Annotated in this window: 49 protein-coding genes and 1 pseudogene (1 of these 50 only partly in view); 12 read left to right on the top strand and 38 right to left on the bottom strand. The window is 51.8% G+C overall.

Features of this window, described 5'->3' with window-relative positions; translation table 11 throughout:
- Positions 1–407: 407 nt before the first annotated feature.
- Together PSAB_RS11880 and PSAB_RS11875 are read left to right on the top strand one after the other, a co-directional pair.
- A complete protein-coding gene (locus PSAB_RS11880; protein WP_025334803.1) occupies positions 408–1082 on the top strand; it encodes an HAD family hydrolase in 675 nt (224 codons plus the stop codon).
- Positions 1083–1224: 142 nt separating this feature from the next.
- Complete coding sequence (locus tag PSAB_RS11875) at positions 1225–2418, top strand: mannitol-1-phosphate 5-dehydrogenase (RefSeq protein WP_025334802.1); 1194 nt, start codon at positions 1225–1227, stop codon at positions 2416–2418.
- Between the two features lie 170 nt (positions 2419–2588).
- Here the strand turns inward: PSAB_RS11875 and PSAB_RS11870 are convergent, their stop codons facing one another.
- From PSAB_RS11870 to PSAB_RS11860, 3 genes are all read right to left on the bottom strand, one after another.
- Positions 2589–3347 (bottom strand): class I SAM-dependent methyltransferase, encoded by a 759-nt coding sequence (locus tag PSAB_RS11870; RefSeq protein ID WP_025334801.1) that lies wholly within the window; start codon positions 3345–3347, stop codon positions 2589–2591.
- Between the two features lie 228 nt (positions 3348–3575).
- Positions 3576–4586: a phosphotransferase enzyme family protein gene (locus tag PSAB_RS11865; RefSeq protein WP_025334800.1), complete on the bottom strand. Its 1011-nt coding sequence runs from the start codon at positions 4584–4586 to the stop codon at positions 3576–3578.
- Between the two features lie 409 nt (positions 4587–4995).
- Complete coding sequence (locus PSAB_RS11860; RefSeq protein ID WP_025334799.1) at positions 4996–5877, bottom strand: LysR family transcriptional regulator; 882 nt, start codon at positions 5875–5877, stop codon at positions 4996–4998.
- Positions 5878–6028: 151 nt separating this feature from the next.
- On the opposite strand from PSAB_RS11860, the gene PSAB_RS11855 reads away from it, so the two are divergent.
- Positions 6029–7234, top strand: a complete 1206-nt coding sequence (locus PSAB_RS11855; RefSeq protein ID WP_025334798.1) for an MFS transporter — start codon at positions 6029–6031, stop codon at positions 7232–7234.
- Positions 7235–7378: 144 nt separating this feature from the next.
- On the opposite strand, the gene PSAB_RS11850 is transcribed toward PSAB_RS11855, so the two are convergent.
- The 10 genes from PSAB_RS11850 to PSAB_RS11800 all read right to left on the bottom strand — a co-directional run bounded on the left by PSAB_RS11850 (position 7379) and on the right by PSAB_RS11800 (position 19957).
- On the bottom strand, positions 7379–8599 hold the full coding sequence (locus tag PSAB_RS11850) for a 2-hydroxyacyl-CoA dehydratase family protein (RefSeq protein ID WP_025334797.1): 1221 nt from the start codon (positions 8597–8599) through the stop codon (positions 7379–7381).
- A gap of 51 nt (positions 8600–8650) precedes the next feature.
- Positions 8651–9535: an acyl-CoA dehydratase activase gene (locus PSAB_RS11845; protein ID WP_025334796.1), complete on the bottom strand. Its 885-nt coding sequence runs from the start codon at positions 9533–9535 to the stop codon at positions 8651–8653.
- A gap of 87 nt (positions 9536–9622) precedes the next feature.
- The gene (locus PSAB_RS11840; RefSeq protein WP_025334795.1) at positions 9623–11653 is read right to left on the bottom strand and encodes a 2-hydroxyacyl-CoA dehydratase; all 2031 of its coding nucleotides are present in this window, start codon (positions 11651–11653) and stop codon (positions 9623–9625) included.
- 403 nt (positions 11654–12056) lie between these two features.
- Positions 12057–12983: a cysteine synthase A gene (gene cysK, locus PSAB_RS11830; RefSeq protein ID WP_025334793.1), complete on the bottom strand. Its 927-nt coding sequence runs from the start codon at positions 12981–12983 to the stop codon at positions 12057–12059.
- Positions 12984–13064: 81 nt separating this feature from the next.
- Positions 13065–13943: a nitrogenase iron protein gene (gene nifH / locus PSAB_RS11825; RefSeq protein WP_025334792.1), complete on the bottom strand. Its 879-nt coding sequence runs from the start codon at positions 13941–13943 to the stop codon at positions 13065–13067.
- A gap of 31 nt (positions 13944–13974) precedes the next feature.
- The gene (locus PSAB_RS11820) at positions 13975–14856 is read right to left on the bottom strand and encodes an ABC transporter ATP-binding protein (RefSeq protein ID WP_025334791.1); all 882 of its coding nucleotides are present in this window, start codon (positions 14854–14856) and stop codon (positions 13975–13977) included.
- A 45-nt stretch (positions 14857–14901) separates the two neighbouring features.
- A complete protein-coding gene (locus PSAB_RS11815) occupies positions 14902–16440 on the bottom strand; it encodes a nitrogenase component 1 (protein ID WP_025334790.1) in 1539 nt (512 codons plus the stop codon).
- Between the two features lie 42 nt (positions 16441–16482).
- The gene (locus tag PSAB_RS11810; protein ID WP_025334789.1) at positions 16483–17823 is read right to left on the bottom strand and encodes a nitrogenase component 1; all 1341 of its coding nucleotides are present in this window, start codon (positions 17821–17823) and stop codon (positions 16483–16485) included.
- Complete coding sequence (cysK, locus tag PSAB_RS11805) at positions 17820–18776, bottom strand: cysteine synthase A (protein WP_025334788.1); 957 nt, start codon at positions 18774–18776, stop codon at positions 17820–17822. The genes PSAB_RS11810 and cysK (PSAB_RS11805) overlap by 4 nt, the downstream gene beginning before the upstream one ends.
- Before the next feature lie 308 nt (positions 18777–19084).
- Positions 19085–19957 (bottom strand): helix-turn-helix domain-containing protein, encoded by an 873-nt coding sequence (locus PSAB_RS11800; protein WP_025334787.1) that lies wholly within the window; start codon positions 19955–19957, stop codon positions 19085–19087.
- A gap of 128 nt (positions 19958–20085) precedes the next feature.
- Between PSAB_RS11800 and yiaY the strand changes: the two genes are divergently transcribed.
- Positions 20086–21240: an L-threonine dehydrogenase gene (yiaY, locus tag PSAB_RS11795; protein ID WP_025334786.1), complete on the top strand. Its 1155-nt coding sequence runs from the start codon at positions 20086–20088 to the stop codon at positions 21238–21240.
- An 82-nt stretch (positions 21241–21322) separates the two neighbouring features.
- Here the strand turns inward: yiaY and PSAB_RS11790 are convergent, their stop codons facing one another.
- From PSAB_RS11790 to PSAB_RS11775, 4 genes are all read right to left on the bottom strand, one after another.
- The gene (locus PSAB_RS11790) at positions 21323–21664 is read right to left on the bottom strand and encodes a YrdB family protein (RefSeq protein ID WP_025334785.1); all 342 of its coding nucleotides are present in this window, start codon (positions 21662–21664) and stop codon (positions 21323–21325) included.
- 138 nt (positions 21665–21802) lie between these two features.
- The gene (locus PSAB_RS11785; RefSeq protein WP_025334784.1) at positions 21803–22582 is read right to left on the bottom strand and encodes a DODA-type extradiol aromatic ring-opening family dioxygenase; all 780 of its coding nucleotides are present in this window, start codon (positions 22580–22582) and stop codon (positions 21803–21805) included.
- Between the two features lie 27 nt (positions 22583–22609).
- The gene (locus tag PSAB_RS11780) at positions 22610–23257 is read right to left on the bottom strand and encodes an alpha/beta hydrolase (RefSeq protein WP_025334783.1); all 648 of its coding nucleotides are present in this window, start codon (positions 23255–23257) and stop codon (positions 22610–22612) included.
- A gap of 6 nt (positions 23258–23263) precedes the next feature.
- On the bottom strand, positions 23264–23656 hold the full coding sequence (locus PSAB_RS11775) for a DoxX family protein (protein WP_025334782.1): 393 nt from the start codon (positions 23654–23656) through the stop codon (positions 23264–23266).
- Positions 23657–23876: 220 nt separating this feature from the next.
- Between PSAB_RS11775 and PSAB_RS11770 the strand changes: the two genes are divergently transcribed.
- Together PSAB_RS11770 and PSAB_RS11765 are read left to right on the top strand one after the other, a co-directional pair.
- The gene (locus tag PSAB_RS11770) at positions 23877–24428 is read left to right on the top strand and encodes a helix-turn-helix domain-containing protein (protein ID WP_025334781.1); all 552 of its coding nucleotides are present in this window, start codon (positions 23877–23879) and stop codon (positions 24426–24428) included.
- Positions 24429–24566: 138 nt separating this feature from the next.
- The gene (locus PSAB_RS11765; protein WP_025334780.1) at positions 24567–26252 is read left to right on the top strand and encodes a methyl-accepting chemotaxis protein; all 1686 of its coding nucleotides are present in this window, start codon (positions 24567–24569) and stop codon (positions 26250–26252) included.
- Here PSAB_RS11765 and PSAB_RS11760 read toward each other — a convergent pair.
- A pseudogene (locus PSAB_RS11760) lies at positions 26242–27212 on the bottom strand (FecCD family ABC transporter permease). The gene PSAB_RS11765 and the pseudogene PSAB_RS11760 overlap by 11 nt on opposite strands.
- Positions 27213–27240: 28 nt before the next feature.
- Between PSAB_RS11760 and PSAB_RS11755 the strand changes: the two are divergent.
- Positions 27241–27660 (top strand): GNAT family N-acetyltransferase, encoded by a 420-nt coding sequence (locus tag PSAB_RS11755; protein ID WP_025334779.1) that lies wholly within the window; start codon positions 27241–27243, stop codon positions 27658–27660.
- A gap of 13 nt (positions 27661–27673) precedes the next feature.
- Here PSAB_RS11755 and PSAB_RS11750 read toward each other — a convergent pair whose 3' ends face one another.
- From PSAB_RS11750 to PSAB_RS11710, 9 genes are all read right to left on the bottom strand, one after another.
- On the bottom strand, positions 27674–28237 hold the full coding sequence (locus PSAB_RS11750; protein ID WP_025334778.1) for a GNAT family N-acetyltransferase: 564 nt from the start codon (positions 28235–28237) through the stop codon (positions 27674–27676).
- Positions 28238–28329: 92 nt separating this feature from the next.
- Positions 28330–29532, bottom strand: a complete 1203-nt coding sequence (locus PSAB_RS11745; RefSeq protein WP_025334777.1) for an ABC transporter substrate-binding protein — start codon at positions 29530–29532, stop codon at positions 28330–28332.
- Between the two features lie 199 nt (positions 29533–29731).
- Positions 29732–30319, bottom strand: a complete 588-nt coding sequence (locus PSAB_RS11740; RefSeq protein WP_025334776.1) for a TetR/AcrR family transcriptional regulator — start codon at positions 30317–30319, stop codon at positions 29732–29734.
- Positions 30320–30534: 215 nt separating this feature from the next.
- The gene (locus PSAB_RS11735) at positions 30535–32256 is read right to left on the bottom strand and encodes a methyl-accepting chemotaxis protein (RefSeq protein ID WP_025334775.1); all 1722 of its coding nucleotides are present in this window, start codon (positions 32254–32256) and stop codon (positions 30535–30537) included.
- Between the two features lie 165 nt (positions 32257–32421).
- Complete coding sequence (locus PSAB_RS11730) at positions 32422–32970, bottom strand: HXXEE domain-containing protein (RefSeq protein WP_025334774.1); 549 nt, start codon at positions 32968–32970, stop codon at positions 32422–32424.
- 12 nt (positions 32971–32982) lie between these two features.
- Positions 32983–33552, bottom strand: a complete 570-nt coding sequence (locus tag PSAB_RS11725) for a TetR/AcrR family transcriptional regulator (RefSeq protein ID WP_025334773.1) — start codon at positions 33550–33552, stop codon at positions 32983–32985.
- Between the two features lie 933 nt (positions 33553–34485).
- A complete protein-coding gene (locus tag PSAB_RS11720) occupies positions 34486–35718 on the bottom strand; it encodes an aminopeptidase (protein ID WP_025334772.1) in 1233 nt (410 codons plus the stop codon).
- A gap of 49 nt (positions 35719–35767) precedes the next feature.
- Complete coding sequence (locus PSAB_RS11715) at positions 35768–36538, bottom strand: exodeoxyribonuclease III (protein WP_025334771.1); 771 nt, start codon at positions 36536–36538, stop codon at positions 35768–35770.
- A 45-nt stretch (positions 36539–36583) separates the two neighbouring features.
- Positions 36584–37192 carry a DUF1349 domain-containing protein gene (locus PSAB_RS11710; RefSeq protein ID WP_025334770.1) on the bottom strand — a complete coding sequence of 203 codons (609 nt, stop codon included), beginning with the start codon at positions 37190–37192 and terminating at the stop codon, positions 36584–36586.
- Positions 37193–37389: 197 nt separating this feature from the next.
- Here PSAB_RS11710 and PSAB_RS11705 point away from each other — a divergent pair, with 197 nt between their 5' ends.
- Together PSAB_RS11705 and PSAB_RS11700 are read left to right on the top strand one after the other, a co-directional pair.
- Positions 37390–38538, top strand: a complete 1149-nt coding sequence (locus tag PSAB_RS11705; RefSeq protein ID WP_025334769.1) for an MFS transporter — start codon at positions 37390–37392, stop codon at positions 38536–38538.
- Positions 38535–39206 carry a DNA alkylation repair protein gene (locus tag PSAB_RS11700; protein WP_025334768.1) on the top strand — a complete coding sequence of 224 codons (672 nt, stop codon included), beginning with the start codon at positions 38535–38537 and terminating at the stop codon, positions 39204–39206. The genes PSAB_RS11705 and PSAB_RS11700 overlap by 4 nt, the downstream gene beginning before the upstream one ends.
- 70 nt (positions 39207–39276) lie before the next feature.
- Here PSAB_RS11700 and mtnN read toward each other — a convergent pair whose 3' ends face one another.
- The 9 genes from mtnN to PSAB_RS11655 form a co-directional block, all read right to left on the bottom strand.
- Positions 39277–40362: a 5'-methylthioadenosine/S-adenosylhomocysteine nucleosidase gene (mtnN, locus tag PSAB_RS11695; protein ID WP_025334767.1), complete on the bottom strand. Its 1086-nt coding sequence runs from the start codon at positions 40360–40362 to the stop codon at positions 39277–39279.
- 245 nt (positions 40363–40607) lie between these two features.
- The gene (locus PSAB_RS11690) at positions 40608–43073 is read right to left on the bottom strand and encodes a glycoside hydrolase family 31 protein (protein WP_025334766.1); all 2466 of its coding nucleotides are present in this window, start codon (positions 43071–43073) and stop codon (positions 40608–40610) included.
- 49 nt (positions 43074–43122) lie between these two features.
- Positions 43123–43962, bottom strand: coding sequence for a sugar ABC transporter permease (locus PSAB_RS11685; RefSeq protein ID WP_025334765.1), 840 nt, complete (start codon positions 43960–43962; stop codon positions 43123–43125).
- Positions 43959–45305: a sugar ABC transporter permease gene (locus tag PSAB_RS11680; protein ID WP_025334764.1), complete on the bottom strand. Its 1347-nt coding sequence runs from the start codon at positions 45303–45305 to the stop codon at positions 43959–43961. Before PSAB_RS11680 ends, PSAB_RS11685 begins: the two co-directional genes overlap by 4 nt.
- Positions 45306–45384: 79 nt before the next feature.
- Positions 45385–46674, bottom strand: a complete 1290-nt coding sequence (locus tag PSAB_RS11675; RefSeq protein ID WP_051529759.1) for a sugar ABC transporter substrate-binding protein — start codon at positions 46672–46674, stop codon at positions 45385–45387.
- Between the two features lie 54 nt (positions 46675–46728).
- A complete protein-coding gene (locus tag PSAB_RS11670) occupies positions 46729–47736 on the bottom strand; it encodes a LacI family DNA-binding transcriptional regulator (protein WP_025334762.1) in 1008 nt (335 codons plus the stop codon).
- 375 nt (positions 47737–48111) lie between these two features.
- A complete protein-coding gene (locus PSAB_RS11665) occupies positions 48112–49722 on the bottom strand; it encodes an extracellular solute-binding protein (protein ID WP_025334761.1) in 1611 nt (536 codons plus the stop codon).
- Between the two features lie 37 nt (positions 49723–49759).
- Positions 49760–50683: a carbohydrate ABC transporter permease gene (locus PSAB_RS11660; protein WP_025334760.1), complete on the bottom strand. Its 924-nt coding sequence runs from the start codon at positions 50681–50683 to the stop codon at positions 49760–49762.
- A 16-nt stretch (positions 50684–50699) separates the two neighbouring features.
- Positions 50700–51623, bottom strand: a complete 924-nt coding sequence (locus PSAB_RS11655; protein WP_025334759.1) for an ABC transporter permease — start codon at positions 51621–51623, stop codon at positions 50700–50702.
- A gap of 327 nt (positions 51624–51950) precedes the next feature.
- On the opposite strand from PSAB_RS11655, the gene PSAB_RS11650 reads away from it, so the two are divergent.
- Genes PSAB_RS11650 through PSAB_RS11640 form a run of 3 tightly spaced genes read left to right on the top strand, consistent with a single transcriptional unit; the run spans position 51951 to position 56212 of the window.
- Entirely contained in the window at positions 51951–53675 is a 1725-nt protein-coding gene (locus tag PSAB_RS11650; protein WP_025334758.1) for a sensor histidine kinase, read from the top strand.
- Between the two features lie 22 nt (positions 53676–53697).
- Positions 53698–55311: a helix-turn-helix domain-containing protein gene (locus tag PSAB_RS11645; RefSeq protein WP_025334757.1), complete on the top strand. Its 1614-nt coding sequence runs from the start codon at positions 53698–53700 to the stop codon at positions 55309–55311.
- 28 nt (positions 55312–55339) lie between these two features.
- On the top strand, positions 55340–56212 hold the full coding sequence (locus tag PSAB_RS11640; protein ID WP_025334756.1) for an ornithine carbamoyltransferase: 873 nt from the start codon (positions 55340–55342) through the stop codon (positions 56210–56212).
- A 344-nt stretch (positions 56213–56556) separates the two neighbouring features.
- Here PSAB_RS11640 and PSAB_RS25780 read toward each other — a convergent pair whose 3' ends face one another.
- Both PSAB_RS25780 and PSAB_RS11630 read right to left on the bottom strand, forming a co-directional pair.
- Complete coding sequence (locus PSAB_RS25780) at positions 56557–56709, bottom strand: hypothetical protein (RefSeq protein WP_158442587.1); 153 nt, start codon at positions 56707–56709, stop codon at positions 56557–56559.
- Positions 56710–57074: 365 nt separating this feature from the next.
- On the bottom strand, positions 57075–57671 hold the 3' portion of the coding sequence (locus PSAB_RS11630; protein ID WP_025334755.1) for a phosphotransferase family protein. Its footprint extends 372 nt past the window's final position; the window shows 597 of its 969 coding nt (coding positions 373–969); its start codon lies beyond the right edge, outside the window — the gene reads right to left on this strand; its stop codon occupies positions 57075–57077.

The following is a 57671-nucleotide window of genomic DNA, read 5'->3' as shown; positions in this document are numbered from 1 at the left end:
ATTTATTAAAAATGGGCGAAATCCAGACATTACCGGAAGTTTGAGCTTCAATATTCGGCTCCATGCTCTTCTGCCGCCGATTCCCTTGCCGCGAAGGCACCATCGGCCTGAACTCCGCTTCCCTCAACGCTTTCAGCCGCCTCTGTCAGTTTTGTATGCGGAGAATGATAGCGCTATCTTCTTAGAAAAATCATTACCCGGACAGCAACTTATTTATTTTATTTTAACACTAAATGAAATCGCTATCATACAGCGTTTTTTGAAGTTTTCCGGCCTTCCCGGTTTGACCCTGGGTTTTGAGATGTGTTACGCTTTTTTCAGAGAAAAGCGCTAAGCTTTCAATCTTTTTCATGAATATTTCAGACTCAAGCATGAAAATTATCTAACTGAAGGGAGAGCAAACATTCATGATTAAAGCATTGGTATTTGACTTCGACGGTACGATTATCGACACAGAATCCGCATGGTATGCCGCTTTTCGGGAAGCATACGAGCAGCACGGCGTAGAGCTTTCTGTGAAGCAGTACTCCCAATGTATTGGAACGAGCTTATGTAATTTTAACCCGTATGAGTATCTGATGACCGATTTGAGCCTTCCTATTGACCGGGAGGAATTCCGGAAGGCCGTTCAGCAGCGCCATTCCGAGCTCATGGAAGCCGAAGAAATGCGGCTGGGCATCAAGCATTATCTGGATTCCGCCAAAGCCGCGGGACTTAAGATCGGACTTGCGACAAGTTCTTCAACCGCATGGGTTGAAAAATACTTGAAGCAGCTCGGGCTTCGTGAATATTTCGATTGTATTCGTACAGCCGATCATGTAAAGAACGTCAAGCCCGACCCTGAATTGTATCTACAGGCGTTGGATTGTCTGGGTGTCAAACCGGATGAAGCTATCGCAATCGAGGACTCGCCGAACGGTTCCAAGGCCGCATTGGCCGCAGGCATGCACTGCATTATAAGTCCGAATAAAATCACAAGCCTGCTGGACTTCGACCCTTCGCTTTATAGAGTTGCGTGCTTTACCGACCTCGACTTCGATCATCTGACCACCCGTCTTTTCGAAACTACTCAAATGAGCTAAACCAAACAGGCTGACTAATTGCCTCAGTCCGTCCCCAAATACCTAGCTGGCAGAGACTTACTTCAAATGGATCGATATTGATGAACCTTATCATCATGTTGTATCTCATCTGCCGACAGATAAATTAAGGAGGAATGCACTTTTGAAAGCCGTACACTTCGGAGCTGGTAATATCGGCCGGGGCTTTATTGGACCGATCTTAGCTGAATCCGACTATGAGATTGTTTTTGTCGCCCGTAATGAGAAGAAGATTTCCCTGCTTCAGGAGCGCGGACAGTACCCTGTCACGCTCGCCAATGAATCCCGCGATACCGAGCTTGTTAAAAATGTTACAGCCGTAAGCATCAAAGATGTTGATGAAGTCGCGGAATCCATCGCTGAAGCGGATCTTGTCACCACCGCCATCGGGATGTCGGCGCTTAAGGATATTGCCGAATCCGTTGCCAGAGGTATTAAGCTGAGGTTCAAGAAGAAAAAGCGTCCGGAGCCGCTCCATATCATCGCCTGTGAGAACGGCATTGGAGGCAGCCAGCGCTTGAAAAAGCTGGTCTACCCTCTTCTTAAGCCGTCGGAACGCAAGCAGGCCGATGAGCTTGTTGCCTTTCCGAATACGATGGTTGACCGGATCGTGCCGATCCAGCAGCATAAAGACCCGCTGAAGGTGATGGTTGAGCCTTTCTGCGAATGGGTCATCCACAAGGCCGGCATGCTGGATGGGTTCACCAAAATCAAAGGCGTCCGTTATGTCGATTCCCTTGACCCATATATTGAACGCAAGTTGTTCACCGTGAATACCGGCCACTGCGCTGCAGCTTATTTTGGATACTTGGAAGGGTACTCTACGATCCAAGAGGCCATTGCCAATCCGAAAGTGCTGAAGCAGGTCCGTGGGGTCCTGCATGAAACCGGCGCTATGCTGACGCAAAAATACAATCTGGATAGTAAGAAGCATGAACTTTATATTGAAAAAATGATTAAACGTTTTACAAATCCCCATTTTACTGACAAAATCACCCGTGTGGGCAGATCTCCGCTTCGCAAACTGTCTCCGAACGATCGACTCGTTCGTCCCGCTATCCAGGCACACAAGATGGGACTCAAAACCGACCATCTAGTCGCGGCGATTGCCGCAGCTCTGGTATTCGATTTCGTAAAGGATCCGGAAGCCGTCAAACTCCAAAACTCCATACGCGAGCATGGAATCGGCAATGTAATCGAACATCACTTGGGAATTCCGGACTCCCATCCACTGCACAGCCGTATTGCTGACAAATATAACGAATGTTTCTCTTCACACCGTTCCGAGGATCAGCCCGACGTTTTAAGTCAACTGTAGGACGGACCACCAGGAGGAGGACCTTGGATCACAAGGAGGCTGCATATGGCAGCCTCTTTGCTTTTCCAGAAGAACTATTGTACACGTTAGAGCTTCACTGTCCGCTTGTCGTGCCGGAATTACGTTAAGCCGGATTTGAAACGGGAGCGGCGGTATGCCGGAACACCAAATTACAGCTTGCGCGCTACCACCCGAATACGGCGGTAATCCATCTCCCAACTTCCGCTGCGATAAAGCGACGGTTTCAGTTCGTGCTCCAAGTGTTTCAGGACCGCCTCCCTTTCCGAAGGAGAAAGTACACTTAAGACTCCATTGGCAAAAGTGTTAACCCACTGGCGGAAGCCCTGCTCCCCACCCTCAAGTGGTGTCGGACGGCCAAAACAGTGGGCGAAGTCTACCGTAAGTCCATGCCGCTCCAGCAGCGTTGTGTACTGCCCGATACTTGGGAAATACCAAGGAAGCTGAAGCCTGTCACTTGCGCCTATAGCTTCAAAAGCGCGCGGCAGCCCGGCAACGACCGAAGCGATATTTCCAAGCGTGCCGAATTCGGCGACAAAACGACCGCCCGTCCGCAGACTGCCCGCGATGGAGGCGGCAGCCCCTTCCGCATTCTTCAGCCAGTGCAGCGCGGCGTTGCTGAATACAGCATCTGCTGGCTGCTCCGCTACATACGTTTGTCCATCCGCGAGGATGAAGTTAAGCTCCGGATATTTGCCCCGGGCGGCCTGAATCATCTCGGTGGAGGCGTCAATCCCGCTAACCTCGGCGCCGTATCCGGCAATGGCCGCGGCCAAATCTCCTGTCCCGCAGCCCCAATCGATAATCCGCTCTCCCGGCTTCGGCTGTAACAACCCGATTAACGACTCCCCAAAGCGGGAGACAAACGACATATCCGCATCATAAGTTCCGGTATTCCACTGCTGTTTCATCTCGGCACTCCCTTCTTGTTTCAGAAACATCCCGTCATGATACAGAAGATCTGTTTTTCATGTATATATTACAACGCTGCCTTTTTATAAGTGAAATATATAAATCGTATAAATGTGATTGGTTATTCCTATGATTTAGAACCCGGCCGCTTATGAGCGGCATCGGAGAATCAAAAAAAGCCGCCAAAACTCTGGCGGCAAGGATCGGCAAAGCCGATTTGGGGCGAATCATTTTTTTGAATCAACCAGCACGGGTTCCGAAGCAGTCCGGTAACGCTCGCGTATCCGGTCGCAGAAACCGATCAGCTTGTCTTTCAGCCTAAGGGCCCATTTTGGCGTGCTTGAATCATCCATCCCCTCGGTACTGCGAAGCAGCCGCGCGAACGTATAAAGATCGGCAAATTTCTGAAAAATGAACGGATCGCTGGTGTATTTTTCATCCAGGGGCTTCACTGACCGGTATCCGGCGAGGAACTGCCCGATCCTCCCTCTGGCCTCTTCGCCCTCCTGTTCATACAGATCGGAAATGGCGGCGGCAACATCCATCATGAACCAATGATGCATGGAATCGTCGAAATCAATAGCGCAATACCGCGCAAGTTCATCGTCATAGAAAATATTATCCGTCTCGAAATCATAATGGATGAGTCCGGTATGCCCTTTGCCGGTTGGAAGTTCAGAAAGCTCGCGCCGCAATCGTTCCAGCTCTTGCCGGAGTCCGGCTTCACCGGGATACCGCTCCAATACCGATGAGACAAAATTCAGCGCATCCCACCAGCTTCTGTATTCCACCGTTTGAGGCCGGTATCGTTCGGAAATCAGATGAAGAGCGGCAAGCGATTGTCCCCATTGTTCAAAATGAATGTCCGACATCTCCTCAAGCGGAATCTGCCTTCCCTTCGCCTGGTTAAATACCACCCCGTAATAAAGCCCGTTTTCTGTTGAAATGGTTTCAATCAAGCCCCCGTTTGTTGAACGTACAGGAGCAACCGCCGGATAACCTTGACTGAGCAAAAATAGCATGAAATCAAGCTCAGCCCGGATATTGTTGATCGTGTTGTCCTCTTCATGAATAAACCGGAGATAGTGCCGCTCCCCGTTTCTTTCGAACATGTACACAAAATTGCTGCTGGCTCTCCAGAACTTCAGCGTGTCGGCATCATGCTCCCATAACGCAATTAATTGATTGGCCGGAGAATCATTTTCCAAGCCCCGAACCATGTGTCTTAATGACATCATAACTTAACTGCCTCCCGTTCCCGGTGAGAGGCGCGATGATTTCAAAGATTCTTATAAATCATGACCTCTCTCGGATTCATTTGAAATGGAAAACGTCTTCAAACATCATCACTCCTTTAGGTCGATAGTAGGGATTTCCGATCAGTAGGCACATGGGTAGCTTCCCCCAACCATTATTGTCGTAGATATTTCCAGATTTATCAAGTGAAATTAGCTCAATATCGTACTTTTCTACAGCCATAGCAATTCTTCAGCACGCTCGCCCGTGAGGGGGCGGATATCTTTTTTACCCATTGGAGTATGTATGACGGTCAGCAAACTTACGGGGCTGAGTATCAGTAAGTGAATGCAGTGGATCACCGGGCAAATTATCCATTCCGACGGCGGCTTTAGAGGCTAAAACTAAGTTTTACCCCTTCAAATAATAATCCAGCACAAACTGCCTGAACCGTTCTGCCGCAGGGGACAAAAAACGGTCTTCCATCCATGCGATTCCGATTTCTCTGCGGCAGGACCGGTTTGCGATGGACACCCAGCTTACCTCTTCATGGTCCAATTCGCTGTATTTGGGCAGGATGGCAACACCGAGTCCAGCGGCGACCAGCCCGGCGACAGTATCGACATCTTCCCCCTCGAAAACAATGCCTGGAGATATCCCCGACTCATGCAGCAGTTTATCGGTAATAATGCGGAGCCCGTAGCCTTCTTTAAACGAGATCAAAGGTTCCTGGCCAATCTCGTACAATTCTGCCAGTGACGAACCGGCAAGCCGATGTCCGGCAGGCACCGCTATGAACAGCTCCTCTGACCACAATCGGGCCCAGCGAATGCGCATGTCGGCATCCTGGGGTGAGGCCATGCACAGATCAATTTCACCTGAAGCCAGCTGTTCAAGCAAGCGCTGGGTGCTGCTCTGATTAAGCTGAAACCGGGTGTGGGGATGCGCTCTGCGGAACCTGCCGATCAGATCGGGGATATGGTGAATGCCGAGCGTATGCAGAAACCCCAGAGAGACCTCGCCTTGTGACGGGTTCAGCAGATCGTCAATTTCGCGCTTGGCCATCCGGAATTCTTCAAGAATATGTTCAACATGGCTGAGAAAAAGCTGGCCGTAGCGGTTAAGACGGATCGACCGTCCCTCCCGCTCAAACAGCGGAATACCCAGCTCCGTCTCCAGTCTGGCGATGGACCGGCTTAGAGCCGGCTGTGTTATGTTAAGTGTCTGTGCCGCCAGCGTCATATGCTGCAAACGCGCGGTTGCTTCAAAATATTCAAGCTGCTGCCATTCCAAGGCCTGTTTCCCTCACTTCGATTACACAGAATATATGAAAACAATGAAAATAATGCATTATACTTTCAGGTCCTCTTCATTTTATACTTGCTTTGGCTAAGAAGAAAGACACAAATCACCAAGCAAGTTGATGAATGGGAGAGAATTAGGCATGAATGTAATCGAAATCGGAAGCTCAGACCATCGGAGGGCTTCGGCAGGCATGTTGATGGGAAGCATAGTTGTATTCGCTGTTTTGTACAGCCCGCAGCCTTTGATCAGCCTTTTTTCCAAGGAATATCATATTTCACCAGCAACGGCGGGAGCCTCCATTTCCCTGGCCACGATCGGTCTGGGTATCGGCCTGATCTTGATTTCGGCGTTATCCAGCACTCTGGAAAGAAAAAAATTAATGAGTCTATCCCTGCTGCTAACCTCGATCCTAGCAGTGGCATCCGCTTTCTGCCATCAATTTTCCTTATTTCTGGTTATCAGATTCCTTGAAGGCATCTCTATCTCAGGATTTCCTTCGATTGCGATGGCCTATATCAACGAAGAGTTTCATCGCAAAGACATCGGAAGGGTTATGGGAAGCTATATCGGAGGAACGGCCATCGGCGGATTTACCGGGCGGATCGTCATTGGAGCCTTGACCGACATCCTGAATTGGCATACCGCACTGCTGATTCTGGGAATTATCAATCTTGGGCTTAGCCTTTATTTCTGGAAATCCCTACCTCCGGCGCGCAATTTCCAGCCTCAACGCCGGTCATTCAGAGAATGGCAGGCGGGAATAACCGGCAATCTGCTAAACAAGCGGCTGCTCTTGCTGTTCATCACCGGATTTTTGCTGATGGGCGTCTATATCATGATTTTGGATTATATCGGCTATCCGCTGACAGCCAAGCCTTACGAATTAAGCCAGACCGTCTTCGGCTTTCTGTTTGTCGTCAATTTGGTCGGTACATTTAGCTCCATTTGGTTTGGCAAGCTGGCCGATCGTCATCCGCGCCCGCAAGTTATTGCGATAGCGATCTCCATTTTTGCGTTGGGGGCGTTCTTGACCCTGATTCCTGTTTTGGCCCTTAAAATTGTAGGAGTCGCTCTGGTGGCCTTCGGCTTTTTTGGCGGACATTCGGTTGCAAGCGGCTGGGTAGGGTTGGTGGCAGATTCCAAACACAAAGCGCAGGCCGCCTCTCTTTACTTGCTCTTCTATTACGGAGGCTCGAGCCTTGTTGGATGGTCAGGTGGCCTGTTTCTCCGCCATTTGGGCTGGAGCGGCCTGATTTATTATGCGTTTGCACTGCTGGCGGCTGCCGTACTTATTACCTCAATTGCGGGAGAAGCCATCCACCTGCGGCGGTTGCAGCTTAAGTAGACGGATGGGACAATCCTCCTCGCCATAAAATCAGAAACGCAAAAGGACGTTCCCGAACAATTCCGGGACGCCCTTTTTTACGATCATAACAATATACACCGGAATAATATACGCTCCAATCAGCGATCAATTCCTCGTATCTGATCAGGACAGCATTTCGATAAAAGCTTTAATCCGCGTCAGCAGTTGTCCGCTGGGGGCTCCGACCTGGAAGGTTCCTTCCAGATTAATGCTCGGAATCCCTTTATTATGGAAATAATCCCTGTAAATCTCGCGGGTGACGCTTCCGAACGAGCAGCCCAGATATCCGTATAAAATAAGTCCTCGCGCCTGAATCCGGTCTACCTGCTGCTCGATAACGTGGCGCCGGTATATTGAGGCTCCGGCCATCTGACTCTGTAGCTGAAAGCGGGCAACCGATTCAACCGGATCGATATCTTCCGGAAAATCCCTTGTATAAGGAGAGCTAACAAATCCGAGCAGCGACCCTCCTGCATCGTCGATTGTTTCGTAAATTCCGAATTCCTGGCCGCTGCCGCCTGTCCAGATTAAGGGAATCGCCCGTTGGCGTTCGGCTTCATCGGTTTCAAGACCGGACAATTCCTCAACCAGCGCATCCAATACTTCGGTGTATTCCTCCGGTTTGCCGAAATAATGGGTAAGCCCGTTCATCAGGTACATAATGCCCAGACTTTTGACATGGAACGGGTGCTGCAATCGCAAATCCATAATTTCCCGCATTCTGCGCATGAGATAGTTCTTGCGGACGATTTCACGATGCAGGCTCTCCTTGTCAATTTCCCGGCTTCCAGTCAGCCATTCATTGAAGTCATGGATTTCATCCACAAAATATCGGACCAGTTCCTCATAACGTTCGCCTTCAACGCCGGGAGCGCGATAGACAACGTCGCTCGTATATACGTCGAAGCCTTCCTTCTTCATCACTTCCCACGCCAGGTTATACGGTTCACAGCCGGAGGATGAACCGAAGATGCGCGTGATCGAGGTCCCGGCCTGTTTTCGTAAATGCCATTCCCCCGCGGTTGCTTTCACCATGGAACAGGTTTCTGCGGGCATCTGATAATAATCCTCCGAGACCGTAATAGCCTCTTGTCCGCTGATGCGTCCCACCTCCGAAAAGGCGACCGGTATGGCTCCGGCGGAATAGATCAAGGGCATCGCCCAGGGTACGCCGGCCCAGATGACCTTCGTGCCGTTCTTTCCGGCTTTCTCCGCATCGTCCACATAATCAATAACAAGATTGAACAGCTTTTGGATCGCGGGCGAGTGGGCATGAACCGTATCCCGGCTGTATCGGATATGATTGAGCTGCTCCTGCGCTTCGCTTGTCAGCACCGTCGACATAATCATCTTCCTCCCACTAAATTGATTCATTTTTTCGCTTTTAGCTACTCATTATTTCGTTTTTAGCAGTGCATAATCGCCCAATTCCTCATCGGTGCTGGAAGCCGCCTTCTGGGCAAATATGGCTGCCCCCAGCGCTCCCGCAAAGATCGTATCAAGCTTGACCTTGCTTATTGGATGTCCGAGCAGTTCTTCAAGCGCATGGGTCATGCCCGGATTATTCGATACGCCGCCCGAAAAGACAAGGTCCGGTTCAAGGCCAATCCGGTTGACGAGATTGCGGACCCGACGCGCGGTAGCCAAATGGATACCAGCGGCAATGTTCGCTGCGGATACACCTTTCGCTTTCAGGGAGATCACCTCGGATTCGGCGAAAACGACGCATTGGCTGCTGACATCGGCGGGAGCATCGGCTTTCAGCGCTTCGGCGCCCAGCTGCTCCAGCGTCAGATCGAGCAAATGGGCAACTTTCTCCAGAAATCGACCGGTACCGGCGGCGCACTTGTCATTCATGATAAATTCAATTACCTTGCCCGTCGCCGGGTTCACGCGGATCGCTTTGGAATCCTGGCCGCCGATATCCACGATGGACCGGACCTTGGCGTTCAGATAATGCGAGCCCATGGCGTGGCATGATATTTCAGTCACAATCTTGTGCCCGGTCACACCGAAGTTCAGCGCTATTCGGCCATACCCGGTGCCGACAATATATGCGATATTCTCCCGCGCCACCCTCGACTGCTTCAGCAGCTTGTCCAATAGCTTGTCGGCCGTCTCCTGCATGAACACGCCCGTTGGCGTAATCGCCGTGTAGAGCTTGCCGCCGGCCAGAAGCACTCCTTTTCCTGTTCTGGAGCCCAAATCAAGCCCAACCGCAATATCGCCGGTTACTGTGGACAACAGACCAGGGTCGATGATTTCTTTCAAATCGCTCATGCACGTTCATCTCCCTTAAGAAATGTAATTGAAGGATTTTCGATTAAACCGGCATTGTATCGAGGTTCCTTTCGAACGGTCTGCTTATCAAGCCGTGCCGACGGCGGCCAGCCCTTTGCGTTCCCTAAGCACTTCAATAAAAGCTTCAAGTCGTGTTTTGAGCTGACCCTGATCGCTCTTGGAATAGTCGATCGGCAGCTCAAGAACCGGAATGCCCAGCTGTTGATAGTGACGGAAAAATTCGTTCTTGATTTGTCCGTAGCACGGGCAGAATTTAAGATAAGCGTACAGAACGCCGTCCGCCTGATATTCGGTTGCAAGCGCGCCGGAAATTTCCACGCGCTCCTGGAGCGGCTTCATCCGTGCGCAAGGGGTCTGATCAATATAGCCCTCGGCCAGAGCCCGATACGGATCGCCTTCCTCATCAATATGTCCGGAGGCTATTTTCAGCCCGGTGCAGTGATCCTCGGCGACGATTCTGGCGCCAAGCTCATCCTCGATAAGCTCCAGCAGCTTACGGTCGCCATCTGCGATAATGCCCCCAGCCATGAACAGCCGGATCGTCCGGTCTTCGCGGACGGGAACCGCGGCTAGCTTATCATAAATGCCCTGGTACAGAGGAAGCAGCTCTTCGGCGGGCAAGTAATAAAAGGCTTTGACCAGATCCAGATAATCTTTGCCCGTAAGCGGCGGATTCGGACGCTTGCGCAGCTCGGAAATTTGGGTCAGCAGCTTGCGCACCTCATTGTACTGCCGAATCTGCAAACGCAGCTCACCTTCGGTGATGATATTGCCGGACAGCTGTTCCAGATCGGCCTTGAAGCTCAGGATTTGGGAACTGTAGAAGTCTCGCGAAGACGGCTTGTCCTTAATCCGGGGAAGCGTATAAATGTCAGCAGGCGCAAAGAACTCCCCGATAGCTTCTCCAACGGTCTTGATGCAGTCGCAGGTATAGAAGGTGTAGACCTTATCCAGAGAAGTATACAGTGGATCTTCTTCTTTGAAGGCGCCGAGAATGCTCTTGGTAAAATCGCAGAATACGCTCTGTGTAATCTGCTCGCCACTGGCTACCGTATGAGTATCTCCAGCCTTGAACAGCCGGATATGGGAAACGCCGGCGGCGCTGATCAGTTCGAGCGGCGTATAGGAGCATAGGTAGCCGACTTTTTTGTGCTCGTCCGCTCCAAGGATAAGCTGTTCCTGACGCTCGGCGATCCGGTTCTCCAGACCGGTAAGGTCCAATCGGAACACGTTCTCCGTTTCCTGGGCTGAAGTGACTGCTGCCCTTGAATAATTCAGGGCATGAATGGCAGCGCCCAGAGCGCCGGCGAAGATCGTGTCGATCTTGGACTCGATCAGCGGATGCCCGGACAGCTCCTCGAGTGCCTTTCTCATCCCGACGTTGTTCGAAACGCCGCCGGAGAAAATCAGCCCCGGCTCGATGCCGACCCGCTTCAGCAGATTGCGGACCCGCTTGGCTGAAGCGAAATGGATACCGGCTGCGATATCCCGACGTGTCTCGCCTTTCGCCCGGAGCGAAATGACCTCAGACTCGGCAAAGACGACGCATTGGCTGCTGATTTCCGAAGGCGAATCGGACGTCACGGCTTCTTGTCCAAGCTCGGTAATGGACAGCTCCAGGATTTCGGCGACCTTCTCCAGAAAGCGGCCGGTGCCTGCGGCACATTTGTCGTTCATGACGAACTCCACAACACCGCCGGTCAACGGGTCAACCCTAATCGCCTTGGAGTCCTGGCCCCCGATGTCCACGATGGTCCGAACGTCAGCGTTTAGATAATGCGCGCCCATGGCATGGCAGGATATTTCCGTGACAATCTGGGATGAAATATCGCTATACTTAAGGGCAATTCGGCCGTAACCGGTGCCGACGATATAATCGATATCCGAACGTTTCAGACCCGATTGTTCCAGCAAATCCTCGAGCAGCTCATCGGCCGTTTCCTGCATGTTGATGCCCGTATAGACCTTGCTGGTATATAACTCTCCCCCGGACAGCAGCACCGCTTTGCCGGTTCTCGAGCCGATGTCGATGCCAATCACACTGCCGCCCGATATTTGATCAAGCAGTCTTTCATCTACCACATCTTGAATCCGCATTTGTGTCACCTCGTATTTTGAAATTGAAAACCCTTCTACCGCGAACTATCTGCCTTCTGAAGATCGGCACCATCAATGTGAATGTCTTTCCCTGCCGGAGGAATCGCCCGCACCATGACCATTGAGACGCAGCAGCGCTTTCCAAGCTGGGAGAATCAGCAGCCTAATGACGGATTTTCCGGCCGCGGTCTTAAATATGGGGAGGAATGGAGTCTTATGGCCTTCGGCTTTTGAATGAATCCGGTTCATCGGGTAAGTCCGGAGCAGAATTTCACTGTCGATCTCGAGCATTTACCATTCACTTCCTTACATTCTAATTTAGTAAAAAAGGTCAAGCTCGCCGGATGGAAATCGGCTGCTTGACCTCTTTTGGAAAAGTGGGCTGCAAAGAATCACTGCACTTTCAAAATACATCCATGCTCAAATACCGCTCGCCCGTATCCGGTGCCATGCACAACACCCTCTTGCCGGGGCCGAGTCTGTCCGCAACCTTCAATCCAGCCCACACCGCCGCACCGGAGGAGGGTCCTACAAGCAGTCCTTCCCTGCGGGCAAGCTCCCTCATGACGCCGAGCGCATCATCGTCGGATACCTGAACAATTTCATCGTATACCTTTGTATTTAGCACTTTTGGAATAAAGCCCGGACCGGTTCCAACAAGCTTGTTCGGCCCAGCCTTTCCGCCGGAGAGTACAGGAGAGCCTTTGGGCTCGACTACATAAATGGAAATCCCCGGAATCAATTTTCTCAGCGTTTCTCCGGTTCCCGTAATCGTTCCTCCAGTACCGGAGCAAGCAACGAAGGCGTCCAGCCTGCCTTCCGTCTGCTCCACGATCTCCAGTGCCGTTGTCGTCCGGTGACAGTCCGGATTGGCGCTGTTCTCGAATTGCTGGAGCATGAGGCTTCCGGGAATTTCCTCGCGCAGCTTGACCGCCCGGGCTATGGCGCCCTTCATGCCTTCGGCCACCGGCGTTAGCACCACCTGAGCGCCGTAGGCTTTCAATATACTAATCCGTTCAGGCGTCATGTTATCCGTCATGACAATAATCGCCGAGTATCCCCTGGCGGCTGCGTTCATGGCGATTCCAATTCCCGTATTTCCGCTGGTCGGTTCGATAATCGTACTGCCCGGCCGCAGCAATCCCTTCTGCTCCGCTCTCCGAATCATGTTATATGCGGCCCGGTCCTTGACACTTCCGGAAGGATTGAAAGATTCCAGTTTAACGAGAACCTCCGCAGCATTTGTTCTGGCCAATCGCTGCAGTTTCACCACCGGAGTATTTCCAATCAGTTCTGTAATACTGTTCACAACATGCGTTCTTGCTTTCAAAGCTTCCTTCTTCTCAAAGACCGCTCCGGATACCGGCAAATGAAAGTTCTCACGAGATGGAGTTCTGGTCTTCATACCAAATTACAGATTGCCGGCTGCGGCGGGAGCGATCAGGCCGGATTCCAGGGCCACAAGCTGTTTGCCCCATTCGGCGGCCCACTGCCTTAGCTCGCCGGTTTCCATTGGGGCTGGCACTTTGGACTCGGTATGATTAATAATTTTTTGGGCCAGAGATTTATATACCTTCGCTTGATTGGAATCAGGGTCCGCTTCGATCGTTGTCTTGCCCTGAAGCTCCGCCTGCGTCACCGAAACCGAGCGCGGAACATATTCCATCACCTGGGTATGGGTGCGGGCTACGAAGTCATCCACGATTTCCTTGGCATAAGGGGCGTTGATGGAATTGGCGATAACACCGCCCAGCAGGGCTCCGCCTTCGGTAGAATATTTATGAATGCCCTTAAACAGGTTGTTGGCCGCGTAAATCGCCATGAAATCAGCTGAGGTTACGGTAAATACATGCTCAGCGATGCCTTCACGTACTGGTACGGCGAAGCCTCCGCAGACGACATCCCCCAGAACGTCGTAAATTACATAATCGAGATCCAGTTCTTCAAATACCTTTTGCTGCTTCAGCAAAGATACCGAGGTGATAATCCCCCGACCAGCGCAGCCGACTCCGGGAGCCGGGCCGCCTGCTTCAACGCAATAAATGCCATTAAAGCCTTCAAATATAACATCATGCGCTCTAACGATTTGTTTGTCCCGCAGCGTGTCGAGCACAGTGGGAATATATTCTCCGCCGCGCAGCGTGTTTGTCGAATCGCTCTTTGGGTCGCAGCCGAACTGCATGACCTTGTAACCAGCCACCGACAGAGCCGCACTTATGTTGGAAGTTGTGGTGGACTTGCCTATCCCCCCTTTGCCGTAGATTGCAATTTGTTTTATCTTTTTAGCCATTAAACTGCACTCCTTATCCTTAATGAAAATTTTATAACGCAGCCGATGAGGATAGCTGTTCGGCAAGCTCAAGCTGCGCTTGTGCCGGAGCCTTCTGGGCAACCGGTTTGACTTCGGCTGTTTCTCCCTGCAGAAGCTCCCACACTCTGTGGCGAATCCAGCTGAAGTCGGCCGTGGATTGGACATCCCCTACTCGTCTTGGACGAGGTAGGGTAACATTAACAATTTCGCGCACTCTGCCCGGATTAGGCGACATGACAACGACACGGTCGGCGAGAGCGACGGCTTCGTCAATACTGTGGGTAACAAAAATAATCGTCTTCCCGGTCCGCTCCCAGATTTGCAGCAGTTCATCCTGAAGCGTCTCTCTTGTCTGGGCATCCACCGCGGCGAACGGCTCGTCCATAAGCAGCACTTCAGGATCGTACGCCAGAGCCCGGGCAATAGCGACCCGCTGTTTCATCCCGCCTGACAGCTCATAAGGATAACGGTCGGCGTACCCGCTTAATCCGACAAGCTCCAGAAACCGGTCGCTGATGGCTTGGCGGTCTTTTTTGGGAACCTTCTTGATTTCCAGACCAAATTCCACATTGCGGCGAACCGTCCGCCAAGGGAATAAAGCATATCCCTGCATAACGATCCCTCTATCCAGCGCAGGACCGGTAATTTTCTTGCCGTCGATGAACAATTCGCCCTCAGTCGGCAAGGCAAGCCCGGCAATCAGATCAAGCAGCGTCGATTTTCCGCAGCCGCTTGGTCCAACAATGGTCAGGAACTCGCCGGGTCTCACAATCAGGTCGACATCCTTCAGAGCGGTAAACTCCTTCTTCTCATCCTCCGTATTCCGCCGGATCATATACTGGCGGGTTACCCCGGTCACCTTGATTTTCGCTTCATATTTGGACATTTTCATTCACCCTTCCTTTTACTTATTCCTTCCATCCAAAGCTATCTCAAGCTATCCAATGCGGGCAGCGATACTCGCCGAATCATCAATGTACGTGAACGGGTCCTGCTCATACCAGCTATCCCGGTAAGGCAGTCTCGTGTTCTTGCCCAGGTTTTTGTTAAAGGAAGCATTTCTCAAAATACGGCTGACCCGCGTTGCCACCTCGTACACGCCTTTGTAGCCCAAATAGTCGTCGCTTTGCCCGAAGAGCGGGAAGATCGGATATCCTTGCTTGGCTGCCGAGCCGTTAACGCCGATATGTCCGACGAACAAGTCAGGAGTAATTTTACTGAGCAGATTAGCCTGCTCGAACACCTGGCCCGAACCGATATTGAAGATCGCTTTTTCCGAATTCGGTACATCCTCCATATATTCTTCCAGGAGAATCTCGCCGTATTTGTCAAAGTGATAGCCCCGGAGGCCCAGGATTTCGAAGCCGAGATTATGCAGCAGCTCCGCCGTAGTCAATATCCGAACCTCGCCGCCAGTGAGAAATGCTGTCTTTCCTTTGAACTCTGCTTTGAACGGTTCGATCGCCTTGTTCAGCTCCGCCGTTTCTGCCGCAATCAGCTTCTCGGCCTGCTCCTCGATTCCGAAGTGAGCAGCGATGTCGCGCAGCCATTTGTTCGTATTGGCAATGCCGATTGGAATAGTCCGCAGCACGTAAGGAATGCCATACAGTTTTTGGAAATGCTCAACGAAATAATCATCATGCGTTGCGCAGATGCTCACATTGAGCGCCGCTTCATGGGCATAGGTGAAATCTTCGGGGTGCGAATATGAGGGCAAAATCCGTACATTAAGATCCAGCGCCTTGAGCAAACGAACCAGCTCTTCCTCATCGATGCGGCTCATCGAGCCGACATTGAGCAGATTGACCGTTTTGCTGATTTTCTCCTGATGCTCGAGCTCTTCCTCCGGAGTACGAATGATCGCCGGTTTCGTGCTTTTGTCTTCGCCCACAAGATTGCGGATCAAGCCGTGGTACACAGAGTCATAGGCGGTTGCCTGAATTTTCGTTTTGAAGCCTTCGCAGTGGATCGGCACGATCCGGGCCGACACCTGCTTTTGCAAATCGTCCAGAATGCCGTCAATATCGTCGCCGATCAAAGCCGGGACACAGCTGTTAAAAACAAGGATGGCGCTAGGCCGGAATTCACGCTCGGCTTTGAGTACGGCCTGTCTCAGCTTGGCTTCGCCGCCGCTGATTACATCCACTTCGCTCAGGTTGGTGTTAATCCAGCGCAGGCCAACGGCTGATTGCTGGCGCAGCTTTTGGAATACCTTGTTAATCCCGGCGTTCTGAATCAGGTTGCCGCCGCAGCCGATCGGACTGTGAATGACCATGACCGCGTCGCGCATAGAGCTGATCATGCCCAGACTGAGGTTAAGCTGGCAGCCCTGGGTTTGGGAGAAGGTGCGTTTGCTGGCGTAGAGACATCCTTTCTTCGAATCATTGGATAAATCTCCGCACGTTCCGCCGTAAGCCTGGCAAGCCATCAGGCGGTCCTCACGCACCGGCGGCACTTTATGTTTAATGTAATCCATGAAACAAGCCTCCTTTTTTCATTAAAAAAACGATGGGGTTCATTACCGGTGAGCAACAACCAGACTGAGCACGTCCTCGGCAAGAGTAAGCCCGCCGGAATATCCGGCATAAGCCCGGTTCAGCACCACCCGGTTGGAGATAGGATAAGTGACCGGAAGCAGCGGCACCTTGAACTGTTCCGCCGTATCGCGTTCCATGACGCTTCCGATAATAACTCCAGGGGCGAAGCCTTTATAATATTTTTGCCCTTGATTCTGCGGCCAGTGACGATTGATATAGCCTACGACGCTTGAGGCATCCTCATCGAACACAATTTCCGGACGAAGCCCGGATTCATATTCGCCGAATGATGCCAGAACCCGTTCCTTCTGCTCTTCCCCCAAAATATCGGTGATCACAATCAGTTCAGGCAGCCAGCCCAGATCGTCGGAAAGAAAACGGGTAATGGCTTGCGTATAATTGGGATCGCCGACCACGGTGGCGTAGCGCTGGAAATCGAGATCGTTGTAGACATCCGCCAGTCGCTCCAGATAAGGGTAGTAGGCTTTTCTTTCTTCCTGAATTAATTTCTCGATCTTAATTTCATCCACACCGAGAGCCTTGCCCACTGTGCGAAGGAAGCGCGAAGTTCCGTGATCCCCGACCGGTAAAGGAAGCGTGATATAGGGAACATCGTGCACTTCTTCAAATACTTTCGCCGCTTCAATCCCGTAAGCTTCCGACACGACGATATTCAAGCTGGCTTTTCCGGAATTTTTCAGGTTCTCCAGCGTCTCGCCCTGGCCGAAGAAGGTATTCGTTTCAAAGCCCAGTTTCTTCAGCAAGCCTTTCAGTACGCCGAGATTTCCTTTCCAGAACACGTCCTGCATGGGAACGACTCCCCACAAATTCACAGTCCCGGGATCTTTCACCGGAGCCGGTTCTACAAATTCACGGAACAAGGTTTCCAATACCAGCTCGTAGCCGTAATAGGAGTTGCCTTTGAAGCTGACTGTTTCCGCGGCCAGTACCGGCAATTTACCGTCCTTGAACCGTTTGGTCACGGCATGAACGTTGTCGCCAATCATCTCGACCATGCAGCCCGTGACGACAAAATACAAATCCCCGTCCATAACCTTCAGCGTATTCTCGATCTGTTCGTGCAGCCGGCCTTCGCCGCCGAACACGATGTCTCTTTCGGATACGTTCGAGCTTGGGAGCGCCTGACCGCCGCAATAATTGCCGCCGTTATAGCCCGAAGCTCCGCTCAAAGCCCCCGCCAGGTTGCCGCCGCAGCCGGAAGAGGAATGAAGAATCGGGATCGCCCGGGGCAGGGACTGGATAGTGCCGATCGCGCCGCCGAGGGCGCATACATAGCGCGGTCTCTCGATGACTTTGCTCATGACAATCCTCCTGTCTGCGCCGGTTCCTGAAACAATACGGTAGATAAATAGCGTTCACCGGTATCAGGCAGCAGAACGACGATATTCTTGCCTCTGTTCTCTTTCCGCTTGGCAAGCTGGGAGGCTGCAAAGACGGCAGCGCCCGAGGAGATACCGACCAGCAATCCTTCCGTGGCTGCCAATTCTCTCGCCGTTTCCAGCGCTTCCTCATTTCGAACTTTGAATACCTCATCAATGATTTCCCGGTTCAGGATGAGCGGTACAAACCCGGCCCCAAGGCCCTGAATTTTGTGCGGACCCGGATTTCCTCCCGAGAGAACCGGTGAATCGAACGGCTCTACGGCCACAATCTTCACATCCGGATTCCGTTCTTTCAGAACTTCCCCGACGCCGGTTATCGTACCTCCGGTTCCGACTCCGCTAACGAAAATGTCCACTTTACCGCCCGTATCCCGCCAGATTTCCTCTGCAGTTGTCTGGCGGTGAATTTTGGGATTGGCCGAATTGTTGAACTGCTGCAGAATGAACGAGTTCGGCGTAACCGCCGCCAGCGCTTCCGCCTTGCGGACAGAGCCCTTGATACCCTCGGCTCCGGGTGTCAGCACCAGCTCGGCGCCCAGCGCCTTCAGCAGATTGCGGCGTTCCACGCTCATCGTATCCGGCATGGTTAGAATCAGACGGTATCCGCGGGCCGCGGCCACAAAGGCGAGCGCGATCCCGGTATTGCCGCTGGTCGGCTCGATCAGCACGGTTCCCGGTCCGATCAGGCCCTGCTCTTCGGCGTCCTTGATCATGGCATAGCCGATCCGGTCTTTTACACTTCCCGCCGGATTGAAATATTCCAGCTTCGCGATTACCGAAGCGCCAAGCTCCTTTTTCCCGCTAAAGCTCCTGAGTTCCAGAAGCGGCGTGTTTCCAATAAGATCTGTCAGTTTGCTTGCAATTTTCGACATGATACGTTCCTCCATCTTCAATTTGCTTGGCTTCCTTGTATTAAAAAAGAGACTTGACCTGTCCTGTAAAGGTAAAGTCAAGCCTCCAGTGAACTGGTTAGCTTAAGTGGTGCATATCAGCCGGTATTTGTGATAAAAATCACAATAATATCATAAAAAAAGGAAGCCAAGCGCTCCAAATCCGTTGGAGGCCCAGCTTCCGGGTAACCGGTCAGCTACATTTTTTAATTCATATTATTTCAATGTGAATTAATGGTTAATATGGATTATAGTGAAGAATGTCTGTTCTGTCAATAAACTTTTTACCTTTATTGCACATTTTCAGGCTGTCGGCTGAGTTGGTACTGCTTTGGCGTCATGCCAAACTGCTTTTTGAACAAGGCGATGAAATGGGAGATGTTGTCGTAATTCAGGTGCATTGCCGTCTCTGTAACCGTTAGCTCCTGGAGCAGCTTACTAGCGAGCTTCATTTTTTCGCGGGTGATGTATTCAAGCGGGGCCAGACCCGTCATCCTTTTGAACAGATGGGTAAAATGAGTGTGCGACATGTTATAGCTGCCTGCCAGCTCTTTTACGGATGCAAGCGTTAACAATTCCGAGTGAATATCACGGATGGCGCGGAACACGGGATGTTTGTTTTCATTATGCAGACTCAGCCGGAAGGCCCGGATGCGCAGCAGATGATAAGCCAGTTCCTGCGCCGCAAGGTCGACCAGAAAGATTTTGCTGTCTCCCGGGTATGACATGTAGGTCTTCATCCGGCCGATTGCTTGTACCACAGGGTCCATCTCGTCGCTCTTCAGTCCGCACCGCACGACATCTCCGACCGTCGCTTTCTCCGCAAGCCCGAATTCTTCGCTCACCACCGGCTCCAGACGCTCGATCAACTGATCGCCCAGCTCGAACACAAGCGCTTTCGTCTGGCGCTCTATCGACATCTCGACCGAGGAGTGCGGCGGCAGAAGAATCATTTCATCCGATCCATACTGAAAGCTCTCCGTTTTATTGATCCGTACTTCCTTCTCCCCGTCCAAAATCGTGCACAGCTTGGAGCATTCATATGAAGAATACTGCTCGTAGTAATGCTCCGGCAGATCATAATATAAAATCCGGATCAAATCCGTTTGGAACCCGTAGTGCAGTTCATCGAACCGGCTAAAATTCTTCAGAAGCTTTTCCATGCGATCCTCCAGAAATTTCGTGTATTTTACCGCAGTTTCGATTAGTTTTTTGGTGTTTGAAGCCTTATTTTAATAATAGAGCAAGGTTAGCACAATATTTTCCAATTAACAAATAGCGAGGTGTCGAAATGTCAGGTAATGCGAAATTTATGATGCCGGGAATGAGTCTGCTGGGATCAGGAGCGCTTTTGGACGCAGGTGAAGAAATACGAAAGCTCGGTTATAAAAAAGCACTTGTCGTCACCGACAAGCCGCTCGTGGACATCGGACTTGCCGCCAAAGTCACGGATATGCTGAATCAAAATGGAATCAATTCTGCCATTTACAGCGGAACGCAGCCGAATCCCACAGTAACAAATGTACGTGAGGGCCTTAAGCTCTATACCGATTCAGAGTGTGACTGCGTCGTCTCGCTTGGAGGCGGTTCGCCGCATGACTGTGCCAAGGGAATTGCCCTGCTGGCCGGGAATGGAGGAGAAATCGGAGATTACGAGGGCGTGGACAAGTCCGCACAGCCTGCCGCTCCGCTTATTGCCATTAATACGACGGCTGGAACGGCAAGCGAGATGACGATGTTCTGTATCATCACCGACGAGGAGCGCCATATCAAGATGGCGATTGTTGACAAGCATACAACGCCGCTGATTGCGGTCAATGATCCCGACCTGATGATGGCGATGCCGAAATCCCTGACCGCCGCCACCGGCATGGACGCGCTGACGCACGCTATCGAAGCGTACGTCTCCATCAACGCGACGCCGATTACGGATGCTTGCGCAATTAAGGCGATTAACCTTATCCGGGATTATCTCATCCGGGCGGTTGACGACGGATTGGATAAGGAAGCTCGCGAGCAGATGGCATATGCCGAATTCCTTGCCGGCATGGCGTTCAACAACGCGGGTCTTGGGCTTGTCCACGCGATGGCGCATCAGCTCGGAGGCTTCTACAATTTGCCGCACGGAGTCTGTAACGCCATTCTCCTGCCGCATGTGGAGCGGTATAATTCGGCCAAAGCCGCGCCACGGCTGAAAGATGTGGCAGAGGCGCTCGGCCGGAATGTAGCCGGCGTCACTGCGGAAGAAGGCGCTTCGCTTGCGCTTGAGTCTATTGAGGTAATGGCGAAACGGGTCGGCATCCCTTCCGGACTGTCAGCGCTGGGCGTGAAACGGGAAGATTTCCCCGTGCTGGCGTCGAATGCGCTGAAAGATGCTTGCGGCGTCACCAATCCGGTCCAGGGCTCGCATGACGAGATCATGGAAATTTTCGAGCAAGCCATGTAATGAGGAAAGCAGGTATATTTGAACGAACCCATCCTCCGCAATTAGGGGGATGGGTTTTTTCCTGCCCGGTTTCGGTTATGAATTACTGGTTCCAGACCATCATGAGCAGCTTGTTAGCAAGTACCACAATTCCATATACCGCTGCCTGCCCGGGCCGGTTCATCAGATACAGCAGCAAGACCGGCGTTCCGAACATCAGAATTTCCAGCAGCAGATGAAGCGGGGCGGGCAGAGTATAAGCGGCTTTCGGTGCGCCCAGCATCCCCCAAGCGGCGGCCGCAATCAACGGCAGACCGAGACTGAACAGCGTTCGGCTCCAGCCGCTGCCTCCCATCCGGTAGCCCCATAACCCATAAACAATAAGGGCAACGATCTCCAGCAAAAAACGCAGCGTAAGGTTAAGCATTTGCATTACTCCGATCATGTTTCATCCCTCTGCTTCCCTGTTATTCAATATGATTTACCGATAAAAAAACAAAAAACTAACGGTCTTAGTTTTATAATAAACTAATACCATTAGTTTTACAATAGTGTTTTTTATAACCTCATGATCGAATTGCGCTTAATTGAACCGCCAGGCTGTGAGGCTCAGGCTGCCCCATTGGTAGCTGCGGTGCAGAAGCTCCGCTTGTCGTACCCCATCACCGCTCCCCATCGCCAGCAGCAGTGGAATGAAATGCTCGCTCGTCGGAACGGCTCGATCCGCGTAAGGCGCGAGCTCGCTATAGCGGAACAGCTCCTGCAAATCCCAGTCCTTAAGTCGCTTCTCGATCCAGGTATCGAATTCAAACGCCCATGGATCGATTGTCCCGGCTCCGGCGCCCCACTTGATCTGCCGCAGGTTGTGGACGATTCCGCCGCTGCCGATGATGAGTACGTCCTGCTCCCGCAGCTTCGCCAGCGCTTTTCCAATCTCGTACTGCTTCGCATTGTCCAGATACCGGTTCACCGACAGCGCCACCACGGGAATGTCCGCATCCGGGAAGATGAGCTTCAGCACTGCCCAGGCGCCATGGTCAAGCCCGCGGCTTGTGTCGGATACAGCTGGGATGCCTGCGTCATTCAGCAGTGACAACACCTGTTCAGTAACCGAGGCGTCTCCTGACGCTGGATAGGTCATCCGGTACATTTCCTCCGGAAATCCGGAGAAATCATAAATGGTACTGTACGTATCAACCGCGCTGACTTGCTGAACCGTATGTTCCCAGTGGGCGGAAAAGATCACAATCGCCTTTGGCTTGCGCGGAAGCGTGGCGGCAATATTTTTCAGAAAAGAAGTATACTCGTGATCTTCAATTACAAGCGACGGCGCTCCGTGCGCAAAAAAGTAAGATGGCATCATCAGCGGTTCACTCCTTCTACTCTTCAATTAATCGGTTAAACGGTCTTCCAGCAAAAAGTTCATCACGTCCCGGCGGTTCGCCCCGTTTACTTCGTGCCCGCTAGGGTAGGTCTTAAAGATGACGCGGTCGTTCAGGTTCTTGAAATAGGCCGCTGTCTCATAGCCGATCTTGACCGGGAATACGGGATCAAATTCGCCGTGCGAGATAAAAATGGACATGTTCATAATGTTGCGCTGCGGGTATTCCGTTTTTACGAAATCAGAGATATATCCGTTTAGCGCCACGATTCCCTTAATTCTTTCGCCCATAGTAAGCGCAAGCGTCATCGCAAGAATCGCCCCTTGGCTGAAGCCCAGCACATAGCGCCGCGCGGGATCAACCGCATATTTTTCCGCAGCGTATTCAATAAAAGCTTCCAGACGGCCAACCGCCCGGTCAAACATTTCTCGAATCGGATTCCCGAGGCTTCTCAGTTCATAATATTGATAGCCTTGGCCCATGGGCAGGTCGCCGCGAATCCCGATCAGAATAAACTCGTTCTTCAGCGGCTCTGCCAAACCGAGCATATCCTGCTCATTCGAGCCTTTCCCGTGAAGGGCGAACAACGCCGGATATCGCTTGCCCTCCGTATAGCCCTCCGGAAGTACAACGCTGTATTCGTATGGAATACTCATTGACTGTTAACCTTTGTTAAAAATCATGCGGTCAAGCGACCAGTCGGTCGTGCCTGCCACAGCCAGATACAGGGCGATCACGATATAGGCGATATCCAGCTCATATCCGGCAGCTTGCCCGTTCCCGAGGAGGCCAGCCGATAGCTTCGCGGTAAAGACCGCGCCAACGAGCACAATAATCAGCACAACCGACACGTAGCGTGTAAAGAGGCCCAGAATCAGCAGAACCCCGCCAATTAGCTCGATTGCTGCAACGACATAAGCCAAAAACTCTGGAAGGCCGATACTGCCGAACCAGCCCGCGACGTTACCCAGCCCCATTTGCAGCTTGCTGATCCCGTGAGCCAGAAATAAAATCCCGAGTACCACCCGCATCAAAACCGTCACCTTGTTTTTCATCAATCATGTCTCCTCTCAAAATATAAGTAATATAAATTTTTGTTTTGTGTAATTAAAGATATACAAAAGAAAGCCATTTGTCAATATTAAATATAGTTACTGACTAATAGTAATTTATTAACCGTTATTTGTACGTTTATTCAGGTGGAATAGCCTTACCGCAGCCGAAAATGATAAGATATTGGAATGACTACCCTAACATCAATCGAGGTGACCGCCTGTGGATATCGGTTCCACGATCCGCGCCATTCGCAAGCGCAAAAATATCACGATCGCCCAGATATGCGAGCAAACCGGGCTATCGCAAGGATTCATGAGCCAGGTTGAGACGAATAAAACCTCTCCTTCCATCGCTACGCTGGAAAGCATTGCCGAGGCGCTTAAAGTGCCGCTTGCTTACCTGCTGCTGAAGAAGGAAGAACGGATGCAGATCATCCGGGCGGGTGAGCGCACCCTGAGCACCAGTGGCCCGGAGCGGCTAAAAGTCTCCCATCTCGGCCGGACGAAAAATATGCGGATGGTGCTGGTAGAGCTTCCCCCCGGCGCATCCACCGGCGATGCTCCCCACGCCCATGAAGGTGAGGAGACGCATCTGGTAATGAAAGGACGAATTCTTGCCGAGCAGGGTGAGGATTCGGCAGTGCTGGAAGAAGGAGACACCTTTAGCTGGAATGCCTGCACTCCCCATAAAGTCAAGAATATCGGGGATGATACCGCTCTCGTCCTGGTTGCCGTTTACACCGAGGAGCAGACGGACTGGAGACTGATGTAGGTTACGCTTGATGCAGCTTACGCCTTGAAGCGTGAAGGATCACGGTAGAGCTTAGACGAATCTTTCAGCACTGAAGTGTAACATAGCGGATAACACCTCCCGATATAAATAAGAGTATAAAGCCCGGGAGGAATGGAAATGAAAGTCAGAAATAAATTGATCGTGCTGGTGTCGCTGCTGATTGCAGCGCTTACCTGCAGCAGTATTTTGGCTGTAACCTCAATCCGAGGAATAGCGGAAGAAGCGCAGGCTCTGCGTGAACTGAATGAACTGCAGCGGGATATGAAGCAGGTTCAATATCTGCTGGCCGGGCTGGCCAATGATGAGAGAGGATATTTGCTTACTGGCGGGGCGGAGTTCACCGTGGAAATGCAAACAAAAATGGACAGTATAAACAAGCTGCTCCATACTATGGCACCGGCTCTTGAGGCCAAATACGGCTCAGCGATGCAAGAGATCAACGGCGCTTTGGCCAAGCTGTCCCAATTGAGCGGAGAAATGGTTCGCCTGCGCGGAAGCGGCTCTGTGCAGCAGGCTGAAAGTATACATTTCGGGCAAGAGCGAAGTCTGCGGAAGCAAAATGTAAATCCTGCCGTTGAAAAAGTGGTTAAGCTTCTTGCGGATGAGGCTGCTCCGGTCGAGAGGCATATTAAAGAAAACTCAACCCGCTCTCAAATTATTTTGCTTACAGTCGCTATATTAAGCGTGATTCTCGGAACGGCCGCTTCCATCCTGCTTGTGCGAATCATTGTGAAGCCTTTGAGACTTCTTAATGATCAGATGAATGAAATCGCAGCGGGTGAAGCCGACCTTACAAGAACGATTCAGATTGCTCAAAAAGATGAATTTGGCATGCTGGCGGGAAGCTTTAACGCTTTTGTCGCATCCTTGAGAGATATTATTGGAAAAGTCGGGGAAGCCACCAACCATCTTTCTTCCGTATCGCAGCAATTCTTCGCCAGCGTCGAGCAGTCCCGTTCCACATCACAGCTTATCGCCGGGTCGATGCAGACCATTGCAGACAGAGCCTCCGAACAAAATAGTCTTGCTGCCGATAATGCAAAAGTGACGCGTGAATCACGGGACAGGATCGAGTCCATCTCTCTCCACTCCAAAGGTATGGCCTCTGCTGCGCTCCATATGAGTGAACGGGCCGGTGCCGGAGAGCAGACCCTTGCCCAAATGGGAGAGAAGATGATTGATATCACGCGCGCGGTGGACGAGGCGGATTCAAGATTAACCTTGCTTTCCGGGCAAACGGTGAAGATCGCGGAGATTTCCTCGCTGATCAACGAAATTTCCGAGCAGACCCACCTGCTTGCTCTCAACGCCTCAATTGAAGCGGCAAGAGCGGGTGAAGCGGGCCGCGGATTTAACGTAGTAGCCGGGGAGGTGAAAAAGCTGGCCGGGTACTCCGCCGAATCCGCCAAAGAGATCGGAGCACTCATCGGAAACATACGCGAGAACGCCAGTCTGGCGCTAAGCAGTATGACTGACGTCAAAGCCAGAACCGCCGAAGGGAACGAGATAACGAGCCTTGGCCTGGAGCAGTTCCAAGAGATCCTGCGTTCAATTAGCGAGGTTTCGGACAAAACGTCGGAAATCTCCGACTCGGCGCAACTGGTGCACAGCCAGTTCACCGTCGTTTCTCAATCCATGGAAACCGTGGGAGCTGGAACAAGCGACATTTCGGCGGGTACTCAAGAAATAGCCGCAGCAACCGAGGAGCAATTGGCTTCCGGTGAAGAAATGGGTGCCGCAGCTGAAGCACTAAGCAGTATGGCCGGTAAACTCCAGTTGCTGATCTCTCGCTTTAAAATCTGATGGCCGCTCCGATCAAAGCGACCATAATCCCAGCCGGAACCCCATCCGGACCGACGATATGATGGCCGATAAGATCGGCGAGCGTAAGCAGCCAGCCTCCAAGCAGCAGTGCCACAGGGATATACATCTGGTGTCGGGGACCGACCAGCGATTTGGCGATATGCGGCGCCATCAGACCGATAAAGGCGATCGCCCCCGTTACGGAAACCGCGGCCGAAGCCAGCGCCACTGCGGCGATTATGAGCCCCAGCCGTTCACGCTGCAGCCGCACTCCGACGCCAACGGTCACATGATCGCTGAGCGCCAGCAGATTCAGGACACCCGATTTGTACAGCACATAAGGAATCAGGATGACCAGCCACGGGGCCAAAGCGGATAGATACGGCCAGTCCGTGCCCCAAATATTACCCGCCAGCCATTTGGCGATAAATTCGTACTTCTGCCGGTCGGATGACGAAATGATGAAGATCATCAGTCCCGACAAGGCCATCGAGCTGCCGATCCCCATAAGCACCAGCTTGATCGGCTGCAGCCCTTCGCTTCGGCTGTAGGACAGGATATAAATTAAGGCGGCAGTCAGAAAACCGCCGGCAAATCCGACCAACGGCAGCAAATACGCGAACGATCCGGCGTCGATAGGCGCATGCAGAAAGAAGACGGCTACCGCCACGCCCGCCCCTGAATTAATGCCTACGATGCCGGGATCGCCAGATCGTTCCAGGTGACGGCTTGTAGAATGGAACCGGACAGCGCCAGGGCCATGCCGGACAGTAAGGCAATCAGCATGCGGGGAAGCCTTATGTCGAAGAGCACAAATTCATCCTTGAAGGAGCCGTGCCCCAGTATCGTAGGGATAATATGGCTGTAAGAGACGGAGGCGCTTCCGATTCCCATGCCCGCAAACAGGGTGAAGATTAGCAGCGGTGTTAGTGCAAGAAGGATTCTAGCGTTGAGACATATTTGGAATGATTATTCGGGAGGGAAATTCATGATTAATCTGACAGTTACAGCCGCTTCCGGCGATGATTTGGACCTGTTGGTGGAGCTTAACCGGCAGCTTATCGAAGATGAGAAGCACGATAATCCGATGAATACAGAACAATTGAAGGAGCGAATGAAGCTCTTTTTAGAGGGGGAATACAGAGCGTACCTGTTTACGGAATCCGGAGAGGTCAAAGGTTACGCCCTGGTGCATCACGGCAGGAAACCGCTTTATCTGAGGCAATTTTTTATTTGCCGGGACAGCAGAAGACAGGGCTACGGGCGGGCGGCATTCCCAACATTGGCAGCGTTTCTGGGAAGAGACAGACTGGACATCGATGTTCTGTGCTGGAATGAACGAGCCCGTTCTTTTTGGAAATCGCTCGGATTCAAGGAGAGAAGCATACATATGAGATTGGAACCGTGAGGTGGAAACGTATCTAGCGGCGCTTATTCATTTCAGGTTTTATTCTTCCCATAACAACGGTGTTGTAGAATTTTCCGTCGGAGAGTAACTTGTCATTCTTTAACACCCCTTCGATCTCAAAGCCGAACATCTTATACAGCTCAATCGCCTTAACATTGGTTTCCAGAACATTCAATGTCATTTTTGAAATCCCGGTGGAATCGGCCCAGGACACGGATCGCTTTAACAGATTTTTTCCAATCCCATAGCCCCAATAATCTTTCAGTATGCATATCCCGAACTCGACTTTATGGGAAAATCGTTTCAAAGTATTCCCTTCACATCTAGAAAAGCCGACGATCCGGCCTTCCGCTTCCGCAACCAGGAACAGGTTCACCCTGCTTTCGGTATCCGTTCTAATAATCTGCTTGAAACCCGGTGGATCGATGAATCCTTCGCCTTGTTCCCGGTCCAAATTTTCCGTCTCTCCGTCAATTTGTACCCGGATTTCAGATAGCCTGTGCGCATCATTGTCCAAGGCAGATCTGACCGTATAGCTTAGCCCGTTGACACGGAGCTTCTGTTCTTCTATTTTCATTTGCTTGCCCTCTCCCCTTTCCTATGGCAAAAGGATGCCCCAGCCGCATCATATGACGCTGAGACACCCTTCTAAGTTAAACAGAATATTCCTTATTTGAAAATCCCCGCGAGGGACTTTCTTTTCCAATTTTGCTGAAAAAGCGACTGTGTATGGTTCTTCAGCTGCTGAAGATCGACGGACCGGAGGTAGTCCCAGCCCAGCCACTTCATCTTCGCCTGCGCAGGCAGCGCGTTGTCCACCTCGGCACTCAGCGCCGGGAAAGAACAGGCGGCAACCTCGCGACCCAGCCGCGGACCGGTCATGTAGCGCGCAATCGGTTCAAGCTCCTGGTAACGGTCTTTGCGGACGAGCATAAACAGCGGATTGGCAATCGCGCCGTCCTCCGGCCACACGACGGATACTTTATCCGGTCTTGGACTGAACCGGGCAAACGCCCACGGCAGCACATATATCGCCGCTCCTTCAGATGAGCCGCTTCCCGCCGTTTTCGCCATTCGGGAGCCGTGCCAACCGTCCTTGATCGTAACGCCGAGCCGGCGGATGCCTTCGTCGCCATGCTCTTTATGCGTGTACATCAGCAGCAGCTCGGACACTTTTTCAGGAGAACCGATCACAATGACATTATCCTCGTATACGGGATTCATCAGGTCCGCCCACTCCCTCGGGCGCGGCAGCGAGCCGATCCGGGTCTCGTCAATCATCATCACATAAGGGTAAATACCGTACAGGGTATAAGCGCCATAAGGATCAATCAAGTCGGAAGAAAGCGAAGCGTTGATCGGCATGTCCACGGCTTGAAAGACGTTCTTGTTCAGCAGATTGTCCCGAAATTCGGCCCGAAAGAAATCGCTGAACCCACAGCCGCTCACGATTCCCGGGAAGTCTCTAACATTCTCCGCCTGCCAGACATTCCGGTAAGGGTTGCCGCTGCCGCAGTTCCGGGGCAGGTAACAATTAAAGCTTAGCCCCGTTTCCTCCCTGTAATCCGTCATCCATTCGTCAAAACAGGCCTGAAACCGCTGGCGCATCAAACAGATAGTCATTCCGAGAAAATCCAGCTCTCCCGAAGGCGGCAGCGCCCGGTCATCCTCGCCTTCATTCAACAGAGACAGCAGCGTGTCCGCCGGCTTCCCTTCACTTCCAAGCATCCGGTTGAGGTAAGCGTCCGCCCCATAGCGGCGTAACAGCTCCTCTGATGAGCCCGCATCAAAAAAATCCTTGAGCACACCCTCTTTGTCCGGATACTGTGCCAACAACTCACCCAGCTTCAAATACGTTCTGATCGCGCCCATTATATAGCCTCCTTTAGACTTGTTATGCCTCCTCTGTGATGACTTTTGTGTTTCATTCGATTTTCTTAAAATTTTTCAAAAAAGGGAATGATGGATGTCATACTCAATCCGGAAAGCAGCCAGTATAACCAATCCATATCGTTTCCCCACCTTTTTTAAATTTGGACAATCGTTCTAATTATCTCAAAACAACAGGGATCTACCCTGAAATCGACCGCAAAAACAAAGCCGCCGTCTCCCGGTACAGGCCCCGCAGCGTATCCCGGTCCATCGTGTGCACAAACGAATTGAGTCCGCCGAGCCAAGCACCAAACAGCAGGCTCAGCCGCTCCGCATCACATTGTCTGAAATCGCCGCTCGCCATTCCTTCTTCGATGATGGCCTTGTAAGCCGCCATAGGCGTTACCGCTAATCCGTACAGCGCCTGCACGGTCGACGGCTGAACGCCGGGAAGAGAGGCCAGCTCCTGCCCCGCTTTCAGCAGATCCTGCTGGTAATTGTCCATGACAAAATCGGCAATCGCATACAGCTTCTCAGGCGGAGAGGAACAAGTCATTGCGCGTTCCTGCCAGCGCTCCCCCCACTTCCGCATCGTCTGCTGCGCCAGAGCGACGAACAGTTCCTCCTTGCTCTTGAAGTGATAATATATATGTCCCTTGCTGTGCCCGGTCACCTTAGAAATATCCGCAATCGAAGTGGCGGTGTACCCTTTTCGGGAGAACAGTCCTTCGGCTTCCCTGAGCACATCCTGGCGGACACGCTCGCTGTCGTAGCTTCTCTTCGCCACGTCTCTCACCGCCCTCCACAGATATAGAACGATTGTACTAAAGTGATGATAAAAGAAATTCCGGTTCTTGGCAAGCGGGAAATACCCGCGAGGGTGGAGCACCTCTTTGCCCACCATTTTACCGGCCGGAAGTATTGCATGACACCCTCAAAGCGCGCACCTTATCCAGAGCGCGCTTTGATAAGGCGCAAGTCAGACCCATTATCCGGGCTAAATCATGAGGTAATAAATCTTCCGATCAGCATCCGTAGCTCTGCCGCCATAACGCTGATCCTCTCCGACTCCAGACTGACCTCCTTCATCGATCCGAGCTGATCCTTCGAAGAAGCCGCCACGCTGCGGAAATGTTCCGATGCCGTGCGTGATATCGCCTCCAGCTCGCCAACCGATGCCGCAAGCTCTTCGGAGGTCGCACTCATTTCCTGCGTGGAGGCGGAAATCTCCTGAAGCCGATCCGAGAGGCGGGCGATCCCGCCCGTAATATCGCCAAAGGCGCTGCCCGCTTCATTGACCAGAGACCGCCCTCTCCTCGCTTCAGCCGCTCCCTGCTCCATGATTGCCGCCAGCTCCGCCGTTCCCGTACGGATTTCTCCCGCCAGCCGCGAGCTGGCCTCAAGCGAAACCTGCGTCTGATCGGCAAGCTTACGCACCTGTTCCGCGACAACGGCAAAGCCCCGCCCGTGCTCTCCTGCCCGCGCCGCTTCGATCGAGGCATTCAGTGCAAGCAGCTGTGTCTGACCGGCAATGTCCGACATGAATGTGGAGATCCCGCCGATCTCTTCCGCATGAACCGCCAAGCTGCGGGCGGCGGCGGCCATTTCCTCCGTCATATCGGCGATTCGGTTCATCTGTTCGACGCTCCCGGCGACGGAGAGGCTGCCTTCCTGAGCCGCACCCGTTGTGCTTGCCGACAATTCCGCCGCTGCAGCGGCCGATTCGGCAATACGCTGTACGCCTGAGGCCATTTCCTCCATCGCCCGGCACATCTCCACCGTCTGCACCGCTTGCGTCTCAGCTCCGGATGCCGCTTCTTGCATCCGGCTGGAGATATCGGTACTTGCCGCTGCCGTGCGCTTCGAGTGCTCGCTCACCTCGGAAGACGACGAAAGCAGCCTCTCCGATCCATCCTTGATCCCTTCAATGACCGTCCGGGTGCCGCTAACCAGGGAGTCGAAGGCGGAAGCCAGTCTTCCGATCTCGTCTTTGCGTGTAACAGGCACATACACGGTCAGATCGCCGTCGCCGACCCGAAGCATCTCGCGCGCCAGCCTTTTCAGCGGTGTGGTTAAAAATCTTGCCAGCGCATAGACGAGGGCCAAGCTTGCAAGCAGAATTGCGGAGCCTGCAATCAGCATGATTCTCCGGGATGCAGCCATCGATTCATAGACACTCGTCGCCTCCAGATCGGCTCCTATTACACCGAGCTGCCGCCCCGCCCCGTCATAAAAAGGGACATAAGCGGATACCGTCGCCCCATACTCGTCCCTGGACAGCTCTCCAAATTCGGCCGTTCCCGCAAAAGCCTTCACCATCTCGGGATAGTCGTTGTCCTCCACGGAGCCAAGCGGAGAATAATCATCCTCCTTGGCATCGGCCGGCGCACCGTCCACCATATAGATATAAGAGGTGTTACCGCCGTCCTCGGACCGGTTCAGGGTGTATAAATATTTCAATCCATTATTCTCCCTAAATGTATTCAGCTTCTCCCGGAGTTCGGCGTAATAGGCATTCTCCCCACCCGCCTTAGCGGGAATACCACCATATTTTTCCGAATCGATAAGTTTCACTGCCCTTTCGGCAACGGCCAGCGCCTGCTGTCCCATTGACTGTTCGACGAGCCGGACGGAGGAGAGGTAAACGGTTCCCCCGAGGATCGATCCGCTGACCAGCAGCAGCACAGAGAAAAAAATAACCATACGCCACAACAAACTATTCACCTTTCCGCCGACGCCCTTCCTACTCTTAAAATATGTATTTAAAATTCAACTATTGCAGACCGTCCCGGTCTGATGGGTCTATTGTACCATCACCTCCCCTCTTGTCCCGATTCTACCAGAACATTCCTACGAAAACACTAGATTTCCGCACAAATCCAGCTGCGCTTAATCCGTCAAATGATTGGATGCCTTCCGTCTCCCATTCAGCAGAAGCAGGAGCAGGGGTGGGCCGATAACAAGCAGGGCAATCAGGCTGCTTCCGATATCACTCCAGTCTGCGGCGCCCCCGTCAAGAAACCGGTAAAAAGCATACGCCGAATAGGGAAGCGCAATGAATATGGCCGTCCAGACGCCGGGCGTGTACATTTTTAAATAAAAAGCTTGAAAGGCATGTGTGAACGAATGGAGAAAGAACAAGGAAAGCGCCGCCAGAAACGGCAGATAAACCGAAAAGAACACGGCCAGCATGGTCGAAGCCACGATAACGGAATACACGTACAGCACATCCTCGGCAAACCGGCGGGTGCTGCAGTAGAACGATGGAAGAAGAGCCTTTCGGGCAAAGGGCGGCAGTGCTTCGAGCACCCTGTCTCTATTTTTTTCGGCCCATTTCTCCACCGTCAGAATTTCCTCGAAATCATGAAACATGAATAACACGGGAAACAGCCACAGCAGGCTGACCCAATCAACCGCCGCATCCAGCCAATCCAGCATGGTTATACCTCCTTATTTTAGAATGCCCCGTAAAAATACTCTCGCGGCCTGCCGGCCAAGCTCCTCTTCGCTTCTTTCTCCGTTCAATAAATACCGGTAGGTCAGGCTTTCCACCGAGGCAACGAGCGACTCGGCTGCCACCTCCGGATCGATGTCCGGGCTGACAACTCCCCGGGACTGATTTAATTTCAGATTGGTGTACACTTGCTGCACCAGTTCGCGGCGAATCCGGTCGCCCGATGCTCCCTGCAGCGCGATTTTGGTCAAATTGATGTTCTCTCCGAGAAGCTTGAACATTCGCACCAGCGAACCGGCAGCGAAGCTTTCCACCGCTCCTTCCGGCTGTCTGCCGGCTTCTTCACCAGCATTCCCGAGCTCTAACATTCGGGTCTCGAACCGGTGCAGCAGTTCCTTAAGCATATCCTCCTTGCTTGCAAAATGCAGGTAAAACGCCGCCTGCGTCAATCCCGCGCCAGCCACGATCTGGCTCACTGTCGCCGCGTGATAGCCTTTGCCGGCAAACAAAGCCTCCGCCGACGCGATAAGCTTGTTGCGGGTTACTTCCCCTTTCCCTCCGGCCATAGCCATCCTCCTCTATTTGAATTTATATAACTAACTAGTTAGTAATATTCATAATAGCACAATTCCCCATAAGGCGAAAATGCGAAGCATTCATGCGAAGCATTCAATAGAGACACTTCTTCTTTTCGCAAATGAAGCGCGGGGTATCCGGTGCAATCAGTATTCGATAATGTGGAGGGAGCGGAGGTTTCTCAGAATTACGGGAGCAGAAAATGTCGGAATGCGGGCGTGTAAGAAGTGGACAATTGGATCAATGTGCATGTGTGAGTGTGTGGGTGTGTGGGTATGTGGGTGTGTGGGTGTGTGGGTGTGTGGGTGTGTGGGTGTGTGGGTGTAAGGAGGCGAGGGTTACTATGGCAATGAAGGCTAGAATAGCTGGGAAGTGCGTAAGGTGTATGATGGTTGTGAAGTGTGTGAGGTGTGTGTTGATTGTGAGGATTCAGGCAAGTTGCAGGAATGATAGAGATTATGGGGACAATGCTGCCGCAGGCCTCTCTCCCTAACCAGTCTGGAGCTTAATCAGAGAATTGGCCCATCCCGCAAGCAAATGCTCGAATTAACGGGAAAACCTCCCCCTTATTTTCGATAAAATGGACGTATCATCCATTTAGCGGGAAAATCTCCAGTTTATTGGCCCTTTTCCCTTCGATTTCAGCCAAAAGACCGGATTTAGAGGGAGATTTTCCCGCTCAGGCTACCATAATCCCCAGATTCCCGAAAATAAGCGGGAGGAATTCCGCCTAATTTGCAAATCAGCATCACCCCACCGCTTTGCAAATCAGCATCATTCCTCCACTTTGCAAATCAGCATCATGCCACCGCTTTGCAAATCAGCATCATGCCACCACTTTGCTGATCAGCATCATTCCTCCACTTTGCTGGCAACCTCGGAGTCGTATCCCCGAATGACTTCCATCACCAGCTCAGCATCATTTACGCCCAATTTCCTTGCCGGAACACCGGTTCGATCGTTCCATCCGGCAGCTCGCCGTCGATATCCAGCTCGGGGGACCCGATCATGAAATCGACATGCGTCAGGCTGACGTTGGCGCCTCTGGCCAGCAGTTCATCCCGGCTTAGCTTCGTCCCGCCCTCGATATTGACCGGATAAGCGCTGCCGAGCGCGAAATGGCAGGAAGCATTCTCATCGATGCCTGTGTTGTAAAAGATCCGGTTCAGCCGGGAGATCGGCGAATCATGCGGCACAAGCGCCACTTCGCCCAAGTAGGACGCGCCTTCGTCCGTATCGAGCAGCGAAACCAGATGCTCGCGGCCTGTCGAAGCGTCAAATTCCGTTACCTTGCCATCTTTGAAGGTCAGCTTGATGCCGTCCACCAGCCGTCCGTTCAGATTCAGTGGGAGCGTGCTGCTTACCATTCCATTCACTCCGGTGCGGTGCGGCATGGAGTAGACTTCCTCGGTCGGCATATTGGCGACAAAATAGACGCCCTTCTCGTTCTCGCCTCCCGCGGCCCGCCACAGATGTCCCTCCGGCAGCTCCACGCGCAGATCGGTGCCCGGAGCGCGGTAGTGCAAACTCCGGTAGCGCTTGGCGTTCAGCTTCTCCTGTCGTTCCTTCAGACGGGCGATATGCTCCCGCCAGGCGGCAACAGGATCGCCGTCCGCTTCGACGCGGTTCATCTGAAAGATCGCCTCCCACATGGCGTCAATGCGCGCTTCTTCCGGCAGGTCGGCGAATACCTTGTCCGCCCAGGCCCGGGTCGGCGCTTTGATCAGCGACCAGCTGATCCGGCTGTTGCGGGTGTAAGCCTGGTACTTCTGTCGGGCAATCGCCGCCGCTTTTACCGAAGCGGACACTTTGGCGGAATCGATGCCCTTTAGCAGTTCGGGATCGGGCACTTTGATATGCAGGATGGCTCCCCCTTCCTCGGCGAATTGCTCCAGCATATCCGCATGCCACTTCGGGTAATAGCCGAAGGAATCGTCCGGCGCTTTCTCGTAACGGATGCGGGTGATTGCTTCGTCATCCCAATCCATAATGACGTATTTAGCGCCAGCCTCGTAGGCCTTCGCGACAATCAGCCGGGTCAGTTCGGCGGTCTCCAGCGGCGCGTGAACCATCAGCACCTGCCCGGGCTGCACGTTCACCCCTACTTTGACGACCAATTCCGCATATTTTTCCAGCATTTGTTCAAAAAAAGCCATATCTGCTCATCCTCCGTTGTTCATTTTTCAACCGAATCTTACCAGTATATCACAATGGAGGCACAGCCGCGCTAAGTTCCAGAACAACCGGACAATGATCGCTGCCCATAACCGCGCACTCGATCCGAGCCTCTTCAATAGATGGAGCCAGCCTTGCGGACACGAGAAAATAGTCAATCCGCCAGCCTATATTCCGTTCCCGGACCTTCGGCATGTAGGACCACCAGGAATATGCATCCTTCACATCGGGATGCAGGTGGCGGAACGTATCGACGAACCCTGTTTCCAGCAGCTCGGTCATCTTTTGCCGCTCCTCCGGGGTAAAGCCGGAATTGCCGTTGTTGGATTTCGCATTTTTTAAATCGATCTCCTGATGAGCCACGTTCAAATCGCCGCATATCACGACCGGCTTATGCTTGTCCAGACGCTGCAAATGGGCGCGGAACCGGTCCTCCCACTCCAGCCGGTATTCCAGTCTCGACAGATCGCGCCGGGCATTGGGGCTGTAGGCATTGACTAGATAGAAGTTGTCAAATTCCAGCGTGATGACTCTCCCTTCCGTCTCCTCCTCCCCTTCCAGACCGAGGGTGACGGCCAGAGCCTCTTTTTTAGTAAACACAGCGGTACCGGAATATCCCTTCTTGACGGCGTAATTCCAATACTGGCGGTACCTCTCTCCGTGGTCGAAGGTAATTTGCCCTTCCTGGAGCTTCGTTTCCTGCACGCAGAAGATATCCGCATCGGTTTCTTCAAAAAAATCGTTAAACCCTTTGTTCACACAGGCCCTCAGCCCGTTCACGTTCCAGGATACCAGCTTCATTCTTCGTTATTCTCCTCGCTTATTCTTAATACAACCCAGTTATTCCTATCCTCCGACCGGAGGGTCGATATGTATATCCGTATCAGGACTCGTTAACGACCAGCGAGTAAAAGTGACCTGAAATCCCGCTCGGGTCGGCGCGCATAGAAAAGGTCCTGCCTGAACACTTGTCAGATATGGGAAACGGGCAACACGAACAGTTCGCCACGGTCCCTCCTTCGATCTGGCTCTGATAATGACAGCATCGTTCAGCCTGGAGGCGCGGATGGTAATCTCTCTGCCAATCCATTCGGGTACAGGCGAAAGAGACCAGTCCGAGTATGTATCCGTTACCACGGCGCCAAGATGCGGCACACCGTCGTTGATTTCAATTCCTGATTTTATCCACTGAGTCGGACTATGCCACAGCATCAATCCCGCCTGATCGTATAATCCGGAAAATCCGTCCAGCTTAAAGGCAATTTCAACGGCAAAAGGTTCATCCCACGAGGCCAGTAGTGCATGACCATTATCATGCTGGAAACCGTACATCGTTTGCTGCCAGTAATCGCTTTGTTCAACGGCTTGAACGATAAGCCGATCTCCTTCAGTACGGCTGGATTCCGGTTCGTTGGTCCAGGAACCACTTGACCAGTCTATCTTTTTGGAGGTCATTTCGCATCATCCTTTGCCTTTTTTCTTATAAGAATAGCAGTTTGCCGATGTGTCTTTCAATGTCGCGTCCCGAAGAAGGCCTCTTACGCCTATCGGTTTCTTACTTTTTAAGACTGCTCATGATAGAATGACTTGATGGACCAGACTTTTGTAACGAATATCCATACATACTGCACTAGTGAGGTAAAAAAACATCCATGAACGCACCACAGCTATTAAGAGGTTTTAACTTTCTGTACTTTGCCCTGCTGGCGATCTTCATTCCATTTCTTCCGGTCTACCTGGCCGGTCAGGGTCTGAACCCCGGACAAATCGGATTCATCGTTGGCACCGGCGGCTTTGTGACGATTATCTCCCAACCACTATGGGGAATGATCAGCGATAGGACCAAGACGATCCGCAAGGTTCTGCTGCTGCTCCTGCTTTTTGCGGGCGTACTCGGGTATTCGCTTTACGCTTCAGACCGCTTTATCCCGCTGATTTCGTTCGCCATGCTGCTCTACTTCTTCCTGATGCCGATTGATCCGCTGACGGAGAGCCTGAATTTCCGGGTTGCCGAGGTCCATGGCGTAAGCTACGGGTCCATCCGTACCTACGGCGCGCTCGGTTATGCGGTGATGTCGCTGCTGGCCGGATACGTCATGTCGTATTTCGGCGGACATGTTCTCGCGCCGCTCTTCGCAGGCATCGTGCTGCTGAGCTTTGTAACCACCTGGGCCATGCCAGACGCGCCTGTATCAGGCAAACCGGTTACTCTCGGCAGTCTGAAGGCTTTTTTGGGTAATAAGGAGACGGTTCTGTTCCTCGTTCTCGTGCTGATCAGCTCGGTTCCCGCCCGGATGAACGATACGTTCCTTGGGGTCTATATTTCCGAGCTTGGCGGCAAGCCGGAGCTTGTCGGACAAGCGTGGTTCCTTGCGGCAGGCAGCGAAATCCTCGTGTTCGCCCTAAGCTTCTGGTGGCTTCGCAAAGGTCAAGAGCTGATGATCATTTCGATTTCCGGCTTTTTCTACTTCCTGCGCTTCTTTCTGTCCGTCTGGCTCACTGATCCGCAGCAGCTTGTGTTTCTGCAATTTTTGCAGATCCTGACCTTCCCGGTCTTCTACTCCGCCGCGATTCAATACTTGTACAGCATTGTACCCGCGGAATGGCGGGCGACGGGACAAACCGTACTCGCTCTGCTGTTCTTCGGAATATCGGGTATTGTCGCTTCCTATGCGGGCGGCGCGCTGTATAACGCCTTCGGCGGGAAGTCGCTGTATGTCTGCATCTCGGGCATGTCGTTTGCCGGGTTCGTCTTCGGCCTTATTTTATACCGCTTATCCCGAAAGGAGCGAAACGTATGAAAGAACCATTGAAGCAGCTGGTCCGGGAACTGGAAAATGCGCAGGACCCGGAAGCGGCGGCGACCATGAGCGCGTATATGCGGGATCAATTCCCTTATTTGGGTGTACGGACTCCCGTAAGAAGACAGCTCTTGAAAGCCTTTCTCAAGGAACATCCCCCGGTTAAGGAATGGGTTCCCCTGCTGTGGGAAAAGCCCGAAAGGGAGTATCAATACTGCGGTGTGGATATCGCAGAGTCCCTGCGAAAAAAGCTGGAGCCATCCGACATCGGCATGATTGAAGCCTGCATCGTCTCCCGTTCGTGGTGGGACACCGTCGATCTTCTGGCGGCCAATGCCGCCGGGTTTCTGCTGCGCAAATATCCGGAGCTTAAGACGGAGTACGCTGAGAAGTGGCTGCAATCGGACAACATGTGGCTAAACCGCACGGCCATCCTCTTCCAGCTCCACTATAAGGAAGCGACGGATGAAGCGCTGCTGTACCGCTATATCCGTGAACATGCATCGTCCGGAGAATTTTTTATCCAAAAAGCGATCGGCTGGGCACTAAGGGAATATTCCAAGACGAACCCGGCATCGGTCACGGCGTTTATCGAGCAAGAGGAACTGAAGCCGCTGAGCAGGAGAGAAGGACTGAAATGGCTGATGCGGTCCGGCAAAATGCAATAGAGCTCTCCCCGGTTGGGGAGAGCTCTAGCTTTGAACGAACAAGCAAATTCGGCACTGAACGACCTATTTTTTATGGATAGATATATACGCCGGAGCCGAGAAAATCTGTAGTCAAATCGAACTTGGCTTCCAGCACATCCATGTTGATCCACGCCGTACCTTGTTTGACCATGGTTTCGCCCGCTTTGATTGCGGCCAGCTTACCGTCGGTAACGACCACGATCTGCTTCTTGGCGCCGTCCCATGTCACTTTGGAACCGAGGCTTTCCATGACGCCCCGCAGAGGAAGCCATACCTTCCCGCTTTTGTACTCTCCTTGAAGACCTACAACCTCTTTACCGTCCGCGTACACCTGAAGCTTGTCCGAGAATGTGACGCCGCTCTCGATTTTTTTGATAACCTCAATCACAAATTCAGAGCAGTAATCACTGGAAACCGGAGCGAAATCCTCTCCGTACAGTTCGGAATTGGACAATACCCGGATGCCAAGGAAAGGAACGTTGAATGTTCTGGCTACATCTGCCACCGACGCGGTCTCCATCTCTTCCGCGCTTGTGCCTAGCGTATTGTGCAGCTGGTTAATGCGGTCGATTTCCTTGTTCCACGCATCCGAAGTGCCGATAACGCCAGATACGACTTTGCCGTGCTTATACTGATCGGCCAAGCTCATTGCCGTCTTGTACAGCTCGGGGTCCGGCTCGAGGGGTTTGGGCATGACCTTCCAGCTGCCGGTGTCGATTCCCGCTCCCGCATCTCGATGCGGAGATTCGATCCAGCTGTAATTGATCGCTTTGGCGCCAACCACAATATCGAACTGATGTAGCGCGGGGTCGTGACCGCCGGCGGTTCCCTGGTTAATGATCGCTTTCGGATGATATTTCTCGATTAAGAGCGTTGTCGAAGCCGCGGCATTGACCATGCCGATATTCGTCTTGGAGACGACAACCGGAACACCCTCGATGGTGCCGGAATAAAATTGATACGATCCGAAGGTCTCCGTCTTGTACTCGCCCATTTGCTTCAGAAAATAGGCGACTTCCATGTCCATTGCACCCTGTACGGCGATTGGACGGACTTCCTTGACCTCAGCGGCGCTTACCTGCAAAGGCATCAGAAGAAGCAGTAAGGCAACACTCCATAATAACCATTTTTTCAACTGCGATCACCTCGTCGTAAAATTTTGGCTTGGCTGCTTTTACACAAGATAATCGCATGATAGATTAGCGTCAATTGCTTGACATGATTTATGTCATACTGCACAAAATATTGGAATGTTTTTGTAATTCGCTAATAAACTTTTCGGAGAAAAAATGGTTAATTATCATGAGTATGTTATATTTATTCACCTAAAGGAGAGAAAAAATCGGCATTGCCTTACACGTGAATATTCGCTTCAATGGACTATGCCCGGGCCTTAACGACCAGCTCCACATCCTCCAAAGGCTGATTCAGGACAACCGTCAGTTCGCGGGCGGCGCTGTCGAAATGCCATCCCTCCGCGAGCGTCTCCAGTTCATCCCGGTCCGCCGCCTCTTTGCCGAAATCCTGAAGATATCCCGCAAACGGGAGATGCTTGAACGTGAGCGTCCATCGCTTCCAACCTTCGCCGTAGCCTGTCCATTCCGGATGAACGGTGAATTTGACGGTTCCCTCCGTCCCTTCAACTCTCAAGCGGTACAGATTATACGCCTTGTCCTTGTAGGCAAACGTCGCGCCGTCGTCATCGTACAGGTCAAATGCGCCTTCGCCGTTCTCCGGTGTATAAATATCCAGGAACAGCTCCGAGGGGCGTTCAAATTCGGCGGACAGGGCCGGTGCCGTGCGCGGGATAATCGCTCCCTCTTTAACGTACAGCGGCAGCGTATCGAGCGGGGCATGAGCCATGAAATGACGGCCGCCCTCTCTTTTCTCCCCGGTCTTGTAGTCGAACCAGTTCCCCTCAGGCAGATAGACGACACGATGGAACGTATCGGGACGATAGACGGGAGCCGCAAGTATTTGATCTCCCAGCAGGAATTGGTCGCAAAGGTTGGCGACATTCGGATCTTCCGGATATTCCAGAAGCAGCGGCCGGATGATCGGCATCCCCGTTTCGGCGGATTCCCGGAATAACGAATACAGCAGCGGCATCAAGGAATAGCGCAGGCTAATATACTCCCTGCAAATATTCTCTACCTCGGGCCCGAACGACCACGGCTCCTGACGGACGGTTTCCAGCATGCTGTGGTTCCGACAGAACGGGAACAGCGCGCCCATCTGCGTCCACCGCGCCAGCAGCTCGCCCGTTGTATGATGTCCGAACCCGCCGATATCGGGACCCGAGAAGGAGACGCCGGACAGCCCGAGGTTCAGCACCATTGGCATCGCAAGCGCCATATGCTCCCAGAAGCTGCGGTTATCACCCGTCCAGACCGCCGCATAGCGCTGAATCCCGGCGTAGCCAGCGCGCGAAAGCACGAACGGCCGGCGGCCATTCAAGTTCCGGGTCATGCCCTCGGCGGTCGCTTTGGACATCAGCATGCCATACAGATTGTGAATTTCGGCATGCGTAGCGGGATTACCGTCGTACCGGTGCAGCGTGTCCGGGTCGATCGTCTTGTTCTCGTTAAACACCGAGGGCTCGTTCATATCGTTCCAGATGCCCTCAATGCCCATATCCGTAAAGAAGCGGTGAAGGTCTCCCCACCATTCTCTGGCCTTGGCATCCGAGAAATCGGGGAACACGCTAGGCCCCGGCCACACCGGACCGACAAACGGCGACCCGTCCGGTTTCAGGCAGAAGAGGTCCGAATCCGTCCCCTCTTGATAAACACGGTAATCCGGGTCCAGCTTCACACCGGGATCAACAATCGGGACGATTCGGATGCCCATCGTTTTCAGTTCTTCGATCATCGCTTTCGGATCGGGGAACCGGGCCGGATCGAAGGTAAAGACGCGGTATTCGTTCATATAATGGATGTCTAGGTGAATGACATCGCACGGAATTTCCTTTTCGCGGAAGGTGCGGGCCATTTCCATGACCTCATCCTGATCCATGTAGCTGTAACGGGACTGATGATAGCCGATGGACCACTGAGGCGGAAGCTGGATGCGTCCGGTGAGGGCGGTGTATCTCATGACCACATCTTTCAATTGCGGACCCGGAATCACATAATAGTCCAATCCGGTGGTATCCGCTTGAACCGTGAATGCTTCGCTCGAGGTGCGCATATCGAACACCGATTTCCCCGGATTATCCAGAAAGATACCGTAAGAGCACTCCGGCTCATTGACGATCAGAAAAGGAATCGATTGGTACAACGCTTCGATTTCCGGCACATGCGGGGAGAAGTTATCGGAGTTCCACATTTCGTAACGCTCGCCCCGCTTGTCCAGGAAGCCCGTCTTCTCGCCCAGTCCGTAGTAATGGACATTCTCGGTTGCCCGGAACAAGGCGATTGCGGATTTCTTTTCGTTCCACGCCATCATCGGATTACGAGCCCATATGCGGCCGGAGCTATCCTTAAACCTGAGGCTGCCGTCTTCTTTCACAACCTCTATCGTGATCTCATCCGTTTCAACAAGGTAAGCGAGCCCGATATCGGCAACCAGCAGTTCCGTTTCTGCGGCTCCGGCCCCGGATTCCCCCTCCACAATCGCCGGTGTCGTCTTCATGTTGATCTCTTCATCCGGAGCGGCGTCGGCGAACAGCCTGATGCGGACCGCACCCGCGCGGGCCTTGCTTACGGCAAGCTTGCCGTTGTCGCAGGTGAAGATCACTTGGCCGGCTTCTTGCTCTATTTTGATAACCCGTCCCAACGTCAGGGTGAATGAGGCTGCGTAATCGGAATGCAGCTTGTCCGGACTGATTTGTTCGCTTGTTAGCATGACTTGTTCCTCCTGAACGTTCGTTTGGCTTTTTTCATAGAAATGTTCGTTAACCCTTGTCGGCTCCTGCCGTCAATCCCTCTACAAGGAAGCGCTGCATCAGAATAAACAGGATGGTCACCGGAACGGCGGCCAGTACGCAACCTGCGGCAAACGTTGTAAATTCAGTAGAAAAGCGGTCGCCGATCATATCGAACAGGCCGACGGCAAGGGTCTTCTTCTCTGGCGAACGCAGCACCAGCTTTGCAAAAATAAAGTCGGTGAACGCGCCGGTGAACGTCATCAGCGATGTAAACACGATGAGCGGCGTTGACAGCGGAAGCACGATGCGGAAGAAAATCGGCATATGCCCAGCTCCGTCAATCCGCGCGGCTTCGACAAGACTCTTCGGAATGGTGTCGAAGTAGCTTTTGGCGAACAGAAAGTACAGCGGCGCTCCCGCGGCATACACGATGACGACGGCGGTGTGCGTGTTGAGCAGATTCATCTGATTGAGCAAAATATAAATCGCAATCATGCTCATAAAGCCGGGAAAGAGTCCGAGCACAAGAAGAATGCTCATCAAATTTTTACGCCCGGCAAACCGGAATACCGAGAAAGCATATCCTGTCAGAAGCGTAAGAATCGTACCGAGAATCATGCTGGCGATGGAGATCTTCATCGTGTTCCCGTACCAGACGCCAAAGGGATGCTTATCGAACAGCGTAGTATAATGGCTGAACGTATACGAAGTCGGAATGATCTTATCGCTGAACAGCGCGTCCCCCGTACGGAAAGAAGACATCAGCACCCAAAGGGCCGGATAGGCGCAGAAAATTGTCAGAATAACGAGCGCGATATAACTGAAAGACAGACGGAAGGCCGTTTTCGCTTTTTTACCGGTGATCATGACGCCTCCTCCTCCTTGAACGCTTTCGTGCGGCGGACATTCCAGATTGCGAATGCGGAGAGCACAATGAAGATAAAGATTCCGATTACCGAAGCGTAGTTGTATTTGCCCTGCTCCATGGACAGCTTGAACAGCCACGTAATCAGGATATCGGTATGGCCGGCAAACTGGAAATCTCCGTTGAGCGGCTTGCCGTTCGTCAGCAGATATACAATGTTGAAGTTGTTGATGTTGCCGACAAACTGCATGATGATCAGCGGCGCCATCGAGAACATGACCATCGGGAATGTAATCAGCCGCGTCTTCTGGAAGCCGCTCGCCCCGTCGATATCAGCCGCTTCATACATATCTTTCGGTATGGTGGACAGAATGCCGATAATCATCAGCATGGAGACCGGGAAGGTCAGCCAGAAGTTGGCCAGAATCAGCGTGATTTTCGCCCACAGAGGGTCGGACAGCCACGGCGCCTTGGAAATACCGAGCATTCCCAGATACTGATTCACAGGACCGAATTGGCCATTAAAAATGTTTCGCAGGATCAGAGTGGACACGAACATCGGGATAGCAAAAGGCAGTATAAAAGCCGTCCGCCAGAACGCTCTGAACCGGATTCCCTTCTGCTGAACGAGCAGGGCCGCGGCGAATCCGCCGAAATATCCGGTAACTGTTGCAAAAAACGCCCAGACAAACGTCCAGATCGTGACGCTGTAAAAGGTATGGCTCCAGGAGCTGTTGCGCAAAAGCTCCTTGAACGCCTGAAGCCCTTCCCAATTAATCAGATGCGCTGGAGGCATCGTATCTCGTGTAAAGTCGGTAAAAGCGACCAGGATCATGAAAATAATCGGCATTACCGTAAAAAACACGACGCCCAGCAGCGGAATCGCCAGCACGATATGCGGGAAGCGGTAAGCCGCCACAAAGCTGAGTGTCTGCTTGAATGTATTGGGCTGTATGCCTTCTTCCCGCAGTTTGCCGGTGCGGTATGCATCTTTAATGCTTGCGATGTACATCCAAATCAGCACCAGCATGATGAATACCGTGATAAGGCCCTCGATCATCAGAAAAATCGAATGGTCGCCCATCACCTGCTTGTACAGCCTTCCGACCTTCTTCAGGTGGGTTTCCGTTTCGCCAAGCGTCGCCAGCGCCCAAAGCGCATGGGGCAGACTCGTAATGGCCGTAAATATCCCATAAGCATAAAAGGCCAGCAAAAGAATTCCTTTGGTGTACTGCTTGTTATAAATCTGCCCAAGCCCCATGGCGAGAGCCGATAGCAGGGCCGCCTTCTTTCTGAACTTTCTGGAATGTTCGGGATACTCACGCTCAACTGCCAGCTGCTGCATCTCCTTTCAGCTCCCATCATAAGGAAGGATCACCCGGGAAGGCCCGAATGATCTCCACTTTTTTTTCATAAAAGTCTGTTTACTTTGCCTCAATGCTCGACTTCATGCCTTCCGCCGCTTTATCCAGTGTCGCCTTGACGTCTGCGCCATTCCAGATATCATCAAATGCCGGACCCATGTAGTTCCAGAAATATTCCATTTCCGTCCGGTTAGACATCATCTGGCTGTTCTTCATCTGTTTGAAGAAGCCCTGCATAATGGCGTCCTTGCGGATGCTCGGATCATTGTCGATGCCTTCTGCCGCCGGAATAATGCCGGTCATCTGGTTGTCTTTGATCTGCATCTCTTTGGAGGTGATGAAGCTCGCGAAGATCTTCGCCGCGTTCGGATATTTCGAATACGAGCTTACATAGTAGGAAGTGTTGCCCGCCAGCACGATCGGCTCTTTACCACCAGGCATCGCCGGGAGCGGAATGACCTCCACTTTAAACGGCAGCTTGCCGTAATTTCCGATGTTCCAGCTTCCGTCCATATTGATGGCCAGCTTGCCGCTTTCCCACAATCCCGTCTTCACGTCACGGGTAGCGTCTGACAACTTGAGCGGCATAATCTCCCGAAGCGTTTGGAAGAACTTCATCCCTTGAACCGAGCCTTCATTGTTGACGCCGATGTCGTGAGGATCGGTCTCCCCGCTGCCGAATACATAGCCGCCGTAGCCGGTCATGAACGCCACGTCATAGAAAGCATTGCTTCCTTCGAACATAAATCCGTATTTATTGTTCTTAACGTCGTTGTATTTCTTGGAGAACGCGATGATATCGTCCCAGGTGTCGAGCTTGGTGTCTTTGACCAGATCTTTGTTGACATACAGCGAGTACGTGTACACATTGCGCGGATAACCGTACAGGATGCCGTCAATGGTCGATGCGTCCACAGCCATTTTCCGGTTGATGCTCTTCGTTTCTTCTTCAAAATAGTCGTTCGGCAAAACGACGCCCGCTTTGACAGCGCCTCCCAGTCCGTCGTTGTTAATGCCCAACACATCCGCTCCGGTACCAGCCGGGCCGTCCGTCGTCAAACGAGCCACGCTGTCCCAGTAAGCAACATCTTCCACCGTCACCTTGATGCCGTATTTCTTCTCAAACTCGGCGGCCGCATAATTGGTAAAATCGTCCTTGATCGTCCAGAAGGTCAGCTGCGCTCCGGGCTCCGGCGTTAATTCCTCTGTCGCCTCCGCGGTCGCTTCCCCGCCGGCATTCGCCGCGGCATTGCCCGTCTCCGCATTCCCGGAGCCCGGCTTGCCGCCGCAAGCAGCGAGCGCAAACATCAGCATCATACAAAGTGCAAGAAGTCCCAATTTCTTTGCCATTTCCAAATCTCTCCTTATCGCTCAGGTAAAATGTATAAGCATGACATTAGTCAGTCAGCGCCCGGCAGCTTTCTCTTTCAATAATTTCATGGGAAGCACTTTGGATTCGCAGCTTCCGGTCCCTTTCTCCCGGATTTGCTTAAGCAGCATTTGCGCGGACCCGGAACCCAGCTCGTACACCGGCTGGCGTACGGTAGTAATTTTCGGACGGTACGCTCCTGCGATCGGAATATCGTCAAAGCCCATGATCGACACATCCTCGGGAACGCTCAGGCCGCTGTCCTCCGCTGCCCGGATCGCTCCGATGGCGATCATATCACTGACACAGCACACAGCCGTCGGGAGGTCTTCCTTCGCTCTTGCGAACAGCTCCATCCCGCTCTTGTAGCCCGATTCAAGGTTATAGTCCTTGTCAAACACCCAGTCCGGCCGTGCGGTAATACCGTTATCCGCTAAAGCCTGCTTGTAGCCGTCGTACCGCCGGACCGTCTGGTAATAGTCCATCGGACCGCAGAAAAAAGCGATACTGCGGTGACCCAGCCCGATCAGATATTTTGTTGCATCATAGGTAGCCTGGTAATCATCGATGTTGATGCTGGAGAACCGGCCGTCCTTGTCCGTATGGCTGGAGAAGATGACGGGTACATCATTTTTATTGAAAAACTCGATTTGCTCCGGCTTCGGCGCCGAGGTCAGCAGAATAACGCCATCCACATACTTATCACGAAGCAGATTTAAATAATGAAGTTCAACATCCGTATCCCCGTTCGTATTGCAGAGCAGAGTCGTGTAGCCGTGCTGGATGAGTTCCTTTTCAATGCCGCGGACAAACATCGAAATGAATGTATTTGCAACGTCCGGGATCAGTACGCCAATCAGTGTACTCTCCTTCATGATGAGCGTCCGGGCCACGGGATTCGGATTGTAGCCCAGCTCGTCCACCACTTTCATGACCTTCTCCCGTATTTCGGGACTTACCGGTTTGCTGCGGTTCAGCACCCGCGACACTGTGGCAATGGACACATCGGCTAGTCTGGCGACATCCTTGATCGTATAAGACATGCTTTCACCCCCTTGACCTTAATCAGGAAAACCTTTTCCTACTTTTCAAAAAAAGAGAGACTCATCTGGATTGCTTGTTCAAGGCCGGCGACAGGACCGTTCATTTTCAGCAGGTAAACCTTTTCCTGGAAATGAAAACTGTCTTTCTGAATCTTTCATCTGCTTTGCAGCTGTTATTTGCGATTATCATACTATCAGGAATGAATTGATGTCAATATAAATAACACTCTTTAATTTAAATTTTAATTTTTTTCAAAGAAAACGCGTATACAGTAGTAAAATTTGTTATGTTTTATTACATAAATCACTCATCCATCCCAAAAAATGCCGCCCCGCAGCTTGTCTGCAGGACGGCATCCATAAGGGGCAGTAAAGTTATTTTACACTGGTATAGCGGTTGTAAGCATCTGTACGAATCTTCAGCAGCTTCTCCAGTCCCATGTCGTTCAGCTTCTTAATATAGTTGTCCCAGCCCTCATTGATTCCGCCTTTGGTAATAAATTGAGCGCGCATCGTATTTACGTAGGTGTCAATGTCCGTCGTCAGCGTCGGCAGCTCCTGAAACTCTTCCGAAGTATACATAACGTTAGGGAAAGGCGTTGCCACATATTCATTCCCCAGCTTGTCGAGCTGCAGCTTAAGTCCGTCCCCGGTCTTCGGACTGAGCTTGATATTCTGCTCAAAAGAAGGGCTGGCATATTTCGGGCCGAAATCCCGGAGTGACTGTTCCCAGTACCAGGCGTCCGCGCTGGTGCCGGCCGGCGGGTCCATCAGCGAATACGTGCCGTCGTCGTTCTTCTTGATGACCGTTCCGATCGCTCCCCAGAAATTCTGGATACTGGCTTCATTCGTATAGAACTGATCGGCCCAACGGGCGGCTACCTCAGGATTTTTGCAGAATTTCGTAATGAGCAGTTCATTCCGTCTGTAGCTGAGTCCGCTCGGATCTCCAGTCGAATACCGTTTGCCATCCGGTCCGGCGATTGGAGGAATGGTCTCATATTGATCGCTCCATTTGCCAAATACCGCATCGGGTGTCCATTGGTTGGAAAAGCCTACGATTGGTGCGTCCGGATTTTGATGCTTCGCGGATGCCATCGTGCCGTCCTGGGTGAACAGCTCTTTATCGAGCAAGCCTTCGGAATAGAGTTTGTGCACCCACTCCAGTCCAGCTTTGTATTCCTCGCTGGTCGGGAAATATACCGGTTTGCCGTCTTTAATCATCATGCTTGTGGCGTTCAGGTCGGTGATGCCGAAGGGGTTCAGAAAATCCATCGACAGTCCGACCTCACTGTAAGGAATCTCGTCTTTTTTACCGTTCCCGTTCGGGTCTTGCTCTTTAAACGCTTTTAATACGTTGTACAAATCGTCAATGGTGTCCGGGGCCTTTAGCCCCAATTTATCCAGCCAGGCCTTATTAATAACAGGCTGTTGGGCAGTGATGGGACGCGATGGGAGCCTGGCCGGCAAAGAGTAGATCTTTCCGTCGGGAAAGGTGCTGATCTGTTTCATCTCAGGTGTTTCCTGCATGGCCGCTTTCAGATTGGGCATATACTTGTCGATATAATCATCCAGCGGGCGGAAATAGCTTAAATTATTTACGATATCGGAATCAGAGAAGGATTGGTCTCCCAGAATAACTTCCGGAAGCGTGCCGCTGGCCAGCATAATAGACTTCTGTTCGGCCCAGTCGTTGGAGGACATCACCTGCCATTCGATTTTGACGTTTGTATTCTTTTCAAGGTCCTTAAGCCATTGATTCTGCGTGAAGGTGTCCCCCATGCTTCCCCAACGGACGGTCAGAACCTTCAAGGTCACCGGCTTCTTGACAATCGGAAGGCCTTCTTGGTTAAAATCGCCGCTAGCCACTGAGCCGGAGTTCTCTCCCTTGCTGCCGCTGCAGCCAACCATACCTGTAAGCAGGACAGGAACAAGAACCATTGCGGTGATCATTTTCACCCAACTCTTCTTTGTGCTTTTGCCCATTCGTGATTCCCCCTGATTCAATTTAGGATCAATGCTGCTACTCCTTCACGGCTCCGATCATCACCCCTTGGTTGAAGTATTTTTGTACAAACGGATATAGGCACAGGATCGGGACGGTCGCAACGATAATGACGGAATAACGCATCAAATTGGCCAGGCGCAGCGCGATCTGCGCGGCTTCTCCGGTTCCCATGCTGGATTGCATCTGATTGGTGATCAGAATATTGCGCAGGATGAGCTGCAAGGGATACAAATCGGGATTTTTCAAATAAATCAAGGCGTTAAAATACGAATTCCAGTAGCCGACCGCGATCCACAAGCCCAGAACCGCAATAATCGCCTTCGACAACGGCAGAACTACCTGAACAAAATACCGGAGGTTCCCGCATCCGTCGATCTGCGCCGCCTCCCACAAATCTCCGGGAATACTCGACTGAAAGAACGTCCGGGCGACGATAATATCGTAGACGATAACCGAGAAGGGCAGGACCATGACCAGGAACGTATCGTACAGATGAAAATCCCTGACTGTCAGGAAGGTGGGGATCAACCCGCCGTTGAAAAACATCGTGAAGATGAAAAACAAGGAAAGAAATTTGCGCCCGAAAAGGTCCTTTCTTGACAGCGCATAGGCCGCCGAAATATTGACAATTAGCCCGATGGCGGTCCCCACGACCGTATAAAGGATGGTGTTTCGATACCCGATCCAGATGTTCTCATGGCGCAGCAGTTCCCTGTAGCCGTCCATTGTAAACCCTTTCGGAAACAGCCATACCTGTCCATTCGCCACCGCAGACGGATCGCTGAACGACGCAATAATGATAAAAAAGAGCGGGTACATCAGAATCACCAGAAAAATCACTGCAAACGCATACATCGCAATTTCCATCACCGTGTCGGATGAACGGCTGTTTTTTACTTTCCCCATACTTTTGTTGGTCGCGGCTTCCACAAACCCCATCCTGAACTCCTCCCCACTACCACAAGCTGTTTTCGCTGAATTTTTTGGAAATCTGGTTGACCATAATCAATAGAATGAAGTTAATGACGGTATTGAACAAGTTGATGGCCGAGGAAAAGCTGTATTGGCTGCTGAGCAGCCCGATTTTGTACACATAGGTGGAAAGGATTTCACTTGAGGTGATATTCAGGTCATTCTGCATCAGATACACCTTTTCAAAACCGACCCCAAGCAGCCCGCCGACCCGCAGAATAAGCAGCGTTATCGCTGTCGGCATAAGCATGGGAATATCGATATAGCGGATTTTGTGAAAGCGGCTCGCTCCGTCCACGGTTGCCGCCTCATAAAGACTGGGATCGACTGCCGAAAGCGCGGCGATATAAATAATGCTGTCCCACCCGACATGCTGCCACACATCCGACCAGACATACACGCTGCTGAATAAACCGGCGGAGCCCATCAAATCGGGAGCTTCTCCCCCGAACAGCTGATACAGACTGCCGAGCAAACCGGTGCTGGGGGAAAATAAAATCATCATCAGTCCCACCATAACGACCGTCGAGATAAAATGCGGCATATACGATACCGTCTGGAAAAACCGCCGAAACCGGTTGGGCCTCATCTGATTAACCATCAGAGCCAGCAGGATCGGAATCGGAAAAGTAATCAGGCTGTACACGCTGATGACAAGCGTATTCTTGATCGTCGTCGTAAATTGATAGGAATGAAAGAATTTCTCGAAATACTTGAACCCGGCCCATGGGCTGCCGGTAATTCCCGAAGCCGGACTGTAATCCTTGAAGGCAATAATCACCCCGTACATCGGTTTGTAGGCGAATAATAGCGTGAGCACCACAGCGGGAAGCAGCAGCAGATAGAGTCCCCAGTTCCGTCTTATCTGTCCGATTGTCCGCCCCGGAGCAAATTGACCGGCTCGCATGACATCCCCTCCTTTTCTTCTTGAATCTGTCTGAACCTTTGAACACCTTTAGTATACCTTTCTCATTTCCCATATACTGGACTTCATAAGACGGGTATTCGGACCTTTGAAGACCGTTATTATGAAGTTTGGAAGACCGGCCTCCCCTTCTTAGCAGGAAAAGTTGACGGTATTCCGACTTTTGTATGCGCTTTCCGGACTTTGAGGCAAAACGGTGCCGTTATCATATGTTTTTTCTCATAAAGGTTTTATAATAGATCTGCCCCCCATAAAATAAAACGCATTCAATAAAGGAAACTCGCGGAAAGGATGCGGCTCTTAAGGCCTATGGGAAAAAAAACTGGAAACAAGCCTTATCCCATCAAGCATTATGTAAAAATTATGATTATCATTTCTTTCTCTGTGCTTGTGCTGGACTTTATCATCAGCTTTGCTTCCATTTTCATCGTCAAGCAGCAGTCAACGCGGTATTTGCAGGATACGGCCGACCTCTATATTAATCGGATCAATCATGATTTTGCTTACATCAATCACTACATGGGCTGGACGCTGGCGAACGACGAAAGCCTGAACATGATGAATGCCTACGGCATGAACAGCACTCCGTTCATAAAAGCTAACGAAAATCTGTACAAACGGTTTACCGAGCTGCAAAAAAATTACGGCCTGGAATACAACTTCTTCTTCTACTTGAAGAATCAGTCCTTTTTTCTGAACTGCGCACCAATGAGCATTTCCTATACGGATTACCGCAATCTGAAAGATCAAATGGTTTCCTACATAGAGGACAAGAACCTGTTCGAGAAATTTTATTCCAAATGGACGCCTATTTCTGCCGGGGGCAAGTATTATGTTATCAACATTGTGCCTTACTACAACCGTTATTTGATCGCCCTCATTTCCGCGGATGACCTGATCCGGCCTCTACGTCAGATTAATCTTGGAAAGAACGGCTATGCGTCGCTTGTGGATATACAGGGAAGAACCTTGTCCACTCCAATATCCGGGAGCCTGTCAGCGCATGCAGAAAGCCCGGCATCCTCTGTGCTGAATTTCCTTCGGTCCGGAAGGGTCGTCACCAACGAATTCTCCAACTCGACGTTCAGCGTCAAGATGGTCATCAAGTTCGGGGCGTTTGAGAAGATCGTCATTGCTCAGCTGCTGATTATGCTGATGTTCTTCATCGTCGTGTTTGTGCTAAGCGCCGTCATGCTGTTATTCCGAAAAAGAGTTCTCGGCCCGATCCGAAGCTTCTCGCGAAATTTAGCTCGGATTAACGAAGGCGAAGCACCTGCGGATATTAAAACCGGCAGAATCATTGAGCTAGAACGGGCGAACGCGCAGTTCAAAGATCTGGTTGAGCAAATCAAAACCTATAAAATCGCCATGTACGAGCAGGAGCTGGAGAAGCAGCGAATACGGCTGGATTACATGAAGCTGCAGATCAAGCCTCATTTTTTCCTGAACTGCCTGACGAGCATTTACAGCATGGCCCAAATTCAAATGTACGAGGAAATCGAGAATATGGCGATGTCGACCTCCAAGTATTTCCGGTATATTTTTCAAAGCGGCGAGAACTTTGTCCGTCTGGAGGATGAAATCGAACATGTCCGCACGTATCTGGATATTCAAAAATCGCGCTACCAGGGCGCCTTCAGCTACCGCATCGAGCAGTCGGAAGATACGATTGGCACCATGGTCCCGCCGCTAATGCTGCAGACCTTTATTGAGAATTCCGTCAAATATGCCGTTTCGAGAGACCGCGAGCTGCAGATTACACTGACAGTGTTCAAGCGGATATCGACGGCTGAGGAAGAAATGACGATCATCGAGATTACCGATACCGGCCCGGGATTTCCGCCGGACATTCTGGAGAAATTGGCGAATGGCGAGCCGTTCGTTCAAACCGGCGGCAGCCGGATCGGCATCATGAATGTCCTGCAGCGGCTGAACCTTCTTTACCGCCAGAAGGCGAATGTCGAATTTGCCAACGGTGCGGACGGCGGCGCTTGCGTTACGATATCCCTCCCTTTCATTAACACCGACTCATGAACAGCCAAAAGAGGTGTGATCCATGAACATTTTGCTGGTGGACGATGATTATTTTGTCATAACGGCTCTGGAGAAAAAAATAGACTGGAAAGCATTATCCATCGAAAATATTTATACCGCTTACAATGTGGCGCAAGCCCGAGAGATTCTGCTGCAGCACCCGGTGCAAATCGTCATCTGCGATATCGAGATGCCCCAGGGAAGCGGGCTTGAGCTGCTGGCCTGGATTCGGGAGGAGCATTACAGCGTTCAGGCCATCATCCTGACCAATTATGCCGATTTCAACTATGCCCAAAAAGCGATCGAGCTGCAAAGCTTCGATTATTTCCTGAAGCCGATCGAGTTCGACAAATTGACGCTCATCATTCAGAAAGCCGTTGCCAAGGCGAAAGAGCAGCAAAGCAATGAAAGGGCCATACACGAAGGGCATTTGTGGCAGAAGAACCGGAAGACCCTGCTCGAGGATTTCTGGCGCAGACTGATCCTGGGGAAAGACTTTCCGTCAAGCCCTTCTTCGTTCGCCGCTTTCGTGGAGCAGCAGAATCTCCCCTATCAAGCGGAAGATCGCTTTCTTCCCGTTCTGGTCAATCTGTTTCCCTATGACAAATGCTTGGGCGACGACGATAAAAGCCTGTTCGATTACGCGCTGCTAAATGTAATGTATGAGCTGTTCCAGGACTCCGGCTTCTCGGTCGAGGCGATTACGGAATTCAAGGAATATAACTGGATGGTGATCCTGAAATGGAATCATGCCCCCGATCCCCGGATTATTGAACGCATTTGTGCTTCTTTTATCGGGCAGGCAGGCAAGTATCTCAAATGCGATGCCAGCTGCAATATCGCCGAATCCCGCACGCTTGAACACATCCGTAAAGCGATCAAAGACCTTCTGAAGTTGAACGACGAGATGATCAAGCACCGCAACCGGATCTTTTGGCTGGAACAGTATCACCGCCCGGAGGCCGTATATTCACCGCCCGACCTCAGTTTGCTTGAGCAACTGCTGAATGAGAACGCTTATGACGCTTTTTTGAAAGAAACTGGAGATTATCTGCACAAGCTTAATCAAGGTCAAGTCCTGAACATGTCACTCCTGAGCCTGCTCCGGCTCGATATTGCCCAGCTTGTCTATGCCCATTTGAAGAGCAAAGAAATTGAGGCGCACAAATTGTATACTGGAAGAACCGGAGATCAATTGTTCGTGCAGTCGCTGAATTCCATAGAAGATATGCAAAAATACATTGGCTATTTGGTAAGCACCGCAGCGGATTATCGTCAATTTACCGAGCAGCCCAAATCGGTCGTCCATGAAATCAAGCATTACATCCATACCCACTGCGGCGATGATTTGTCCAGAATGAGTCTGGCGGAGACCGTCTATCTCAATCCGGATTATCTGGCAAGACTGTTCAAAAAAGAAACGGGTATTTCGCTCGGAAACTATATCATTCAGGCACGGATTTCGGCGGCCAAGCATCTGCTTGAAACGACTCAACTGTCGGTCTATGCGATCGCAAGCAAGGTCGGGTACGCCAATTATTCGCATTTTTCCAAGCTGTTCAAACAAGAGGCCGGATGTAGTCCGAATGAATACCGGAAAAGCCGGAAGGAGATGGCGCCTGTACCTCCGGTATAACTCGAAACTAATTAAGGACGTGATGACTATGCATTTTCTGGATATTGAGGAGTGGAAGCCTGAACAGATCCAAGAAATTTTTAACCTGGCCGACCGGCTTTGTCAGAACCGGGAACAACCCCTTCTTCTGGGAAAAACGTTCATTTTATTTTTTCCCGAATCGAGTCTTCGCACGAGAGTAAGCTTTGAAAAAGGCATCCGCGATCTGCGGGGAGAGTATATTTGCATTTCCCCTGAAGCTCTGAATAAGCGTGAACAGCTCGCCGATGTCATTAGCTATATGGCGAACTGGGCCGATGCGGCCGTAGTCCGGCATCCGAACCTTCATAAACTCAGGGAACTGTCACGGGGTGCTTCAATTCCTGTCATCAATGCGATGACTTCGGAGAACCATCCGTGCGAAATCATGTCCGACCTATATGCCATCAGCAGACGAAGGCCGGATTACAAGGATTTGGTCTATACCTTTGTGGGCCCGGCGGGCAACATCAGCCGAACATGGATGAGCATGGCGAGGATGATGAACCTAAACTTCCACCATGTCTGCACCGAGGGAAATTCGCTTGGACCGGAGACCGCCAACTACATGTTTCATACCCGTTTAGAGGAGATTTTGCCGCAGAGCGACATCCTGCTGACCGACTCTTTACCGGAGGAATACCGTACGGCCGAATACATAGGGAAATACCAACTGGATTTGCAGCGTTTGCAGATGGCGAGGCCCGGTGCGCTGCTCAATCCATGCCCACCATTTTTCCGAGGGGAAGAGGTCGCAGCGGATGCCATAAGCTCGGATTATTTTGTCGGGTATGAATTTAAAAAATGCCTTCTGTTCGTCCAGCAGGCTATTATGCTGTACTGCTTATTTCACTCGGAGCGGGCAGTTGTCTTGGAAAAATAAAGTATTAAACTGACACACCAAAACGAAAGAGCCTCGTGGTGGGAGTCATAGGAAATGAAACGAGTGTCAATGCAGCATCCGATACAAATGGGAGTTTCGAGAACACGCTTCCTATTACGGGAATCCCGGTTGGTACAACCATTTGAATTTCAGCGACTGATGGTAGGCCCGGCAGCACCGACCTCACCGGATTTCTATGGAGCAATACCGTCCCGATTACGTACCTCTCATATTAAAAAACCATTTTCGAACAAGGAGCTGTCCCAAGTAGATTTTTTACTCCAGTGGCAGCTAAACCATATGAAGATTACAAGAAGAATTAAGCCGGGCCGCGATTCTCCCTGTTATTGGAGAATCGCGGCCCGACGTTTTTGGTCTACAGTGACTTGATCTTCCTTCATCCTCATGAACGTGGCATCCGTATCGGTCTTGCTGAAGCTGTTCCGGTCACCGAGCAGGGCTTGGTATTGCTTGTACTTCGGCAGCCGGGGAAGCAAATCTTACTTTCCCGGACAGCTTTGGCGATTTGCCGAGAGGAATACATCCGCAAGGGCGGTTTCTTTGTTTGTTTTTAAATGAATGAAGAGACGCTTTACGCTTAATGCAGCGGAGAGGACGGAACGATTGTGGAAAAGCGGTAGCGTTCGCCTTTGTGTCCGGATTTTCACCGCCAAGGAGATTAATAAAATCTGGACACAACAGCGATTGGAACAACGGTCCGTTCGCGGAGCGTCCTCACGAAGTGCCTAAGTAAATCTTAATCCAAGAGTGTCCCAGCATTTCATGGCTTTGGGACACCCCCTTGTTTGGTTCCGTTAAACTACCCCAGCCCGTTCGAAACACCGCTGTTCAGTCTACAACTTTATTTTTTCCCAATCCTTTCCCAGCCTTCGAGCAATTGGCCAGTCGCCCAATCCAGATAACCGCTGTTATCGTATTTGCGTGAGTAATACTCGATAACGGCAATCAAATTGAAATAGAGATCATACAGCTCTTTGCGCGCTTGTACGCCGGGAGTGCCGAATATACTTGTGTCATACCCCTCGCGGAAGCCTTGCGAATCTATAAATGAACGAAAATAATGCTCCATCAACGGATCACCCCACAGCGCCCGCTCCCAATCGATCAGCGACGTAATTTGACCATCGGCAACAAAAATATTGCCGTCCCACAAATCCCAATGCACCAGCCTCGGCTCTATCACTTCATCAAGCGCGGGCAGCAAGGTATCAATCCCCTGCTCCAACTCTGTCCGGTCAATCGGCAGCGAAGCGCCCAGCCGCACCGCATCGTCCAGCACATCGCCGATCAATCCGGCGAAGGTTTCCCGCCATTTTCCCTTCGTTATCTCGGGCGCATGGTTGAACAAACCGAACTGTTCGCCTCGCACTTCGTTGATCCGCCGATTATAACGGCCAAGCTCCCGTTCAATTTCCGCTCTCTCGCCCGCTGTCATCTC

Origin of the sequence: Paenibacillus sabinae T27, assembly GCF_000612505.1 — a bacterium.
In the GTDB taxonomy this organism is placed as follows: Bacteria; Bacillota; Bacilli; order Paenibacillales; family Paenibacillaceae; genus Paenibacillus_AQ; species Paenibacillus_AQ sabinae.
Note: the sequence above shows the minus strand (reverse complement) of the source record. Positions and strands in the feature narration are given on the sequence as shown.

What these genes read in the sequence shown, in the direction of transcription:
- PSAB_RS11880 (WP_025334803.1), top strand. Translation starts at nt 408, where the DNA reads ATGATTAAAGCATTGGTATTTGACTTCGACGGTACGATTATCGACACA.
- PSAB_RS11870 (WP_025334801.1), bottom strand. Translation starts at nt 3,347, where the DNA reads ATGAAACAGCAGTGGAATACCGGAACTTATGATGCGGATATGTCGTTT.
- PSAB_RS11865 (WP_025334800.1), bottom strand. Translation starts at nt 4,586, where the DNA reads ATGATGTCATTAAGACACATGGTTCGGGGCTTGGAAAATGATTCTCCG.
- PSAB_RS11855 (WP_025334798.1), top strand. Translation starts at nt 6,029, where the DNA reads ATGAATGTAATCGAAATCGGAAGCTCAGACCATCGGAGGGCTTCGGCA.
- PSAB_RS11850 (WP_025334797.1), bottom strand. Translation starts at nt 8,599, where the DNA reads ATGTCGACGGTGCTGACAAGCGAAGCGCAGGAGCAGCTCAATCATATC.
- PSAB_RS11845 (WP_025334796.1), bottom strand. Translation starts at nt 9,535, where the DNA reads ATGAGCGATTTGAAAGAAATCATCGACCCTGGTCTGTTGTCCACAGTA.
- PSAB_RS11840 (WP_025334795.1), bottom strand. Translation starts at nt 11,653, where the DNA reads ATGCGGATTCAAGATGTGGTAGATGAAAGACTGCTTGATCAAATATCG.
- nifH (WP_025334792.1), bottom strand. Translation starts at nt 13,943, where the DNA reads ATGGCTAAAAAGATAAAACAAATTGCAATCTACGGCAAAGGGGGGATA.
- PSAB_RS11820 (WP_025334791.1), bottom strand. Translation starts at nt 14,856, where the DNA reads ATGAAAATGTCCAAATATGAAGCGAAAATCAAGGTGACCGGGGTAACC.
- PSAB_RS11815 (WP_025334790.1), bottom strand. Translation starts at nt 16,440, where the DNA reads ATGGATTACATTAAACATAAAGTGCCGCCGGTGCGTGAGGACCGCCTG.
- PSAB_RS11810 (WP_025334789.1), bottom strand. Translation starts at nt 17,823, where the DNA reads ATGAGCAAAGTCATCGAGAGACCGCGCTATGTATGCGCCCTCGGCGGC.
- cysK (WP_025334788.1), bottom strand. Translation starts at nt 18,776, where the DNA reads ATGTCGAAAATTGCAAGCAAACTGACAGATCTTATTGGAAACACGCCG.
- PSAB_RS11800 (WP_025334787.1), bottom strand. Translation starts at nt 19,957, where the DNA reads ATGGAAAAGCTTCTGAAGAATTTTAGCCGGTTCGATGAACTGCACTAC.
- yiaY (WP_025334786.1), top strand. Translation starts at nt 20,086, where the DNA reads ATGTCAGGTAATGCGAAATTTATGATGCCGGGAATGAGTCTGCTGGGA.
- PSAB_RS11790 (WP_025334785.1), bottom strand. Translation starts at nt 21,664, where the DNA reads ATGATCGGAGTAATGCAAATGCTTAACCTTACGCTGCGTTTTTTGCTG.
- PSAB_RS11785 (WP_025334784.1), bottom strand. Translation starts at nt 22,582, where the DNA reads ATGATGCCATCTTACTTTTTTGCGCACGGAGCGCCGTCGCTTGTAATT.
- PSAB_RS11780 (WP_025334783.1), bottom strand. Translation starts at nt 23,257, where the DNA reads ATGAGTATTCCATACGAATACAGCGTTGTACTTCCGGAGGGCTATACG.
- PSAB_RS11775 (WP_025334782.1), bottom strand. Translation starts at nt 23,656, where the DNA reads ATGAAAAACAAGGTGACGGTTTTGATGCGGGTGGTACTCGGGATTTTA.
- PSAB_RS11765 (WP_025334780.1), top strand. Translation starts at nt 24,567, where the DNA reads ATGAAAGTCAGAAATAAATTGATCGTGCTGGTGTCGCTGCTGATTGCA.
- PSAB_RS11755 (WP_025334779.1), top strand. Translation starts at nt 27,241, where the DNA reads ATGATTAATCTGACAGTTACAGCCGCTTCCGGCGATGATTTGGACCTG.
- PSAB_RS11750 (WP_025334778.1), bottom strand. Translation starts at nt 28,237, where the DNA reads ATGAAAATAGAAGAACAGAAGCTCCGTGTCAACGGGCTAAGCTATACG.
- PSAB_RS11745 (WP_025334777.1), bottom strand. Translation starts at nt 29,532, where the DNA reads ATGGGCGCGATCAGAACGTATTTGAAGCTGGGTGAGTTGTTGGCACAG.
- PSAB_RS11730 (WP_025334774.1), bottom strand. Translation starts at nt 32,970, where the DNA reads ATGCTGGATTGGCTGGATGCGGCGGTTGATTGGGTCAGCCTGCTGTGG.
- PSAB_RS11725 (WP_025334773.1), bottom strand. Translation starts at nt 33,552, where the DNA reads ATGGCCGGAGGGAAAGGGGAAGTAACCCGCAACAAGCTTATCGCGTCG.
- PSAB_RS11720 (WP_025334772.1), bottom strand. Translation starts at nt 35,718, where the DNA reads ATGGCTTTTTTTGAACAAATGCTGGAAAAATATGCGGAATTGGTCGTC.
- PSAB_RS11715 (WP_025334771.1), bottom strand. Translation starts at nt 36,538, where the DNA reads ATGAAGCTGGTATCCTGGAACGTGAACGGGCTGAGGGCCTGTGTGAAC.
- PSAB_RS11710 (WP_025334770.1), bottom strand. Translation starts at nt 37,192, where the DNA reads ATGACCTCCAAAAAGATAGACTGGTCAAGTGGTTCCTGGACCAACGAA.
- PSAB_RS11705 (WP_025334769.1), top strand. Translation starts at nt 37,390, where the DNA reads ATGAACGCACCACAGCTATTAAGAGGTTTTAACTTTCTGTACTTTGCC.
- PSAB_RS11700 (WP_025334768.1), top strand. Translation starts at nt 38,535, where the DNA reads ATGAAAGAACCATTGAAGCAGCTGGTCCGGGAACTGGAAAATGCGCAG.
- PSAB_RS11690 (WP_025334766.1), bottom strand. Translation starts at nt 43,073, where the DNA reads ATGCTAACAAGCGAACAAATCAGTCCGGACAAGCTGCATTCCGATTAC.
- PSAB_RS11685 (WP_025334765.1), bottom strand. Translation starts at nt 43,962, where the DNA reads ATGATCACCGGTAAAAAAGCGAAAACGGCCTTCCGTCTGTCTTTCAGT.
- PSAB_RS11680 (WP_025334764.1), bottom strand. Translation starts at nt 45,305, where the DNA reads ATGCAGCAGCTGGCAGTTGAGCGTGAGTATCCCGAACATTCCAGAAAG.
- PSAB_RS11675 (WP_051529759.1), bottom strand. Translation starts at nt 46,674, where the DNA reads ATGGCAAAGAAATTGGGACTTCTTGCACTTTGTATGATGCTGATGTTT.
- PSAB_RS11670 (WP_025334762.1), bottom strand. Translation starts at nt 47,736, where the DNA reads ATGTCTTATACGATCAAGGATGTCGCCAGACTAGCCGATGTGTCCATT.
- PSAB_RS11665 (WP_025334761.1), bottom strand. Translation starts at nt 49,722, where the DNA reads ATGGGCAAAAGCACAAAGAAGAGTTGGGTGAAAATGATCACCGCAATG.
- PSAB_RS11660 (WP_025334760.1), bottom strand. Translation starts at nt 50,683, where the DNA reads ATGGGGTTTGTGGAAGCCGCGACCAACAAAAGTATGGGGAAAGTAAAA.
- PSAB_RS11655 (WP_025334759.1), bottom strand. Translation starts at nt 51,623, where the DNA reads ATGCGAGCCGGTCAATTTGCTCCGGGGCGGACAATCGGACAGATAAGA.
- PSAB_RS11650 (WP_025334758.1), top strand. Translation starts at nt 51,951, where the DNA reads ATGGGAAAAAAAACTGGAAACAAGCCTTATCCCATCAAGCATTATGTA.
- PSAB_RS11645 (WP_025334757.1), top strand. Translation starts at nt 53,698, where the DNA reads ATGAACATTTTGCTGGTGGACGATGATTATTTTGTCATAACGGCTCTG.
- PSAB_RS11640 (WP_025334756.1), top strand. Translation starts at nt 55,340, where the DNA reads ATGCATTTTCTGGATATTGAGGAGTGGAAGCCTGAACAGATCCAAGAA.